Raw genomic sequence first — 56,503 nt, forward strand, 5'->3', positions numbered from 1 at the left:
GATCTGCAGCCGGGCCACGCCCTGGCCGTTCTTCCCCCCGGTGTCGAACGCCATGTCCAGCGCCAGTGCCCCTGACGTCTTGTCCTCCTGCGTCGCGGCAGCGTTGGCGGCCTTCGCCTCCTCCACCGTGCGCCCCGGCTCGGTGGCCGTCAGCACCGTGGTCACGGCGAGCAGGACGACGGCGACACCCGCCTCCGCCAGCACTGACCGGCGCAGACCCGTACGGCCCGGATCGGCGGTCCGGAGCCGCTTCTCCCGCGCGCTCGCCACCGCCGCCTGCTGCCGGGCCAGCTGAGCGGCCCGCTCGGAACCCTCCTCGGCGCCCTTCTCGGAACCGCCGCCGGCGCCCCGGGGGGATCCACCGGTGGCATGCGCGGCGGCCGGCTCCTTCTCCACCGAGGCTTCCGCCTCCGCCTCAGCATCCGCAGCCGCCGGTGCCTCCGCCAGCTGCGCGGTCCACCGGCGGGAGATCCAGGCGATCCCGACCAGCACGGCGACCAGACCGATCTTCACCAGGAGCAGCTGCCCGTACGACGTGCCGGTCAGCGCCGACCAGGTGCCGACCTGGCGCCAGGACTGGTAGATCCCGGTCGCGGTCAGGACGAGCACGCTGCCGAACGCGACCCGCGAGAACCGTCGTACGGCCTCGGTCTCGATCTGCGCGTCGACGGGCGCCCGGAACAGTGCCACGAGCAGCGTCGCCAGGCCGCCCAGCCAGGCGGCGACCGCCAGCAGATGCAGGACGTCGAGGGGCATCGAGAGGCCCGTCTGGATCCCGGTCGAGGCGTGCTCGGCCATCGCCCAGCTCGCGGCGAGACCGGCGGAGACCACGCCCCCGCCGATGGCCAGCCCGAAGGTGAGGTCCCGGTGGTGGGAGTCGTCGTCCTCTTCTTCCTGGTCCTCGGATTCCTCAGCGGAGTCCGAGTCGGAGTCTTCCTCGACCTCCTCGACCTCCTCGTCGTCCCGCCGCGCGTACGCCCCGAACAGCACCGCGATGAACAGTGCCGCCGCCGCGAGCAGCAGCAGGCGGGAGACGAGGGCGGCGCCCGTCTTCGTCTGGAGGACCTGGCCCAGGAGGTCGAGGTCGAAGATGTCGCCGAGCTTGCCGGAGCCCGTGTAGGAGCCGCGCAGGAGCAGCATCGCGAGGGTGGCGGTGGTCAGCGCGAGCCAGCCGGAGACCACGAGCCGCTGCACGGGCCGTACTCCGGCACCGCGCTGCCAGCAGAACAGCACGAAGGCCGCGCCGCCGACCAGCAGGATGAAACCGGCGTACGACAGGTAGCGCGCGAACCCGTAGAGGCCGCCGACGACCCCGCCCCCGGCCTCCTGCTCGGGTACCGCGACCGTCGTCTTGGAGGGCGCCCCCACGGAGAAGGTGTAGGCGCCGGAGACGGGGTGGCTGTCCGCCGAGACGACCTGGTAGGTGACGGTGAAGGTGCCGTCGGGCAGGCCCGAGTGCAGCCCGACCGCGTAGCTGTTGCCGCCCAGGTCGGTGACGTCGCCGGTGTCGGCCTCCTTGCCCTTGGGGTCGTACACGCGCACCGAGCCGTCGGACATCGCGACCTTCTCGGAGAAGGTGAGCGACACCTGGTCCGGTGCCTCCTGGACCACCGACCCCTGCTGAGGGTCGCTGCCGGTCAGCGCGGCGTGCGCGGAGACGGGCACGGCTCCGGCGAGCAGCGCTCCGACGGTGGCGAGCAACAGCAACAACAACGGCCTCAGCGACGGCCTCAACCGGCTCAAGGGTGCTACCTCCCTCAGTGCCCGTTGGTCGGCTGGTACGTCGCCGACTTCACGGGCATCTCGACCGTGATGGCCTCGGACTTGGTGAAGTTCAACCGCAGGGACACCGTCTCGCCTTCCTTCGGCTCGCGCTTCAGGTTCTCGAACATCAGGTGGTTTCCGCCGCTCTTGAGCACGAGTTCGCCGTCGGCGGGGACCTCGAGGGCTTTGACCTCCCGCATCGACTGCCCGGCCGTCTCGTGGACGGTGACGTCCTGGGCGATGTCACTGGTGACGGAGGTCAGCTCGTCCGCCGTGCCGCCGTCGTTCTCGATGACGAGGTAGCCGGCGGCCAGGGAGTCCGTGACGGGCTGTGGCATGTAGGCGGACTTCACGGACAGCTTCGCGGCGGAAGAGGAGTCGGCGGACGGGGAGTCGGAGGATCCGCACGCGGTCAGGACGAGCGCGGCGGCGGTGATCAGGACGGGGCCGGTGAGTGTGGCGAGTCCGGCGGGTCGGCTCACGGGTTCTCGCCCTTGACCAGCTTCGGCAGGTCCTTCTCGTAGTCCTGCACGGTGGCGTCCTCGTCGTACAGCACATAGCCCCCGTCGGTCTTCGGTGAGAACGCGATGACCTGGGTGCCGTGCTCGGAGACGGTCTTGCCGTTCTCGTCCTTGGTCGGCGGGTTGATGGAGATGCCGAGCTTGAGGGCGCTGGCCTGGATCTTGTCGAAGTCGCCGGTCAGGCCGACGATCTCGGAGTCGATGCCCTTGAGCCACTTGCCGAGCTCCGCCGGGGTGTCCCGCTCCGGGTCGGTGGTGACGAAGACGAGCCGGAGGTTCGCCAGCTCGGACTTGGACAGCTTCTTCGCCACCTCCTTCTTCGCGACCGCGAGGTTGTTCATGGTCAGCGGGCAGACGTCGGGGCAGTTGGTGTAGCCGAAGTAGATCAGCGTCGGCTTGCCCTCGGTCTCCTTGCGGAGGTCGTACGCCTTGCCGTTCGTGTCGGTGAGGACCAGGTCCGGCTTGGTGAAGGGCTGGTCGAGAACCGTGGCGGCCTTGCGCGGGCCGGTGTCGGAGACCTCGGCGACCGACGTGGTGGCGTCGTCGCCCGTGCCGCAGGCGGAGAGGGCGAGGACGGCTGCGACCAGCAGGGCGCCGGCCGCGAACGTCTTCTTCGTCTTCTGCTTCGTGTTCGTGCGCATAGAGAAATGTCCCAGATGTTCGAGCCCCGGCGCGCACGGGGGCGTACGCCGTCGCGGACAGCCCTGTGCGAGGAGTGCCGTACGGAATTCTGTACGGGGCCGCGTGCGCGCCGAGGGAGAGGGGCCGAGAAGCCGGAGGATCAGGCGTTCGTGCGCCGGCGGCCGGCCAGGACGCCGTACGCCACGCCCGCGGCGCCGACGACGATGCCGACGATGCCGAGGACGCGGGCGGTGGTGTCGCTGGTGTCGGCGGGCGCGGCGGTCGTCTCGTTCGACGCGGCCTCGGCCTTCTCGGCGTCCTTCGACTCGTCGGAGGCGGTGGAGGCGCCCGAGCCGTGGTGGCCCTCGGTGGCGGCCGACAGCGCGAGCACGGGGGCCGGGTTCTCGGGCTCCTCCGCGCCCTCCTTCGGCACCTCGATCCAGCGGACGACGTCCTTGTTGGAGTACGTCTGGATGGCCTTGAAGACCAGCTCGTCGGTGTCCTCGGGGAGCTGGCCGATGGAGACCGGGAACTTCTGGAAGAAGCCCTTCTCGATACCGGCGCCGCTGGCCGTCCAGGTGATCTTGGAGACGGCCTCGTCGATCTGCTCGCCGTGCAGTTCGACCGGCTTGTCGAGCTTGGCCTTGGTGACGACGATCTTCCAGCCGGGGACGGCCTCCGGCTGGGCCGAGGCCAGCGGGTGGTCGGTCGGGAAGTTGACCTCGAGCTTGGTGGTCGTGGCGTCGTCGCGCTCGTTGGGGACCTTGAAGTTGACGGTCGCGTACCCGCCCTTGGCCGCCGAGCCCTCCGCCGCGACGCTGACGTGCGCGAACGCGGGGCCGGACAGGAGGAGGACGGCCGAACCGGCGAGGGCGCCGACGGCGGCGATACGAGAAGCCTTCATGACTGGTGACACTCCACAGTGAGTGAGGAAGAAGATCAGGGAGAGGGACAGCGCGCGCCGCGAACCGGCAGCCGGGGCCGGGAGCCGAGAGCGGGAGCCCAGGGCCGCGAGCCGGGAGCGGAGGCGGATGCGCGCGTGTCTCGCGCCGTGTCGACGGCCTCCCCTCCCAGGTGTGGAGTGAGCGCGCGTCGTGTCAGGCGGCGAGGGTGAGGGCGGGGGCGGCGGTCGGTGGGCCGCGGCGGACGAGCGTGTGCTGGAGTGCGGTCGTCCGCAGGGCCGCGGGCGCCGCGTACACGGCGTGCGGGGCGTGTGCAACGGCCTCCGGCGTGCTCGGGAGCCCGGAGCGCAGGACCCGCGCCAGCGCGAGCGCCCCGCTCAGGGACCGTACGAGCGGTTCGTGGGCCGACAGCCGGGCCAGGCGCAGCAGGGCCAGGTCGCCGTGGCGGAGCATCCAGCCGGCGGCCACGGCCGCGAGGACATGCCCGAGGATCATGGGCAGGGAGGGCAGGAGGGCGGCGGAGGAGCCCGCCGCGGTCGTCATGGCGTCCGCCGGGTCGTGCGCGGCGTGGGTGCCGCCGACCCCGGCGTCGATGAGGATCCGCTGGGCCTGCGCGGGGCTCAGGGCCGCCGCGGTCGTGCCGCACACGAGGCGGGCGGCGCGCTCGACGAGCGCCGCGTCCATGGCCTCCGTGGTGCGCGACGTGGCCGTCGTGCCGTGCTGGCCCAGGCCGAACAGGATGTGCAGTGCGGTCTGGCCCACCGCCAGGGTCGCCGCGATGCCGGGCAGCGTGCGCTCCCGTCCGGCCAGCGCGGCCGCGACGGCGAAGGTGGCGGCGAACCCGACGCCCAGGCTCCACAGCGGGATCGTCGCGCACGAGGCGAGCGCGTGGCCGGCGCCGGCCAGCACGACGCAGAGCGCGGCGAACATCGCGGCCCGCAGGAGCCGGAGGCCGGCTCCGGTGCGGGCCCGGCGCGGGGTGGCCGGCCGGTGGGGGTGGGCAGTCATGGCGGGCTCATCATCGCACCGGGGCGCTCCGCTGGGTTCGGCGGGTTCATGACGGGAGGTACGGGGGGATGGGGGGCGGTGTTCAGGTGGGGGTTGGGCGCGGATGGGGGTGGGGGTGGGGGGTGGGTTGGCGGGTGCGGGTTGTGGGTGGCTTGTCGCGCAGTTCCCCGCGCCCCTGACATGCGTGGGGGCGCTGTGGCCTGGAAGCTTGCTGGTTGCCCGTGCGGCGCGGATGGGGGTGGGGTTGGGGGGTGGGTTGGCGGGTGCGGGTCGTCGGTGGCTTGTCGCGCAGTTCCCCGCGCCCCTGAAGGGCGCGCTGCCCCCCCCCGCACGTGAAGGGCGCGCTGCTCGCCGCGCCCCCTGAGAAGCCCGCTGCCCCCCCCCGCGCCCCCTGAGAAGCCCGGAGTTCCCCGTGTTCCTGAGGACCGTGTGGTTTTCCCTGGGGCTGTGTCCTGGAAGGGGATGGGGGTGAGTGGTGAAAGTTGTGGGTGATTCGGAAGGGTTCGGTCCGCATACACCGAATGTGCGGGGGGCGCATCCGCCGTATGGGCGGAGAGACTGCTTCGGGGCGATTGCGCGGTGCCCTCGGCGGCAATACGTAACGGTATGTCGAGCCGCGGCCAGGAGGCTGGAGCATGAGCATCTGGTGGTCACTCCATTTGCGGCGTGAGGCTGCGAGCGTGCCGCTCGCGCGGCGGTTGCTGATCGGCACGATGGAGACGGCGGGCGTCGACCCGGACGTCTCGTTCGACCTCTCCATCGCCCTCAGCGAGGCCTGTGCCAACGCCGTCGAGCACGGCGGCGCGTTCGCGTCGGGCGGCACCTCCGAGGCGTACCGGGTCACCGCCTACCTCGACGGCGAGAAATGCCGTATCGAGGTCGCCGACTCCGGCCCCGGCTTCCCGCACCGCCACCCGGTCCGCCCCGCCCACACCGACGACGAGAACGGCCGCGGCCTCTGCCTCATCCGTGAACTCGCCGACCACGTCCACATCGGCAACAAACCGGGCCGAGGCGGCGCGATCGTCAGCTTCGACAAGATCCTCAAGTGGCGCGAGGACGCACCCCTGGTCGCGGTGTAGCCGGCACCCGGGCCCACCCGGACCCACCCAGGCACATCCAGGCCCACCCGGACCCGTCCGGATCCGCCCCCTGCCCCGCGCCCGCTCTCGTACGCGCTCTGGGCCGGGTGGCCGTCCGGCTGCATACTGGCCGGATGGGGGAGTTGGCGACCAGCACGGGCATCCGCCGGTGAGGGGGATCGAGCCGACGGCCGACGGAATGTCACGAAACACGGCCGTCATGGCCTGTGCGACTCAGACTCGGCGGGGTGCGATTCCACGCCGCCCGGCTCTACGCCGCGTGGCTTCACGGCGCGTGGTTTCATGCCGCCTCGCTTCACGGCGCGTGGTCCCACGGCTCGTGATCCGGCAGTGCGTATGTCCACGACGTACGACGACGGCATGCCGTAACACGCCGCCGTGCCGTAAGGCGTCCCGCTGTACGTCCACGCCCGCGTCCTGGGGCCGCACGGCGACCGTGTCGCGTCGTAGGACGACGGCGGCGACGGCGTTCCGTACCGCGACGACGACGGCCCGCCCCGCGCCGGGGTCGCGCCGTCGCACACCACCCCGGTCCGTGGTCTCCCCCGGTACTTCCCACCGAAGCCGAACACGGCTCGAAGCCCGAGTCCGTCGCGGCGGTTGACGGTCGGCGGAGGCGGGGATCGGCGGGAAACAGGGGCGGGACGGGACGACAGGGGATGGCGATGCAGCGAACGGTGCATACCTCGGACGGTCGGCGGCTGTCGGTCGAGCAGAGCGGGGATCCGGACGGCCGGCCCGTGTTCCTGCTGCACGGCACCCCCGGCAGCCGGCTCGGCCCCGCGCCGCGTGAGCAGTTGCTGTACCGCATGCGGATCCGTCTGATCACCTTCGACCGGCCGGGGTACGGCGACTCGGACCGGCTGCCGGGCCGTACGGTGAGCGCCGCGGCCGTCGATGTGCGGCACATCGCGGACGCCCTGGGCATCAGCCGGTTCGCCGTGGTCGGCCGCTCGGGGGGCGCCCCGCACGCGCTGGCCTGCGCCGCGCTGCTGCCGGAGCGTACGACGCGGGTCGGCGCGCTGGTCAGCCTGGCCCCCCGGGACGCGTCCGGGCTCGACTGGTTCCAGGGCATGACCGAGTCGAACGTGCGCGAGTACGTCAACGCCGCCATCGGCCGCAAGCGGGTGACCGCGACCCTCGGACGCCGCTCCCGGTCGATCCTCGCCGACCCGGCCGCGTCGGTCGCCGAGATGGCCGGCGGGCTCCCCGAGTCCGACCGGTGGATCGTCGCGGACGCCGGGATCCAGGACATGCTGGAGCGCAACTTCGCGGAGGGGCTGCGCAGTTCCGCCGACGGCTGGGTGGACGACGTGATGGCGTTCAGCACGGGCTGGGGCTTCGACCTGCGCCGGATCAGCACGCCCGTGAAGCTCTGGCACGGCGCGGACGACATCTTCGCCCCCGTGGAGCACACCCGCTGGCTGGGCCGGAACATCCCGGACGCGGAGGTCGAGGTCGAACGGGGCGCCGCCCACTTCGGCTCCCTGCGCGTGCTGACCCGCGTCCTGAGCTGGGCCGTCAACTAAGGATTGGCAACCAGGGGTCGGAAGCCAGGGGTCGGCAACGCGGATCCGGCAACCGGGGCCTGCCCCGAAGGCAGGCCCCGGCCCCGTACCAAGGCCTCGTCCCGAAGGCAGACCCCGGTCCCGCACGTCCCGTACCCGCACGAAACCCTCGTCCCGTACCCGATCCCGCCCCTACCGACGCCTCACGTCTGCTGCGGCTCCAGGTCGCGGCCGACCCGGCGCCCGGCGCGTACGGACTCGGTGACCGGATGGGCGTCGCCCAGCAGCAGTGACAGCTTGGTCTCCGCGTGCTGCTGGAGCCGCTCGGCCTCGTCCGTGCGCCGCATACTCCTCAGGGTCACGGCCAGGTTCCCGGTGCTGACCAGCACGTCCGGGTGATCCGCCCCGAAGCGGGCGCGCAGGCCGTCGATGGCCACCCGCTCCCACTGCTCGGCCCGGTCGTAGAGGCCCAGGTCGCCGTAGGCGTTGGCGAGATTCAGACCGGCGGACAGGACGGCGGGGTGGTCGTCCCCGAGGTCCTCCGCGAGGGCGTCGCGGGCCTGCTCGCTGAGTTCGGCGGCCCGCTCCGCCTCGCCGAGGGCCCGGCGGTAGATGGAGAGGTTGTTGAGGCAGTACATGACGAACGGGTGCTCGGGGCCGAAGATGTTCTTGTACCCCTCCAGCACCTCGTCGACCAGCTCGACCGCCCGCCCCGCGCCGTGCTCCGGATCCGTGGCGAAGTAGTCCGCGGCGAGGTTGAGGCCGCAGGCCAGCGCCTCGGGGATCGTGCTGCCGTAGCGGTCGTGGTAGAGGGCGTAGGTGTCCCAGGTCTCCTGGCTGATCCGCAGCGCCTCCGCGGTGTGGCCGCCCTTGCGCAGGGAGACCGCGAGGCTCTTGTCGACGCGCAGCACCTCGGGCACGTTCGGGTTGAGGACCTTCTTGAAGCCCTCGCGCACCTCGCGGAGGATCTCCACCGAGCTCTTGTAGTCGCCCAGTTCGCGCAGGTCGCGGGCGTGGTGCCCCTTGGTCGTCAGGGTGTACGGGTGCCGGGGTCCGAGCAGCGCGGTACGCCGGCGGACCGTGTCCTCGTCGAGGCGGCGGGCGTCCTCGCTCTGGCCGGCGAGCCGGTAGTCGATGGCCAGGTTGTTGGCGGCCGTGAGGCTGCGCGGGTGGTCCTCGCCGAAGATCTCGCGGAAGCCCCGGTAGATCCGCTGGTCGAGCTCCAGGGCCTCCTTGAAGCGGCCCACCGCCCGTAGGTCGGCGGCGAAACTGCCGGAGGTGATCAGGATGCTCGGGTGGCCCTCGCCGAGGAGTTGCCGCTGGTCGGCGAGGGTCTTCTCGTCCAGGTCCAGGGCGTCCTGGTACTGGCCCTGCGAGCGCAGCACGTTCGCCAGTTCGAAGCGGAGGTTGAGGATCTGCTCGTCGGTGGCGTCCGGGAACTCGCCCGACCAGAACTCGTTGAGCTGGGTGCTCAGGGTGCGGGCGGCGTGCAGGTCGCCGCGCTTCCACAGATAGCGGACGCGGTAGACCATCAGCTGCCGCGGGTCCTCCTCCGAGCAGTTGCGGATGTTCGAGGGCGTCAGATGCGGCCAGATCACCTCGTAGCCGGGCCACTGGGCGGGGTCGTCGAGGGCTTCCTCGGGCGGCCGGGCGGCGGCCAGGATGCGGTGCACCTCGTGGATGGTGTCCTCGAACTTCTGCTCGTCCATGCTGTCGCGCACGGCGGCCTGGACCAGGCGGTGCACCTGGATGGAGTTGTCGGTCGAGTCGACCTTGGCCAGGGCGAAGCGGTTCAGGGCCTGGGTGACCCGGCCGAGCATGTAACGGGCGCGCAGATCGCGGTCGTACGGCAGCAGGGCCCTGATCATCGCGTCGCTGCCGATGAGGGCCATGGAGATGGGCTCGGCGGCGAAGAAGGCGCACAGTTCGAGGAGGCGGGCGGCGGCCGGGGACTCGTCGCGGAGCCGGTTGATGGAGATGTTCCAGGTCGCCCCGACGGACCGGGGGTAGTCCACGGCCTCCACGGCCTCCTTGACGGAGAGCACCTGGGTGGACTGCTCGCGCAGCTGTTCGATGTAGACGTCGACGGGGGTGGCCGTCGCCTCCAGCCAGGCGGCCGCCACCTCGATGGCGAGCGGCAGGTCGCCCACCGCGTCCGCGACCAGCCCGCCGTCCTCCTCGCTCAGCCCGGGCACCCGGCGGCACAGGTGCTCCACGCTCTCCTCGCGGGTGAAGACCTCCACCTCCAGCGGCTGGACCTTGGGCAGCGCGGGCCGGGTGCGGGTGGTGGCGATGATGTGGCCGTAGACGTCGTCGGGGATGGGCCCGGTGTATTCCGGGAAGCTGTGCAGCACCTTGTCCAGGTCCTCGACGTTGTCGAAGATCAACAGCCAGCGGTTGAACGGCTCACCGTTTCTGAGGGCCTGGATGACCGACTCGGCCGCCTCCTTGACGTCCTCGCCGACGCCGAGCCCGAGGTGCTGGGCGAGCGCGGCCAGCTTGGGCGGCACCAGCTCCGGCTGCTCGGCGTCGACCCACCACACCAGGTCGTAGTCCGCCATGAACCGGTGGGCGTACTCCCGGGCGAGATGCGTCTTGCCCACGCCGCCGAGGCCGTGCAGGACCTGGGGCACGCGCTGTCCGGGGCGGTTGGTGGTCAGCTGCTGGCGCAGCCGGTCCAGGATCGTGGAGCGGCCGGTGAACCAGCGGTAGCGGGCCGGGACGTTGGAGATCCGCCGGCCGAGTATGGGGAACCGCAGGCCTCGGGAGCTCGGCGTCACGGTGGAGACGGCCTCCGGGCGGTCCAGCCCGTTCAGCAGCGTGGTGTACGCCTGGGCCTCGTTCAGGCCCTTGAGGTCGATGACTCCCCGGGCCGCGAACGGAAGGCTCAGCTGCACGTCGTCGATGCGGATCGACACCGGCTGCTGCCGCTTCTCCGAGCCGCCGGAGTGCACGGCGGCCTCCCACGCGGCCCGCGCCCGGCGGGAGTCGACGAAGCTCGGCGAGAGCACGGCGAGCACCCGGTGCGCCCCGCCGGGCATGGCCTCGGCGCCGATCTCGGCCGTCGGCATCGACTGGACGTTCTTGGGCGTCACCTCGAAACCCACCCCGCGCAGCACGGATTCGAGCCAGTCCACCCACATCCGGTCCTCGGACACGTAGTAGAGCGTGAGCTGCGACGGCGGCGTCGGCCGCTGCCGGGTGTACGCGCTCTTGTACTGGGCCCGCTTCGCCTCGCTGATCGGCGGCAGCTTGGTCACCCGCTCCTCGGTGATGACCGAGGTGAGCCGCTCACAGGCGCTCAGCATGGAGTTGGCCGACTTCGGCGGGTCGCCGAACGCCGCGAGGATCTCCTCATAGGCGTAGTACGGCTGGTAGAGGATCTCCGTCGATGCCCAGTAGTCGGCCAGCTGTTCGGGATTCAGGCCGGCCGGCAGTCCGGAGAAACGTTCCTTGGCGCGAGCGCGTCCGGCGTCGAGCTTGTCCTTCTCACCGAGGTCGATGCGCATGGCGACGGGCAGGATGCGGATGCCCTTGTCGCCGTGGAGCTCCTTGATGTCCTGGGCGACGGAGGCGGCACCCTCGATGCTCTGCTCGCTGAGGGTGTAGCAGACGACCAGGGTGTTGGGCATCTGCACGGTGCAGATGTCCGCGAGGTCGCTGAGACCGGTCCGGCTGTCGATCAGGGTGAAGTCGTAGTAGCGCTGCATGTCGGCGCGCATCGCGTCGAAGAACTGGCCGCCGCCGTAACTGGCGTAGAAGCGGTCCCAGTCCATGTTGCCGACGATGGGGTAGTCGCGGTGGCGCTTGCCGGCGGACAGGAAGTCCAGGCTGCCGCCGTCGGGGAAGGCCCAGTCGAGGGAGAGCGCGTGCGGCCGGACCCGTGCGTAGCTGCGGTGCCAGTCCGCCGCCCGGTCGGGCAGATTGCGCAGGGCCTCCCGCCGGTACTCGTCTATGAGGTTGATCAACCCGGGCGTGCCCCGCAGTAACTGGGCGTCCAGAAAAGGGTGGAAGAACTTGTGGAGGCCCGGTGCCTCCAGGTCCCAGTCGACGGCCAGCACACGATGGCCGTTCGCGGCCAGGATCCACGCCACGTTGGCGAGTGCCATGGTCCGTCCGGTACCGCCCTTGTACGAGTAGAACGTGATCACGGTGCCGTTGCGGCTTTGCGCCATGTTTCTGCCTTCCGCCCTGTCGGCCTCTTTCGGCCTCGCTCGTCGCGCGCCTTTCGGTGGTCGTGCAGGTGGTGCTGCCGGGGTCCGTGACCCGGATCCCACTGGCCCAGGTCGGACCTAGCCCAGGTCGGGCCCCTTCAGCCGTGGGGGCTTGACCGGTGGTCCCTCCGGTGGATAGGTCTCGACGTGTTCCCAGTAGTAGAAGACGGCCGAGGCGACCGCCCGTTGCAGCTCGTTGCCGAAGGCGTCCAGGTCATGGACGCTGCCGTTGGCCGCGCAGTGCCCGGCGCCGTCCGCCAGCCGCGGGACCAGCGTCCGGTACGTGAGCTCTTCGAGCTGCTGTTCCTTCTCGGCGGGCACGATGTCGTTGCGGTGCCGCGGGATCATGACGCTGACCCAAGGGCGCTGTTCCTCGCACAACTTGCCCATGAGGTCCTTGTTCTTGGTGGTCTCCAGCGCCCACCGGTCGAGCAGCATCAGCCCGGGAGCCTTGGGCTTCTCCTGGCGGAGCATGCGGGAGTTGTCGTCGAGGGCCCCGACGTTCACCTTGTAGTCCATGGTGCGCACCAGGTCGGCCGCGTGGTCGCCGAGCGGCAGGGTGGACTCCGGGTGGTACGGGTTCCAGTCGTGCGGCCGGTCCCCGTAGTAGTCCGGCTTACGGCCCTGCGGCAGGTCCGAACGGGTGCAGGCGAGCACCGAGATGTCGAACTCCGGCGGGTGCTCGGCGGATCCGAACGCGGCCGGCAGCGACTCGTAGTCCTTGGAGAACTTGCCCTCGTCCAGCGCGGCGTCGTTGGCCACCCGCACGATCTGCTTGGCCAGCCGGTAGACGGCACGCTCGTACTCGTCGCGGAGGTAGCGCAGTTTGGTCAGTCCGTACAGGCCCTCGTCCGCGTAGTCCTGTCCGAAGGTGGCGTGGTTGAACTGCAGGTCCCTCGCCACCTGGGGCATCTGGGCCGGTTCCACCGGCACCCATAACGCGGGGATGATCGCGCTGTCCCGTGCGACGCCGCCGCGCGCCCGGTGGTTGACCTGCCGCTGGGAGAAGGCCCACCACTCCCGGCCGCACTGCTCGCTGCGGAAGTAGCGGGGTGAGTACAGCGGGACGAACACCTTGCAGCGCGCGAGGTTCACCGACAGCTCGTCGGTCCACCGGGTGCCGACCTGTATCCCCTGGTCCAGAAAACCGACCTTGGCCCCCTTGGGCAGGTCGGTCAGTTCCATGATGTGCTCGCACAGTCCGTCGAAGAGCTTCTTCACCCACACGATGGGGTCGGCACCGCTCGAATCGTGGTTCGGCGTGTGCGCGTAGCTGAGGAAGAAGTACGGACTGCTCCCCCCTCTGCCCAGACTGGCTCCTTGCACGTATGCCCCCCGACGCTCCGTGACTGGGCCCCTAGTGTAGGAAGCCACAAGTCCTGTTCGGAACAGGACGAACACACCCGACTTGACGCCGGTTCAGCCCGGCGCGAGTGCCGGGCGCACGCCGCGCCCGTCCCGGGGCGGGGAAAGGGCTCTAACGCGCCGCTGCCTCCCAGGCGCCCCGGTGTTCCTCGGCGACCCGCCGAGCTGTCCGCAGGGCCTCGGTGCCGACCCGGGCGGCCATCAGCCCCTGGACGGTCTTCCGCATCTCGGCGACGAACCGCTCCCCGGCCGCCGTGAGCGCGCCGGAGGCCGCCAGGGTCTCCACGGCCTCGGCGGTCTGGTCGCGCCAGCGGGAGAACTGGACCTCGGCGGCGCGGGCCTCGTCCCCGGTGGTGGTGCGCAGCCGGGCGTGCCAGAAGTCGATCACCGCGATATGGGCGTACGTGCCCTGCAGCAGCCCCTCCAGGGGACGTGGGTCGGGGCGCCAGGGAGCGTAGAACAGACGTTCGCAGGAGGGGTCGTAGAGGTCCGTGAGATCGAGTACCGCACCCAGCTTGACGTGCTGGAACTCATGGACGAGCAGCAGCGCCAGGGTCTCCGGCGTGGCCGGCCTCGCGATGGCCACCGCGCCGAAGGCGTCCCGGGCCGCGGAGCTGATGTCGTGGCCCTCGGGCGAGGGCCGCAGCGGGGTGACCACGCGCAGCCCGGCGGCGATTCCCGGCGCGTACTGCGGCAGTTCGCGGCGGATCCAGGCCCACGCGGCGGCCAGGTCCGACCGCCAGGCCTGGGCCTCGCTCTCGGTGAGCCGGGGGTGTACCGGATGCCCGTGGCAGTCCCGCCAGGGGTCGGTGTCCTCCACGGCGACGGCCCAGCCGTCCAGTTCGACCTGCCGGCTGAGCTGCCAGGCGGGGTCCACGGCGCCCTTCCAGGCGATCGTGTACGTCCGGTCGCCCGCGTGGACGGTGAAGCCGTCGGCGTCCGTGCGCACCTCGGCCTCCTCGGCGTCGGCCGCCAGCGTCAGCGCCCCGAGCGTGGGCAGCCGCAGCAGCCCGCCGTGGACCGGGACGACGACGGTCTCCGTGCGCCCGGCGCGCAGCGCGGCGGCGGCGGCGATCTCCGCGACCCCGCGCATGGCGGTCTCGGCCGCCTCCGGGTCGCCCGCGAGGGACCGCAGGGCCCAGGACCGCACATAGGGATGGGCCAGGACCCGGTCCACCGACTCGGGTGCCTCGCTGTCGAGGACGGTCAGCGTCGCCCAGGCGGCCTCGCCCCGCGCGGTGTGCGCCGTCTCCTGCCAGGCGAGGCCCAGCAGTTCGCGCCCCAGCGCCAGTTGGTGATGAGCCAGCAGTTCCGTCGTGTCCGTGGAACCGAGGCCGGCGGCCAGTTCGTCGAGGTGGTGGTCGGCGAGCGCGGGCTGGACGGACTGGTCGGCCATATGACGGTCCCGGATGTCGGTGATGAGACGCAGCAGGTCGGAGCAGTACGCGGACGGATTCATGAACCCGCTGCCGGATCTGTACCGGTGGGCGTAGAGCCCGCCGCCGCAGGAGCGCACGACCGGACAGGCACGGCACTCCTCGGCCAGCCCGTCGAGCCCCTGCTGTCGGGCCACGAGGCCGGGATGCGCGGCCACCTCGTCGAGCGTGTTGTTCCGTACGTCCATCCCGGTGACGGGCGCGCCGTCGAAGGCGGTCTTCAGCGAGTCGGCCTGCTCGAACGTGCCGTCGGTCTCGATCACGGCGAGGTCCGCCGGGGCCAGCCCCAGCGACTCGGTCAGGCTGCTGTCGCCGCGCAGGGTCCGCAGGATGGAGTCGAAAATGCGTACGTCCATGGGGCGGCCGTCCGCGGTCCAGCGGTCGTGGACCGCCAGCAGCCAGCGCGCGTAGGCCGTGCCGTCGGTGTCGTCGGCCGGGCGCAGCGGCGGCTCGTCCCAGGTGGCGTGCGGGAGGAGGAAGTCGACGCGGGGCGGGGCGAGCGCGGCGAGCGCGTCATAGACGGCGACCGGGTCGTTGCGTACGTCGATGGTGCAGAGGATGCCCGCGAAGAGGTGGCGGTAGCGGGGTCGGCCGAGCAGGGCGATGCCTCTGAGGACCCGGTCGTGGCTGCTGCGCCCGTTGGCGTAGCGGCGGTGCAGGTCGTTGGCGGCCTTGTCGCCGTCCAGTGAGACGCCGACCTTGATGTCGAACTCGTCGAACAGGTCCAGGAACCGTTCGTCGAGCGTGACGGCGTTCGTGTGGATCCGCAGGTCCAGGGCGCACACGCCGTTGAGGGCCCGGGTGAGTTCCTCGGCCGCCCTGCGCAGCCGGGTCCGGCCTGCCAGGAGCGGTTCGCCGCCGTGGAGCACCACGTGGACGGTGTCCAGGCCGTGGGTGCGCGCGTGTTCGGCGATACGTTCCGCAGTGTCCCGGAGGACGTCGTCCGACGTCACGATGGGCCGACCTTGCCAACTTTGGTCCGCGTGTTCGAACACGTAGCAGTGATCGCATGCCAGATCGCAGCGGCTGTGCATTTTGAGCACGAATTGGCGTAAGGGGTGGGGTGGTCGGCCCATGGGTGTCATGAGGGTGCTGTCGGTTCCCGATCGATGGGATCGATGAGATCAGACCGAGCTCTGGAAGGCCGCGACCGCGACCCTGCCCGGTCCCCGCCGCTCGACGCCGTTCGAGACGGCACGAGTCAACGCGGGCGACAGCGCACCGTTACTCTGTGCAGCCAGACGCACCAGGGAAACCCGCTCCGGGCCGACAGCGGTCGGCTTTCCCGGCTCTTCGGCCGCGACGTCGAGGGATGCGTTCATTCGGACCTCATCAATCTTTCAACCATCTGGGCCGAGGGCGCAGACAGTGGTTTAGACCTTAGGGATGTACTAACAGTGATCGGCTGAGGCCGCGATCCGAGCCGAGTCTGAGGCCTGTGGGGAAACTGCTGCAGTGGCGACAGAACATACGGGGCATCCGGCCCCAGTCGAGCCACTGATTTCGCAGACCATAGCCCCCAGGACACGGCTTCAACGCCACGCCCCTCCGAAGATCCTGGCAATAAACGTGACTCACGTCACGCTGACGGGTGAGTCCCCCATCTCCTGTCGGCGTCAAAGTCGAGGCCACCGCGCTGGACCTTGGTCAACCTCGTGATTCACGACGATCCAGGCAGTCGCCGCGGCGCGGGAGACTTTTACCAAAGAGTTACCCAAATTGAGTCGATGTACTGTCAACTCGTACTGCGATCAGCGTAGTTGGGCCTAGTGAAGACGTACGGAGCGAACCGGTCGCGAGCCGTACACCCAGGCGCCGAGGTGTGCGCCCGCGCGTACTTCGACGCCCCTGAAAGCCTTCCACGAACCGGATGCGACCCGGGTTCAATCCGGGGTTCATCCGGGTTCGGCCACTCGGGGAAGGCACCCCGGTTTCGTCACGTTCCGTGACGGCGACGGGGGTGCCGGCCTTCTCCGCACTCTCAGCCCCCTCACAGCCACACCTCAGCCCCCTGACGGACCGCGTCCCTAACTTCGCTGTCATGACGGGAATCCACACCAGCAGAACCATCACGCGGCGTCGCGCCCTCGCGGTGACCGGAGGGACGGTGGCGGCCGGCGGACTGGCGGTCGCCGGGTACCAGTCGGCGTTCGCCGACGACACGACGAGCGGCACCGAGGCGACGGCGACGGCGTCCGCGACGAGTACCGGTGACGCGTGCATGACGCTGATGTCCAGCGTCACCGAGGGCCCGTACTACCTGGACGGCGCCCTGGTCCGGAAGGACATCACCGAAGGCAAGAGCGGTGTTCCGCTGACGCTGCGCCTCACGGTCGTGGACGCCACCGACGGCTGCACCCCGGTCCCCGGCGCGGCCGTGGAGATCTGGCACTGCGATGCCTGGGGCTACTACTCCGGCTACACCACCGCCAACCCCGGCGGTTCGGCGCCCGCCGAGAGCGAGGACGGCTCGACCGCCGACGACGCCACCTACCTCCGCGGCTACCAGATCGCGAACGCCAACGGGGTCGTCAAGTTCGAGACCGTCTTCCCCGGTTGGTACACCCCGCGCACCTGCCACATCCATGTGAAGGTGCACACCGGCGGCGCGAAGGAGGACGGCACCTACGAGGGCGGCAAGGTCAACTACACCGGCCAGTTCTTCTTCGACGACGAGATCGCCCAGGAGATCTTCACCCTGGAGCCGTACTCCCGGCACAGCGGCAGCTACACCACCCTCGACAACGACATGGTCTACGACGGTGGCGGCGCCTCCAGCGGTCTGCTCACCCTCAAGGCCGTGAAGAAGACCGACCCGGCGCGCGGCTACAAGGGCTCCCTCACCCTGGGCATCGACCCCGACGCCGAGAACACGGGCGCCGGCGGTGGCGGCGAGGGCGGTACGCCCCCGTCGGGCGAGCCCCCGGCGGACGCCCCGACCGACAGCGCCACCGGCTCCGCGTCGGCCTCGTAGGGTGCGCCCATGAGCAGCCGCGAGGACGAGACGCTGGCGTGGGCCGCGGTGGCGGCGCTGACCCGGCAGTTGGAGATGACGCCCAAGCCCGGTCTGCCCGATCCGCGCGACCTCGGCGCCCGGGTCACCCGGCAGGACCACCGTGCCCTGCGCTGGTCGGCGAAGGCACTGGTGCCCGGCCTCGCGGCGATGGCGGCCTGCGCCCGCCGCAACGGTGCCGCGACCCCCGAACTCCGTGCCGAACTCGGTGCGATCGGGCGCTGCACCGAACACTCCGTGCGGCTTGCCGGGGGCGGGCATCGCGGCGCCACCTGGGTGTTGGGCCTTCTGGTCGCCGCGGCGGCCATGGAGCCCGGTGCCCGGGGGCGTGAACTCGCCGCCATCGCAAAGAAGATCGCCGCGCATCCCGATCGGCGTGCGCCGCGGCTGCCCTCCCGGGGGTCGTCCGTGTCCGCCAAGTACGGGGCGGCCGGGGCCCGGGGGGAGGCGCGTGCCGGATTCCCGCACGTACGCCGGGCGTTGGACGTCCTGGCCAAGGCCCGCACCGCCGGTACGCCCGAGCCGGACGCCCGCCTCGACGCGCTCCTCACGGTCATGTCGACACTCCAGGACACCGAGTTGCTCTACACCGCCGGGCCCCATGGGCTGCGGCATGTGCAGGCGGGGGCGCGGGGTGTGATCGACGCGGGGGGTGTCATGAGCGAGGCCGGGCGTGCGGCTCTGACCGCGTTCGACATGGAGCTGCAGGAGAGGGGGTGGAGTCCCCGGGGGAGCGGGTCGTTGCTTGCGGGGGCCTTGTTCGTGGATTCCTTGCCTGTTGCGTCGCTGGTGCGGGGCGCCTCATAGCTCGGGGGTTCGGGTGTGTCGGCGGGTGCGGGCCCGGTGGGGCTTCTCGCGCAGTTCCCCGCGCCCCTGAAAAGCAGGGACTGCGCCCCATGCTTTTCAGGCCGCAGCCCCGTCGCTTCAGGCTCGCGAGCCGTGGTCTTTCAGGCTCGCGGGGCCGTGGTCTTACAGACGCGCGGGGTGGTGGGCTTTCAGGCCCGCAGGGGCCTGAAGCTTTTAGGGGCGCGGGGAACTGCGCGACCAGCCCCCACTCACCCGCACCCGACCACGTACCGGTACCGCCCTACCCCCGCGCCCCCTTCACCGCAGCCATCCACGCCTCGACCTCATCGGCCCGGCGAGGCAACCCCGCGCTCAGGTTCCGGTTGCCGTCGTCCGTCACCAGGATGTCGTCCTCGATGCGGACCCCGATGCCCCGGTACTCCTCGGGCACGGTGAGGTCGTCGGCCTGGAAGTACAGCCCGGGCTCGACCGTCAGCACCATCCCCGGCTCCAACGTCCCGTCGACGTACGACTCGACGCGCGCGGCGGCGCAGTCGTGGACGTCCATGCCGAGCATGTGCCCGGTGCCGTGCAGCGTCCACCGACGCTGCAGCCCCAGCTCCAGGACCCGCTCCACGGGGCCCTCGACGAGCCCCCACTCGACCAGCCGTTCGGCCAGGACATGCTGCGCGGCGTCGTGGAAGTCGCGGTACTTGCCGCCCGGCCGCACGGCGGCGATGCCGGCCTCCTGGGCGTCGTACACGGCGTCGTAGATCTTCTTCTGGATCTCGCTGAACGTGCCGTCGATCGGCAGGGTGCGCGTGACGTCGGCCGTGTAGTACGTGTGCGTCTCGACGCCCGCGTCCAGCAGGAGCAGGTCGCCGGAGCGGACCGGACCGTCGTTGCGGACCCAGTGCAGCGTGGTGGCGTGCGGACCGGCGGCGCAGATGGAGCCGTAGCCGACATCGTTGCCCTCGACCCGGGCGCGCAGGAAGAACGTGCCCTCGATATAGCGCTCGGACGTCGCCTCGGCCTTGTCCAGCACACGTACGACGTCCTCGAAGCCGCGCACGGTCGAGTCGACCGCCTTCTGCAGCTCGCCGATCTCGAACTCGTCCTTGACCAGCCGGGCCTCGGAGAGGAAGACCCGCAGCTCGTCGTCGCGCTCGGCGGTGACCTTGTCGTTGAGCGCCGCCTCGATGCCGGCGTCGTACCCGCGGACGACCCGCACGGGGCCGGTGGCCTCGCGCAGCTTGTCGGCGAGCTCGCGCACGTCGGCGGCGGGGATGCCGTACAGCTTCGCCGACTCGGTCAGCGAGTGGCGGCGGCCGACCCACAGCTCGCCCTGGCCGGAGAGCCAGAACTCGCCGTTCTCCCGGTCGGAGCGCGGCAGCAGATAGATGGTCGCCTCGTGGCCCTCGGCGCCGGTCGGCTCCAGGACCAGGACGCCGTCCTCGGTCTGGTTACCGGTGAGGTAGGCGTACTCGACCGACGCCCGGAAGGGGTACTCGGTGTCGTTCGAGCGGGTCTTCAGGTTGCCCGAGGGGATCACCAGGCGGTCGCCCGGGAAGCGCGCGGAGAGCGCGGCGCGGCGGGCGGCGGTCTCGGCGGCCTGGGCGATCGGCTCCAGGCCGTGCAGCTCGGTGTCGGCCCAGCCCGACTTCATGTTCTCGGCCAGCTCGTCGGAGACGCCCGGGTACAGGCCGTTCTTCCGCTGCTTGATCGGCTCCTCGGCCTCGGCCTCGGCTTCGGCCTCGGTCTCCGGGGTCGCCGGTTCGAGCTCGTCCGCCACGGTCATCCTCCTAGGTACGGCACTGGACCTCGTCCATCGTACGGTCGTACCGAAGGAGACCCAGGGGCCCCGAAGCACCTCTCACGACGGGTCACCACCCCCTCACGGCAAGCAGCCACGAGGCGCGCACGCCCACCGCGCACAGGCCCAGCACGCCCGGCCCGCAGAGGCGATCTCACCAGGCACGCGAAACCAAGGGCCGCCCTGGAAGACCGCAGGCCACAGAGCCGTCGCCCCTCGGCAGAGCGACCCACCCCCGCCCGCCCGCAACACACGGCTCCCAGCGCGCCGAGGCGATACCCCGGCCGCCCACCCGACCCCGGCGGCCCCACCCCCCAAAGAACAGTCCGCCCTACTCGAACCGCGCCGCCAGCAACACCACGTCCTCCGTGCCGTCGGCCTCGTCGAGGTGGTCCGGGAGGACGGTGCGCAGGATGCGGTCGGCGAGGGCACCGGGGTCGGTGCGCAGGGCCCGGGGGACGCCGGCGGCGGCCGCGTGGAGGCGGGCGAAGGCGCGGTCGACGGGCTCGCCGGTGCGCTGAAGGAGGCCGTCGGTGTAGAGCAGGACGGTTTCTCCTGGTGCGGCGGTCAGCTCGACGCTGGGCGCCTCCCAGCAGGCCAGCATGCCGAGCGGCGCCGACAGGGACGTCTCCACGAACTCGGTGCGCCGCTCGCCGATCACCAGCGGTGGGCTGTGTCCGGCCCCGGCCAGCGTGATCTTGCGCAGCGCGGGCTCGACGTAGGCGAAGAGCGCGGTGGCGGAGCGGGCGGGCTCGGTCAGGCGCAGCAGCAGTTCGAGGTCGGAGAGGACGGCGACGGGGTCCTCGCCCTCCATCACGGCGTACGCCCGCAGCGAGGCCCGCAGCCGCCCCATCGCGGCGATCGCGCTGGGCCCCGACCCGGTGACCGAGCCGACCGCGAGGCCGAGCGCGGCGTCCGGCAGCGGCAGCGCGTCGTACCAGTCGCCGCCGCCGCGCGGTCCCGTGCGGTGCCGGGCGGCGAGCTGGACACCGGCGACGCGGGGCAGCCGGGAGGGGAGCAGTTCCTCGGCGATGGTCGCCATGGACGCACGGGTGCGCTCGACCTCGATCAGCCGGGCCAGATGCTCGGCGGCGTACCGCGAGTAGAGCCCGACGAGGTGGCGCTGCCGCTCGACCGGCTCCGCAGGCTCGTCGTACAGCCAGACGGCGGCGCCGAGCCGGCCGGCTCCCTCGGCGGTCAGGGGGAGCGCGTAGCTCGCCGCGTAGCCGAGCCGGGCGGCGACCTCGCGGTGGCGGGGGTCGAGCCCGTCCTCGGCGAACAGGTCGGGCTGGGCGATCTCGCCGTCGCCGCCCGGCAGCCCGTCGAGGATGCGGCCGTACGGCAGGGAGCTGCGCGGCACGGTCTCGATGTGTCCGAGATCGGCGCGGCCGAGACCGAGGCCGATGGTGGTGTCCGGGCCGAGTCCGTCGCCCGGTTCCAGGACGACGAGACCGCGGCGGGCGCCGACGAGGGCGGCTCCGGCGTGCAGGGTTTCCTTGAGGGCGCTGTCGAGTGAGTCCGTGCGGGCCAGGCGTTCGGTGAGTTCGTGCAGCGTCGTGAGGTCCGAGACCCAGCCCGCGAGTCTGTCCTGCAGAACGGCCCCGGGAGCGGTGCCCGGTCCCGGGGCGGGAGGGGCCGATGGGGAGCCCGGGGCGGTGGGCGCGGGCGCGACAGTGTGTGCGGGGGAGGGAACCGTTGAATCGATTCCAGCCACTTTCGGAGGGTGAGGGGCGTTCATGGTGTCCGGCTTTCCGACCGGTGCGTATTGCTCAAAAGCATCGCAAACCCCCATGTCATTCTGCGCCGCTAGCAGTCTCTCCACATGTACACGCACTCGTGAGGGGATGTCCAGCATTGTCCTGCTGGGATATCTGGTGTCCGTGAGGCACTGTTGGACACCTGTCAACTTCTTGTCCAGTCCTTTGGAAAAAGCAAAGTTGGCTTAAAAGTGTTGTGGTGAACGGTGTATTGAGGTCGACTGGCCTTGTTCAACAGAGCGTCACAGCGGTCGTGATGGGTACGTACTCGGTGAAGACCAGGGGTGGCGAGGGCCACCCGGAACCTGGCGACGGAACCGGGCGTCCTATCCACCGACGACCGAGCCCCATCCTCCCGTGGCGGAGGCGGCGAGCAAATGCGGAACAGCAAAACGCCAGGCGCCGCCACCCCTACGCCATGCCCATGCTTTTGACAGACGCAAGTCGACGCAAGCGATGGACGCGGACGTAACCGAGCTCGGCCCGCAGGGGTTCCCCTTGTCCGCGACAGGGGTGTGATGCGCCAGCAGGTACGCACAGTGCAGTGAACGACACATGTTGTGATGTGACCCCACGGTGTTGCCATGCGTGCAACGGAAAGGACGAGCGCTCATGCGCGAGATCCCCGGAAAGCGACGCAGGCTCCTGTCCAAGCGCAACGGCGGGAGGCCCGAGCTTCTTGAGCAGGCCCTGACGTTCGCGACGGAATGGCAGTGGCCCGTACTCCCGGGGGTGGCGCCGGACCCGCAGGGGCGTGCCCGCTGCGGATGCCCGGACCCGGAGTGCGTGGTGCCCGGCGCTCACCCCTTCGACCCGCCGCTGCTCGCCGCCACCACGGACGAGCGCATGGTCCGCTGGTGGTGGACCAACCGGCCGACCGCCCCGATCGTGCTGGCCACCGGCGGCAGCGCCCCCTGCGCGGTGAGCCTGCCGGCCCTGGCCGCCTCCCGTGCCCTCGCCGCGCTCGACCGCTCCGGTATGCGCCTCGGCCCCGTGGTCGCGGCCCCGCACCGCTGGGCGATCCTCGTCGCGCCGTACTCCATGGAGCAGTTGGGCGAACTGCTCTACGCCAAGGACTTCGTCCCCGGCTCGCTCCGCTTCCACAGCGAGGGCGGATACCTGGCCCTGCCCCCCTCCGAGACCGGTCACGGCCAGATCCGCTGGGAGCGCGCACCGCTGCCCGGTTCGGCCGCGCCGTGGGTGCCCGATGTCGAGGCGGTCGTGGACGCGGTCGTCGACGCCCTCACTCGTACGGGTGTGAGCGCGCCCGAGTTCTGAGCCCGCCCGGCGCGCGCGGGACCGGTCGCCCCCGGTCGGTCGTTATCTTCCGCACATGCAGCGTCTTCCCGGGGGCCACGGGGCCCCGTCGCGCGGCCGTCACAGCGCTCCCCCGCCCCGGAGCCGTAGCGCACCCAAGTCGGCGCGCGGCGGGCCGGATCCACGTCGGCTCCGTCTCGCGGGACTGACCGTCGCGGTCGCGGTCGCACTGGGCCTGCCCCTCGCCGCCTCCGCGGGCCCCCTCGGCGACGTCCCCGCCTCCGAGCGCGCCCTCACCTCCGAACCCGACCGTGCCGTCGACCGCGCCGGTGAAGCCGCCGGACTCGGCGGCGGGCCCGCCGGGCGGCCGGACGGATCCGGTGCGAACGCCGACGGGTCGTCCGGGCACGCCGATCCGAAGGCGGGCGGGGCGGGCGAGCCGGACGGAGAGACGCCGGGCGGCGCCGACGCCGCCCGCTCCTCGCGTCCGCTGCTCGGCCTCGGACTCGCCACCGCCGCCCGCTGCGGCCCGGACCTCACCTCCCCCGACGGCATCGAGGCGCAGACGTGTGTCCTCACGCAGGGCGACCAGACCTGGGCCCGCACCTACTACCGCAACGCCACCGGGCGGGAGCTCAGTTCGGTCCTCAGCATGATGGCGCCCGGCGGGCACACCGTACGGATGCACTGCGCCGTGGGCGCGCACGACGAGCCCGGGATGTGTGAGACCCCCAGGGGGCGTACGCGGGGCGTGAGGGGGGCGTACACGGCCGTCGCGGAGTTCGCGGCACCCGACGGCGGTGGGCCGCTGTTGCTGCGCTCAGGGAGCAACTCAGGCCGCTCGTAAGGGTGTTGACGCCGATCGGGGTTCCGTACAGCGGAGCCGCTCCGATCCCGGGCATGAGAAGACCCGGTTGCTGGCGACGGGGGATGCACCAGCAACCGGGCTAATGGAACCGTAACAAGAGATCGGCGCTTCGCAAATTCGGTCTTGGCTATTCGGACACGAATTTGCCTGTCACGTAGGGGAGTTGTGACAGGAGTCACCACACTTCGCACGCACTCGGTCGGTTGACCGCCCCGTCCGCGCCGCGCCGTCCGTCAGCTGAGCGTGACCTGCCGGTTGGTGAGGCCACCGCGCGCCCGCCGCTCGTCCGGGGTGAGCGGGGACTCGTCGGCCAGGGCGGTGGCGAGCCGCTCGGCGAACTCGGCCGCCGGCTTCTCGACGTCGTCCGCGCCGACACCGCTCGGGAGGTCCCAGACCGGGACGGTCAGGCCGTGAGCACGGAAAGAGCCGACCAGGCGGGTGCCCTCGCCGAGGCTGGAGCGCCCCGCCGCGTGCAGCCGCGCGAGAGCGTCCAGAAGCCGCTCCTCGGCGTGCGGCATGACCCATCGCAAATGGTTCTTCTCGGGGGTCTCGCACCAGTACGCCGCGTCGACGCCCGCGAGCTTCACCGTCGGGATCGCCGCGGAGTTGGCGCGCTCCAGGGAGGCGGTCACCTCCGGGGTCGTGCTCTCCGTGTCCGGGACCCAGAACTCGAAGCCCGTGTGCACAACTGGCTCGAACTCACCTTCGGGGTCGAGCAGGTCCTGCAGCCGCGGACCGTCGGCCGGGGCACGCCGGCCCTGAACCGGAGTGCCCGGCTCGGCGACCAGGGCGCGCTGGAGGGTGTCGGCGAGGTCGCGGCTGATGTCGCCGGACGCCGTGTCGTTCTGCAGGCCGAGCAGCACCGAGCCGTCGTCGCGGCGCAGCGCGGGCCACGCCATGGGCAGGACGGTGGCGAGCGTCACCGACGGGACGCCCTCGGGGAGCGCGTCCTTCAGCTTCAGCTCGACGGTGGCGGCGGGCACCAGCTCGCGCAGGGCGATCCAGTCGCCCTCGCCCGGCAGCCCCTCGAAGGGGCGCTGCACCAGCTCGGTCACCGCGTGGGCGGCGGCCCGGCCATGACAGGCCTTGTACCGGCGGCCGCTGCCGCAGGGGCATTGCTCGCGCGCGCCGACAACCGGAACCTGCCCATCGGCGCCCGCTGCGCCGACTCCGCCGGTGCCCTGCGGGCGCTTGGCCTTCGTGTGGGGTCGCTTCTTGGCCATCGTGGGTGTCTCCCGATCACGGCTCGTCTCGTACTGGCGCGAGCCTAGCCGCTCGTACGACGACCGACGGGACCCTGTGGACAACGCACCGAGTCGTCCCGGAACCGGTGGTTCAAGCCAGGTTGTGCCCGCCCCGCACCTGCCCGGCAGTCAGTGCCGGGTCGGTGGCGGGGCGATGGCGGGTCAGTCCATGTCCTCGAACGCGTCCGCGAAGTCCAGGTCGGGGAGGGCGGAGACCGAGGGGGCGACCACGCGGGTGGCGAAGTCGTCCCGGCGGTGGGCGCGGTAGACGTCGTCCTGGACGACGACCCACACCGTGACCTCGCCGCGGGCGTCGTCACGGACACCCCAGTCGTCGGCCAGTGCTGTGACGATGTTCAGCCCGCGGCCGCCGTGTGCGGTGACCGAGGGCGTGGACGGAACCGGGCGGGTCGGACCACCGCCGTCCGTCACCTCGACCGTGAGCCGCCCGGAGGGGTCCATGCGCCAGGCGCAGCGCACGTCGCCGTCACCGGCCAGCGCGTCGTCCAGCGGCCTGCCGTGTTTGCAGGCATTGCTGAGTAGTTCGGAAAGGATCAGTAGGGCGTCGTCGATGACCGATTCCGCCACACCACCGTCGCGCAACTGATCGCGCATCCGGTGCCTCGCTTCCCCCACGCCCGCAGGGCCATGGGGTACGGCCATGCTCGACGACGTGGGCACCTCCTGTGCCACCACCAACGCCACCCCCGAGACCTCCTTCGCCCCACGCCACGGTGTGAATGCCCCATTGGACTGGACTGGAAACCGGCCGGCACACGTGCTCTGACGCACTCATCGCAGTCGAATACGGATCGAACGCGCCGGTGCACTCCCCGTAGTCGGCTGGCTGAATTTCGCCCCCGATGTACCGACTTGTCCTCGGGTGTGGTCCGGCCGTCTTGGCGGAATTCTTACCTCCGTCAAGCGCCGCGCGGAGGCGCTGACGGAGGCCGACGGGGTCGTCGCGGGCGTGAGCGGGGCCGTCGCAGGTGTGAACAGGGATGTGTTCGAAGCCGTCGTCCACGCCATGGTGGAAGCTGTCGGAATCGGTGTGTTCGAAGTTGTCGGAGACCGTGCGTTCCGGGGGCTCGGAGGCGGGCGTCAGCGGCCGAGTTGGTGGAGGACCGCGCGCGGGCGGTTGGTGATGATGGCGTCGATGCCCAAATCGACGCAGAGATCGACGTCCTGGGGCTCGTTCACGGTCCACACATGCACCTGGTGGCCGGCGTTCCGCAGGCGTTCGATGTACGCGGGGTGGTTGCGCACGATCCGGATCGAGGGGCCCGCGATGTGGACACCGCTCGGCAGCCGCCCGTCGCGCAGCCGGGGCGAGACGAACTGCATCAGATAGACCGTCGGCAGCGTCGGGGACGCGGCTCGGACGCGGTGCAGCGAACGCGCCGAGAAGCTCATGATCCGTACCGGCGACTCGGCGGCCGGCTCGGGGGCGTCCAGGCCGAACCGCTTCAGCAGGACCAGCAGCCGCTCCTCGACCTGGCCCGCCCAGCGCGTGGGGTGCTTGGTCTCGATGGCCAGCTCCACGCGACGCCCGGCATCGGCCACGAGTTCGAGCAGGCGTTCAAGGGTGAGGACGGAGGTGTCGGCCCGGTCCTCGGGGGTGACCTCCCAGTCGGGGGCCTCGTCGCCGTTGTGCCAGGAGCCGAAGTCCAGGGCGGCCAAGTCGGCGAGCTCCAGGGCGGAGACCGCGCCCCGGCCGTTCGACGTACGGTTGACGCGGCGGTCGTGGACACAGACGAGGTGGCCGTCCGCCGTCAGCCGGACATCGCATTCGAGGGCGTCGGCACCGTCCTCGATCGCCTTCTTGTACGCGGCCAGGGTGTGCTCGGGGGCCGCCTCGGAGGCCCCGCGGTGGGCGACGACCTGAATCGGGAGCTGTCGTGCGTGGGTCACCGCGTCATGGTGCCACCGTGACGGGGTACGCGTGGGGGCGGTGGCCGTGGACGACCGGGTTCGTACGCACGGTAAGCGCTATTAGTCCGATAGATCCTATATAAAGGATGGTCCCGGACCCACAGGCACCGCTTATGGTGCCCTGACGGCTCGTGGGAAAAGCTGACCTCATACAAAACTCGCGCACAGTGCGCTGTGCGACCAAGAACAGTCGACGCCGACAAGGTGAAGCCGTGGATCGAGGAGAAAAGCTGTGAGCACCGAGAACGAGGGCACCCCGGTACCCCCGGCCCCGTCCGCACCTCCCGTGCCGGTGGAAACTCCCGCTGACTCCGCGCCGGCCCCGGCGCACGAGCCGAGCGCGGCACCGGCGGAGAGCACCGCCCCGGCGACCCCGGCCGGAGCCACCGCCGACAACGCGCCGACGACCCAGCTCCCGCCCATCCCGCCGACGGCCCCCGAGCCGGGCGCGACCGCCGTACAACCGACGGTGCCGCAGGCGGAGCAGCCGACGGCCCACCAGCCGGTGGCGCACCACCCGCAGCCGGAGTTGGTGTCCGCAGGTGCGCCCGGTTACGCGGCGGCCGCCGGCCAGGGGCAGGGATACGGCATGGGCCAGGCGCCCGGGGGGTACGGCCAGGCACCCGGTGGCGCCGGGGCCTCCGCGCCCGACGCGGCCTGGCCGCCTCCGGCAGCGCCCGCCGTCCCCTCGTACGCGGACCACGGCGGCGGCGCGTACGGAGATGTGGGCGCGGCCGGAGGAGTCGGTGGCGCCGGTGGTCCCGGAGGCCCCGGTGACGGCGGCTGGGGCTCCTCGTGGCAGCAGACGCAGCAGCCGGCCCCCAAGCCGGCGGGCGGCAAGCGGGGCGGTCTGATCGCCGCGATCCTCGTGGCCGCGCTGGTCGCGGGCGGAGTCGGCGGCGGCATCGGCTACACGCTGGCCGACCGCAACGACAACTCCACGGGTTCCACGACCGTTTCGGCCTCCCAGAACGGCGGCGACGTCAAGCGCGCGGCCGGCACGGTCGCCGCCGTTGCCTCCTCCGCGCTGCCGAGCACGGTCACCATCGAGGCGTCCGGCAACGACGGCGAGGGCGGCACGGGCACCGGCTTCGTGTTCGACAAGGAAGGCCACATCGTCACCAACAACCACGTGGTGGCGGAGGCCGTCGACGGCGGCAAGGTGTCGGCCACCTTCCCGGACGGCAAGAAGTACGACGCCGAGGTCGTCGGCCACGCGCAGGGCTACGACGTGGCGGTCATCAAGCTGAAGAACGCCCCCTCGAACCTCCAGCCGCTCACACTCGGCGACTCCGACAAGGTCGCGGTCGGCGACTCGACGATCGCGATCGGCGCGCCCTTCGGCCTCTCCAACACGGTCACGACGGGCATCATCAGCGCCAAGAACCGCCCGGTGGCCTCCAGCGACGGCTCCACGAGCAGCAAGGCCTCCTACATGAGCGCCCTGCAGACCGACGCGTCGATCAACCCGGGCAACTCCGGCGGCCCGCTCCTCGACGCCCGCGGCAATGTCATCGGCATCAACTCGGCCATCCAGTCCGCCAGCAACGGCAGCTTCGGCTCCGGCCAGGCGGGCTCCATCGGCCTCGGCTTCGCCATCCCGATCAACCAGGCCAAGAACGTGGCCCAGCAGCTGATCAGGACGGGCAAGCCGGTCTACCCGGTGATCGGCGCCTCGGTCTCCCTGGAGGAGGGCACGGGCGGAGCGAAGATCACGGACTCGGGCGAGGGCGGCGCGGACTCCATCACCTCGGGCGGCCCCGCCGACAAGGCCGGCCTCAAGCCCGGTGACGTCATCACCAAGCTCGACGACCACGTCATCGACAGCGGCCCCACCCTCATCGGCGAGATCTGGACCCACCTCCCCGGCGACAAGGTCACCCTCACCTTCACCCGCGACGGCAAGACCCAGACGGCGGACGTCACCCTCGGCGAACGCGAGGGCGACAGCTGACCTTTCCCCCGGGTCCCCCCCCCCGGGACCCCGCCCCCACATCCGGCCCACGCCGTCCCCCACTGACCGGCTAGTCTTGTCCCCGCGCGACCACCCCGGTGATCGCGCTGGGTGGGTTGCCCGAGTGGCCTAAGGGAACGGTCTTGAAAACCGTCGTGGCAGCGATGTCACCGTGGGTTCAAATCCCACACCCACCGCACAGGTCAGACGCTATGCAGGTCAGAAGGGGTGCCACTCTCCGGAGCGGCGCCCCTTCCGCATGCACCCTGTCTCACCCTGATTCGGCGGTATCCCACTCCTGACCAGCGCGTGCGGCCAACCTGCGGCCAGGAATCAGGGCCTCTCGGCCTCGCCCTCGTGCTCCGCCAACCCCTGCTCGATCAGGGCGTTCATCTTCGCTTCCTCGCCGTCCAGCACCTTGGCGTAGTAGCGCTGAAGAACGGCGACGCTCTGTCCCGCGCGCCGGGCGGTCTCGGCGAGGCTCACCCCGGAGCGGAGCCAGAACGACACGCACGCGTGCCGCAGGTCGTACGGGATCGCGGCCAGCGGAGAGGCGACCTGCGCGGGCGTGAGCACCTTCCGGCGGGCTTCCTTCCACGCGGCGCTGTACTCCTGCGAGCGGATCGGACCACCCCGTACGGCGCTGAAAAGCTGCCCCTCAGACGTGGTTCCGAACGCGTCGATGTGGGCCCGCAGTATGGCGACCAGAACCGGCGGGATGGGCACGGGCCGGACCGCGCGGCGGGCCCGGTGCTTCAACTGCCGTTCCTCGTACGGCTTGCCGTTGTCCGTCCAAGCGGACCCCACCTGCGGCCGGGCGCCGGCGAGCATGAGCCGCCCCCACCCTTCCGTGGGGAGGTCGCACTGGTCGGCGCTCAGCATGGACACCTCTTCCGGGCGCATCGCCGCGTAGTAGATGCACGCGAAGAACGCGACCAGGTGAGCACCGCGCGGCCCTTGCGCGCGGACCGCGTCCAGCAGCGCGCGTGCCTGTGCGGGCGTAGCGACGCTGCGTACGTCCAGTTCCTCCACTGCTTTGGGCGTCTCCCAGTGCACGCGGAGCAAGGGATTTCCGGGCAACAACTCGTGTTCAACGGCCAGGCGCAGGCAGTTGCTCAGCACCGCGCGACGGCGCCGGAACGTGTTGGCCGCCGCCGACTTCCCGTCCTGCCGCTTGGCCAGGTGCTCCAGCACCGTACGCACGCGCTTGGCGCTGTCGAGGTCGACGACGGCAGGCGCGTTGCGCTCCACCCAGACCAGTGCTTTGGCTTCCGCTTCCGGCGGCTCTTGGTCGTGACGCCCGGCGTTGAAGCCCCATTGGTAGAGGGCGCGGCGCAAGAGGTCGTCTTCTGGGCGCCCCCTGCCCGTCGGACACAGGGCCATGGTGGCGATGGTGAGGCTTTCCGCGATGCTCGCCCGGTGCTTCGCTGCCGCAGTCGGCCACTTCCGGGCAGCGTGTGCACGGGCGTGGGCGTACCAACTCGTACGGTTCCGCTCGCGTACCTCCGAGACGGGAAGCCCCGTCTCGGTGTCGAACGGCTCACCCTTGCGCGTTGCCGTCAGCAGCTCCGCCCGGCGGGCGTCCGCGAGTGTCTTGGTCGTGAACTTCTCTTGGAACTCCGTCCCGTCGACCTGCCAGCGCAGTTGGAACGGGGCGGCCTTGCTGGGGCGCTTGCGAACGCTCCAGAGGCGCACGTCGTAGCTGTGCATTGATCTCCCTCATGGAGGAGGGCCCCGCTGCTCAGCGAGGCCCTCCGGGGCGGGCTGGTTCAGGCGCTCATTTCGTGCTTCGCCCACCACGCGTCGAGGTCGCTACGTCGGCAGCGGAGCTGCCCGTTGGGGAGTTTGATGAGCTTGGGGGCCTTGCCACGGGCGCGCATCCGGTAGAACGCGGCGCGGCTCATCTCGATCTCTTCGAGGACTTCGCGGAGCTTGAGCTTCTCGGTGCTGGCCAAGGCGGTAACTCCTCTTGTCTTCTTCCCTCTGGGACTCCGCCACGTCCGCCACGCCGCCACATCGCAGGTCAGAGCCTTGATCGTGTGGCGGAGAGCGGTTGTGTGGCGGATGGGTGCCGCCACACCCGGCAGGTGTGGCGGCTTCGAAGGTGCTGGTGGACTATCCGGCGAGGGTGGGCTGTGTGGCGGTTTCCGCAGGCGTGTGGCGGATGGCCGTGGCGGTATCCGCCACGGATTCACCCCCGTTGACCTGCGGCGTGGCGGACGTGGCGGACGTGGCGGATTCTCCGGGGGACGGAGAGCAGTACCGGTTCCAGGCGTCCGTGAGGTCTTCCGCGTAGTAGCCCTTGGGGAAGCCGGACGGCGTGCGGATACCGCGCGGCTTGATCGGCCTGAGGGCGGGGGTGACGTACTGACCGAGCATCCGGGCGAGGCTGCGGGCGTTGATCGGCTTGTCGTCGAGGTCGCCCCACGGGCTTTCGTCCATGCGGAGCAGGCATTCGATGATGGCTGCGGTCGGCATCCGGTCGATGCCGCAGAACACCTTGTCGCGCAGGTCGGTCAGCAGACGGACCCCGAGCGAGGATTCGTCGTTGTCGTGGGCTGTCCTGATCAGCTCCAGGCATGCGGCGCGGGCCCGCTTGGGCCAGTCGCCGCCTGCCGCGTCCGCGACGGCGAGCAGGGGCTCCCACACGTCGGCGGGCCGGTCGGTGACGCCTTCGGGCATCTCGGGCCAGGCGTTGGCGACCTGGTCACGGACAGTGTCGGCCCACTTGGCGAGCCGCTTGCGCAGGGCGTGTCCCTGCTTCTCGTGGATGCGCTGGCGGTAGGGCTCGATCTTCTCGTTCGGGGCGCGCTTGCGCATACGGACGATGACCGAGCGGGTCAGCACGGTGTCGGGCAAGGAGCCGAGTCCGGCCATGGCGACCGCGCAGTAGGAACCGAAGATTTGCGCGTTCTGGTTGGAGCCGTCTCCGACGCAGCGCAGAGCGCCGCCGATGCGCCGGTATCCGGCGTTCAGGAATCCGCGCAGGGCCTCATCGGCGCCGGCCTTCGGGCCGAAGATGGTGTCCACCTCGTCGAACAGCACGGTGGGCAGTCCTTCGGCAGAGTCGACCAGCCGGTAGAGGGCGTTGGCGGATGCGGACACCGTGGCGACCGGGCGCGGGGTGAGGAGTTCCACGATCTCCAGCGCGCGGGACTTGCCCGATCCCGGCTCCGGGGACAGAAACGCGATCCGGGGCGTGGTCTCGAAACAGTCGATCAGGTGGGCGTGCGCGTCCCAGAGCGCGACGGCAACGTAGGCGGCTTCGGTGGGGAAGATGTTGAACCGGCGGTGGAAGGCTTCCACCTCGTCGAGCAGCGCGGCCCCGTCGATGGCGGGCGTGGTGGGGGTCGGGTCGGTCATGCGGCGGCCCTTCCTTCCTGAACGTTGGTGGCGCGGTGGGGGCAGTGGCCGACTCGTACGCGGGTGGTCAGCTCGATGACGGCGGCGCGTCCACGGGCGCGTTCGTGGTGGCCACAGGCACACAGCCAGTCGGCGACGGGCGGGTTGAGGCGTACCTGAAGACCCGGTTGGATTCCGGTGATGGTGACCGTCTGCGGGTCAGGGCGAACAGCAGCAGGGGCACCCTTGCGGGCGGCGCCTTTCGGCTCGCCCACAGTCGTCTGCGGTGCGGTCGGTCCGGCGGCGAGCGGTCCGGCGGGGGTGCCCTGTTGGCCTTCCAAGGGGAGGCGGGAGGGGGCACTCATGCCGCATCCCGGGCGCGGGCTTTGCGCAGGGAGCTGTTCAGGGCGCTGCGGATGGTGGCGCGGCACTCGGCATCCGTGAGTCCGCTCGCCTCCCCCGCCGCTTGGAAGGCCTCCTCCACCACGTGCCGGGGGAGGTCGCCCCACGCGACGAAGCGCCCGACCTTGAAGGCGCACCGGTTGAGCGTGATGTTGCGCTGATGGTCCGGCGCCCCTACGACGATGGCGCACTCGGCTTCCAGCGCGGCCAGCGCCGCCCGGTTGCCGCTGACTGCGGGGAGCCGGAGCGGCGTGATGGGGCGCGCGGGGGCCGGTTGCAGCAACTCCAGCAGCCACACGGGGAGTTCAGCGACCTCGGGGCCGCCAACGTGCTCGTACGGGCCGGTGGGGGTGGTGCTGCCGACGGCGACGACGTAGCCGCCCCACGCGCGGGTGTCGACCAGCGGGGCGAGGGTGCCGGCCGTGTTGCCCAGCCTCACCCCCGCCGGGGCCGCGAAGTACAGGTGCTCCCCGCCGCTCGCGGTCCGCGTCCGGCGGGTGGCGGGGACGGGGTGGCCGGTGCGCTCGCAGAGCGCCGCGAAGGTCGTCGCGCCGTCAGGCGCGTCCGAACTGCCCTTGGGCTTGTCGAGGTCGACGACGACCAGCCCGGACGGGCCGGTGGCGATGCCGACGTTGTACGGGGCCCGCGACCACGTGGCCCGGATCAGGCCGGGGTCGGTGGTGGCGCGCTGCTCCCACTTCCGGTGGCCGGCCGCACACGGGCCGGTGCCGGGGCACGAAGCCTCCCCGTGAAGGGCGGGGCGCTTGGTGTGGGGGCGCAGGGGGAAGACGTGCCAGCCGCGCTCGGCGGCGGTCAGGGCGGCGTTCAGCAGGTGCTCGCTCATGCGGCCACCCCCAGCGCGGGGGAGAGCTGGGTGAGCGCGGTGCGGCCGATGTGCTGGGTGTAGGCGGGTGGGATGCACTCGCGGATGCCGTCGCGGTTCATCCAGTCCACGCCCATGACGCGGCGGGCGTGGTCGACGCCGGAGAAGTTGCCGACGAACTGCCCGAAGTGGCCGGGCGGGATCGGGCGCCCCATCTTGGCGACCGGCGCCGTGTGCTGCGGGTGCCGTGGCGCGGTGAGCGTCCACCGCCCGGTTTCGAAGTAGCGGTGCCGGTAGGTCTCCAGGGCGAACATGCCCCCGCACAGCAGTACCGGGGCGTGCAGGTGCGGGACCGCGCCCCGTACGTTCTCGATCACGTACGGCCGCCCCGTGGCCTCCAGCGCGGCGCGGGTGGGGGCGATCAGGTCGGGGTGGGCGTTGCCGGTCAGGCGCTGGGTGTCGCTGTAGAACTGGCACGGCGGTGAGGCGTGGATGAAGTCGAAGCCGGCCCCGTGTTCGCGGACGAACGCGAGCGCGTCCGCCTGCACGAACCGGTGGGGGTAGCGGGGCTGGGGCTCGGTGTCGACGCCGGTCACGTCGAACCCGGCGTCGGCGTAGCCCTTGCCGGCGCCGCCCTGCTTGCAGAACAGATCCAGCAGGCGCGGCCGGGGCCGCTCTCGCCGGATGTCGGTGGGTTGAGTCATGCTGGTTGGTCTCCAGTTCCTTGATGGGTGACTGGTTGGCAAGGGCGGCCCCGCGTTCATTGGCGTGAGTGGGGGCCGCCCTTGGCGTAGCTAGGTGTTCTTGGAGCGGGCGAGCTTGAGGGTGATGCCGCCGATTCCGATGGGCCCGGCGGCCCCGGCGATGACGGTGGCGGTGTGGGCGGCGGCGTCCAGCACCGTGCAGACGGCGACGACCAGTCCCCAGCCTCCGATCGCGGCGGCGCCGGCGATGGCGAAGGGGATGAGCAGGCGCCGCCACGGGGTGCCGGCCGGGGTGTCGTTGACGACGATGACGACCGGCTGTCCGGTGGCCTGTGCGCGGTTCCAGTCGTCGGCGGGGATGTGCGGGGCCATCTGGCCGGGCGTGGTGCGGTGGTTCATCGGTGCTCCCCTCGGGTGTGCTGCGGGCCCGCGCCAGTAGGTGGCGCGGGCCCGTGCGGGTGGGAGTGCTTGGGGTGTTCGCTTGTCGTCTTCCTTGTCGTGCGGCTTGTCGTCTGGCTTGTCGCTTGTCTTGTCTTGTCGCTTGTCGCCTCCCAGGTCACAAGCCGTTTCCAGCCCCCTGGAGGCCGTGTGAGCGGTGTGTGCCGGGGGTGGGCCGACAAGCGACAAGTGATCAGTTGCCGGGGGTGTGGTGGCGGTGGACGTAGCGGGCTTTGGTGCCCTCTCCGACGCGGACGGCGGTGCCGTCCCTGCTCCAGTCCTTGAGCCAGCCGACGACCGTCTGACGGGTGGTGCCGTACTCGTCGGCGAGGGCGCGGGCGATCGCGGACGCCCCGGTGCCCTCGGTGCCGGCGGCGAGCAGCAGCGCGAGCGCGGCCTGTTGCGCGGGGCTGTCCTGCTCGCCCCGCAACGCCGACAGATTCAACCCGCCCCCGGGTGCCGGGGGTTCCTCGGTGGTGGGGGTGTTCGGGTCGGGGGTGGTGGCGAACTGGGCGTCGATCTCGGCGCGGAAGCGGCGCAGCATCTCGTCTTCCGGCGAGACCCGCTCCGCCTCCCGGCTCCCGAGCGCGGACAACCGCAGCCCCGACCCCGACGCGGACGCACCGGTGTCCGTGCTGTCGTCGTCGGGGGTGTGGTCGAGCATCCATGCGGTGCGGCTGGTGTCCCAGCGGCGGGCGTAGTCGGGCCCGGCGGCCTTGGCGGAGATCTCGTCGAGGCGGGGGTGCCGGTCGGAGGTGGCGGCGGTGATCTCCCGGATCTGGTTGGGCAGGATCCGCCACGCCTTGAACAGCGCGGCCGGGGACTCTGGGGTGCCCATGAAACCGGCACCCTTGTACGGTGCCTGCTCCACCCGCAGACCGCGCCGGCCGGGGAAGAGTTTGCCCAGGTCCATGCCCTCGGTCTCACCACCGGTGAGTGCGACGCGTACCTTGCCCTCGCGGCGGATCATCAGGTTGCCCAGCACGCTGCCGGTGGCGCCGAGGGCGGTCAGGACGGTGCGCACGCCCATGGCGCGGAGCATCCGGATGACTTCCAGGATCTTCTTCGCCAGTTCCTTCATCTGCCGGTCGGTGCTCACCAGGATCTCGGCACCCTCGTCGATGACCAGCAGAATCTGCGGGATCTTCGCGCTGACCGGGAGGAGATCGGTGTTCGCCTTGGCCAGCACGTCCTGGTACGCCTTCTTGCGGTGCAGCCCGACCGCGAGCGCGGCGTCGAGCATGGTGAGGGCTTCCTCGTGGGTGCCGGCGAGCCAGTCGATGCCGGGCCGCACCGGCTTGCCGTCCTCGCCCTCGATCTCCCCCTTCAGCGCGGGCAGCACCCAGGGCAGACCGGCGGAGCCGGCGTTGAGGTCGATGACCCAGGTGAGGACGTCCTCGGCGCGGGCGAACCCGGCGAGGATCGTGTGGACCATGTTGGTCTTGCCCGATCCGGTCGGGCCGACGACCAGCGCGCACTGCTCGCGCAGGTAGGCGGACACCGTTTCGCCGTTGGTCCGCACGCCCCACGGCAACCCGGTGAGGACCGAGAGCGGCCCGTAGTCGTCGGGGTAGGGGCAGTCGTCCTTGAGGACGTTGACGGTGGTGACGTCCAGGATGGTGCGGCCCTGGTGGATGCCGGGCCCCGCGGTTGCGGTGCAGCCGTGCGGCAGCTTGGCGTCGGCGGACAGGGCCACGGAGTGCTGGGCGATGCGGTCGTAGGTGATGCCGCCCTGGGGTTCGAGGTCGAGGGAGTACCCGGCGCCGGTTTCCCACTTCTCCACCCCGAGCACCCGCACGCTGATGTGGCAGATCCGCTGGATCCGCTCGATCCATTCGGCGGCGATCGCCCGCCGCTCGGCGGACAACTCGGTCATGATCTGCCGCTGTTCGACGGCGATCGCTTCCTCTTCCCGCGCCTCTTCGTACAGGGCGGCGGAGCGGGCGGCGGCCCCGATCCCGACGCCGATGGTGGCCAGTGATCCGAGGGCGGCCCAGGTGAGGGGGCCGTGGGTCATGGCCCAGGTGGTCCATCCGGCGCCGACGAGCCAGGAGGCGGCGCGGGTGGCGAGGGTGCGGCCGGCGTTGCGCACGCGCAGACCGGCGACGGTGTGTCCCAGGGCGCCGGCGGCGCCGACGGCGAGCGCCCAGCCGGGGGGCATGGCGGTGGCGGCGCCGGTGGTGGCGACGGCGAAGGCTCCGGTGGTGGCGGACAGGGCGCCGGTCACGGGTCCGTGACCGGCCGCCCAGTCCAGCACCGGACCACTGCTCGCGACGTTCTTCTTGGCGGTGGCGGTGCTGCTCATCTCAGACGTTCCAGCCCTTCTCGGCCTCGGGTCCGTTGCGGGGGTCCTCGTGACGGGCGATGTCCTGCTCGTGGGCCTGCCGGAACAGCGGCCCCATGTCCTCCGCCACGGCCACGGCGCTCATGACGGCGCCGAAGATGTCGTTGAAGCCGTCCGCGACTTCCTTCTCCAGCGGGAACTCCGAGTCGGAGCGCTCGGCGAGGATCTTCATCACGTTCGCCACCGACGTGAGCGCGGCGGGCAGTCCCTCGACCATGGCCAGGATCTCCATGGCGTTCTCGGGGTCGTAGGCGTTGGCAGCCTGCTCCATCTCCTCAGCCGCCTCTTCGAACCGGAAACCAGACACGTTCTCTCCTTCACTGACCTGGGATGTTGCGGGGGTGGGAACGTTCGCGGCCGGCCGCTGGACGCTGTCGGCGATTCCGCCGGTGCCGTCCGTGGCGGCGTCCGCGTCGGCGGCGGCTTCCTGCTCGCGCTGCTGCTGGCGGGTGGCTTCGTCCCGCTCGGCGCGCTGCTCGGCAGCGGCGCGGACGATGCCCCAGTAGAGGCGGCGGCCGGGGTGCATCAGCCACGGGATATCGAACTTGCGGCCGATGGGGGTGGTGATCAGTCCGAGCAGGCCGACGGGGAGGGCGAGCAGCGCGGCGAGCAGGCGGCGGCCCTGGAAGCGGGCCGCCGACCGGCGCAGCGCGCGGCGGGCGGCCTTGCGGGCCGGAGCCTTACGGACCGTGGCGCGCTGCCCGGCGACGGTGGCGCCGGTCTTGGCGTCCCGCTGGGCACGGGACTTGGCGATGGCCGCGTCCCGCGCCGCCCGCGCCTTACGAGCGGCGCCGCCCGTAAGGCGTCCGGCCAGCCCGGCCCGCTTGCCCAACTGGGCTTTGCCGGCGGCGGCCTTGGCGTTGCGGCGGGCGTCGGCGACCGCGCGCCGCGCTGCGGTGGTCTGTGTCCGCTGTCCGGCGCGGGCGGGGGTCGCAGCCTTCTGCGCGGCGCGCATGGCCTTGACCTGCCCGGCTTTACCCGCTGCCTTCCCCGCGCCGCCGGCCGCGCGCTTGGCCGGGCTGTGACCGGTCTTGCTGCGGGTCTTCCCGCTGGTCGCGGTGCTGGCGTGACCAGCGGCGGAGCCGGTGGCGCGGCGGTGCTGGCCGGGCGCCTTGCCCGACCGGCCGACGGAGCCACCGGCACGGCCAGCAGCCGACCGGCTCCCCGCGCCGCGCGTGCCGCCGGTACGCAGACCTGCACTGCGGGCAGCGGACCGCCCGGCAGCGCGGGCGGCGGCCCGGCGAGCGTCGCGGCGGGGGTTGGGTTTGCGGGAGCGGGCGGCGGCGAGCGTGCCGAGCACGACCATGCCGGTCGCGGCAACCATGGCGGCGACCGGGCCGCCCACCAGGGAGGCGGCGGCGACGGTGCCCACGGTGCTGTTCGCCCCGGACAGCGCGAGCGGGACGATCGGCCAGCCGCCGGGCGTGTGCTCCACCTCCTTCACCGCTGGCGCCACGGTGGGCGGGGCGTCGGGCGGCGGAGGCGGACTGGCCGGTACCGGCTGAACGGCTACCGGCTCGGTGCTGAGTTCCGTCATGCTGAGAGCACTCCTTACTGGAGTAGGGCCCGGCCGGGGCTGTAGGAGGCGTGCGGCCGGGCCTGCTGAGCTGCGATGTTCAGGCGGCGCACTGTTCGTCGTCGGGGTACGCGCACGGCACGCACATGCCGAGCGAGGCGGGGATGACGTAGCCGGCGTCGGTGCGGCACTTGGGGCAGGTGCGGCGGGCGGCGTTGGCCTTGCCGAGCGCCGCCCACTTCGCCGGCGTCATCGACCGCACGGGCTTCGCGTCGTCGACGCGGTAGAGGTACGCGACCAGCGGCGGACGGCGACGACGCGGGCGTTCGATCTGCGCGACCACGTCCTGACCACCGGGCCGCAGCCCCTTGGCGCGGAGCTGTCGGCGGGTGGCCAGTCCGTCCGGGGCGAGCCGCCAGACGTAGACCGGTATGGAGGCCATCAGCCGGTCGCGATCGACAGTTCAGCGCCGCCGGTGCCGGGGTCGCGCAGTTCGGCGTAGCGGGTGGAGACCCAGCCGACCGACCAGCCGCACAGTTCGGCAGCGGCCCGCACCGGCAGCCCGGTGTCGAACGCTGCCTTCACGAGCCGGCGGGCCCGGTCCTCGGCGAACTTCTCCGTGGCCGGTCCGAGGGCCAGCAGCGCGGCGCGTTCACGTTCGGCCCGCTCCTCGCGCTCAGCGTGTTCACGGCGTTCACGCTCCGCCTGCTCGGCACGCGCGGCGCGTTCACGACGATCACGCTCCACCTGCTCGCGGTCGCGGCGTTCGGCTTCCTCGCGTTCACGGCGTTCACGGGCGGCCCGCTGCTGTTCACGCTCGCGTTCAGCGTGTTCACGAGCCTCGCGCTCGGCAGCCTCACGGGCTTCGGCGCGCTCGCGTTCCTCGCGGCGGGCCCGCTCCTCCCGCTCGGTCTGTTCACGGGCCAACCGGGCTTCGTGCTCACGCTGTTCACGGGCCATCGCGGCGGCATGCTCGCGTTCCTCACGGGCCCACCGCACGGCGGCTTCGCGCCGTTCGTCCACCGCCCGCTCACGGGCTTCGCGCTCCGTGCGCTGCTGGGCTTCCAGCTCGGTGACGGCGGCGGTGATGGCCCGCCGGTAGGCGAGGCCGGTCTCAGCGGTGACGATCAGCAGCAGCGGGGCGACCGCGTGCACGGCCACGCCCACCAGGTCGTTCTTCAGCGCGGAGTCGGCGACGTTCAGGGCGAGCGTCATGCAGCCAGTCATCCACCGCAGCACCACCGGCCACTTACCGCCATGCCCGCCGAGCCGGGCCAGCACCGCATCGAGCCGGACCACAATCACGACCGCCGCGTCCACCACGAGCGGGAGGATCGGGGCCGTCCAGTCCCACTGGTCGGGGGTGTGGGCGGCGGCCAGCGGGGTGACGGTGAGGATCGAGTACAGCATCGCCCCGGCCACGATCAGCCACGTACCGACCGACAGCGCGCGCTCGGCTGAACGGATCTGAACGGCGTTCACGCGACCGCCCCCGTCCATGAACGCACCCCGATCGCAGCGATCAGAACGACCGGGGAAGCGGGGTCGGCGTGGGTCTCGGTGTCCTCGGTCCACTCCCATGCGGCGCCCGGCAGCGGCTCGAACCCGAGGACGCTGAGCGCGTTCACGCGGTCCGTGAACGTCGGCACCGCCGCGCCGAACCGGTACTCCGGCCACCGCTCGGTGGTGTTCATCAGCACCACGTACAGGCGCCACCTGCCCTCACGCATGGACATCTGCGCCGTGAACGCGGCCGCCATCAGGCCACCACCGACGCGACGGCACCGCCCCGGTTCGCCAGCGTCCGACGCGCGGCCAGAACCTTCCGGCGCGCCCGGCGGATCCGCTGGTGGTCCACCTCGGTCGGCGTCCGGTCCAGCAGGCTGATCTGCACGTCCAGCAACTCGACATCCGCCTCGATCAACGGCGCCTCGACCACGAGGGCGTCCAGTTCCGCGAACGTCGGCTCGCGGTCGAAGTCGTCGGCGGCGGTAACAACCGCCTGAACAGCACCGATGTGCTTCATGGGTCGTGTCTCCTTAGAGGGTGGAACGGCCCGAACAGCGGCCCCGGTGTTCCAGCACCGGGGCCGCACGCCGTTTGAAGTCGGAACATCCGGCTCCCCACACCCCCGCCCGTACGACCAGCACGTCAAGCGCGGTCGGACGGGCGGGGGAGGCAACCGGCCGCAAGCGCCATTCGGGCGCTGCGGACATGCGCGGTCGTAGCCGCGCGGCCGTCTTTTCGACTCGGGGAGACGGGGCCCACCTATGCAGTTCTCAATCCCTTGGCACTCACTTCGTACTCACCCCTGCGGGCTTTCCTCCGGGCACCGTCAATGCAGGTGAAGCAGTCACGGCGGACCTCCCCAGCTTGCTTAGGGGGGGTTGCCGTCTCGCTTGATAGGTACGGTAGGCAAACCCGACGCTGCGTGCAACCCCCTCTCGCGATAGAGTCTGATAGCCCCCCTAGGCGACGATTGGAGAGTTGTGCACGACGACATGGAGCGGGTCTCGGGGATCTCGGACCCGGTCGACCGAGCCAAAGCCGCAATCGACCTGATGGCGCGGTACCAGAGCCGGGTGAATGAGCTGTCTCGGATCCGGCGCGAGGCGATCGAAGAGGCGCAGGCGGCCGGCATGACCCAAGCCGAAATCGCGACTCGCCTAGGCGTCAGCCGGGGGCGGGTGGGTCAGCTTGCGTCCGCCGGTCCTCCACCAGAGAGGGCGTTCTTCGGCACGGACATGGTCACCGTGTCGGTCGCCGGCATGTATGAGGCAGGCAAGGGGCCCGACCAGAACCCCAGCGAAGTGATCACCCGCGAAGACCTCAACAACTTCGAGCACCTGCGCAAGCTGGTGATCGGCATGAAACTCGACGCGCAGTACGAGGTGATCCCACCGACCGGGATCGTCAACCTCAACCGGGACAACCACGTCGTCATCTGTGGCCCCCGACGCTCCCCGATCGTGGCGCAGGTACTCGAAGGAGACGACAGCCTTCGGTTTGCGAAGGACACCGCATGGCACTTGGTGGACCAGGTCGCAGGGAAGGAGTACCGGTCGCCCGCAGACGAAGACGGGTCTGACGGCGACGTTGGTTACCTGGGACGACTCCCCCGTCTGGACGGCAAGGGGACGTTCCTCTATATCGCGGGCATCCACGCCATCGGAGCGAGCGGAGTCGTTCACTTCCTCGAAAACAACCTGGCAGAGCTTTACCGAGAGGTCCGCACGCGGCGCTTCTCCACTCTTATTTCGTGCCGTTACGACCCGCAGACGCTCGAAGTGCTGGAGAGTCGACGCGTCACCCCGCTGTACCGACACGAGGGCTGAGCATGCGCGTCGCCATTGACACCCAACCCGGTGGAGCCGGTCCCAACGAAGATTGGGTGGCCGCTACGCCGACTCTCGCCGTGATGCTGGACGGACTCAGCACGGCGGGCCTGGACACGGGATGCCGCCACGGTGTCCCGTGGTTCGTGGCCCACCTCGGCAGTCAGCTTGTCGCCGCGCTGGCAGAGCCGAGTGCTTCGCTCACGGCAGGCTTGGCGGGTGCGCTCGAACGGGTGGCGGCGCTGCATCCCGAATGCGACTTGGGCAACCCCGGTACGCCCTCGGCAACGGTCGCGATCCTCCGGCAACGGGAGGGGTTTCTCGATCACCTGGTCTTGGCGGACTCCCCGGTCGTTCTCGAAGGGCGCCAGGGCTTCACCGTGATCACTGACCTTCGCGTGGACGACGTGCTTCCCGAGCTGCGGACCGAAGTCGAGCAGTACGAGACCCATACGGCAGACCACAAAGAGGCACTGCGCCGATTCGTGACGGCGCAACGGCAGATCCGCAACACGTCCGCCGGCTATTGGGTGGCGGCGGCCGGTCCGGAAGCAGCCGAGCACGCGCTTGTGGGCAGCACCCCCACCGAGGACGTGCGCGCCGCAGCGGTCCTGTCCGATGGCGCGTCACGACTAGTCACCGAGTACGCCATGGCGACGTGGCCCGAAGTCTTCACGACCCTCCGGACCGGGGGCCCGCGAGAGCTGATCGATACCGTCCGGAAGGTTGAGGCCACGGACCCGACGGGGCGGCGGTGGCCGCGCTACAAGTCAGGTGACGACGCTTCCGTTGCCTTCTGTCAGTGGTGATAACCGCAGGTCGGTAGCGAGGGGCGCCGTCTCGCTCCGTCTCAGTTTCCGTCTCATTCACCCCCGTCCGATGCCGTTCGTAGCCGTTCACGTGCCGGGCGCGAGTACGGAAATGAACGGGGTTGGACACCCCCGGACGCTGTTTCCGCAGGTGGGAGCAGACCTCGAAAGCGAGTGTGCCCGCTCTGCCGTCGGCAGGGCGGGCGCTGCACTGCGCTAGGAACTTCCTTACCTCGTTCAAGCCCCGGCTGCCGCTCCGCCGCGCGCTTCCCGGCTCCGCTCCGGGCGCCGCTCCTGCCTTCGGCCCGCTCCGCCCGCGCTGCGCCGAGGCACGCCCACGTGTGGGTAGGGCCGGTGGCCATGAGTCGATCACGAATATCGCGGGCACTGTCGGAACAATGCCTCCGGCGGGGGATTGGTCGGCACCTGGATGGAGGGGGGCGCCGTTGCCGACTGTGGGTCCGTTGGGGCGGACGGGATGGGAGCAGTGGTGAGCGATGGTCGAGGAAGTTGGTCGACTCAAGGCATTCTGCTACATAGGGTCGGCCCAGCGGTTCGCGCGGTTTTGACTAGAGTTTGATATTAGATGTGCACCTTTGAGATCCACATTCCTTGCCCTCATTGACCCACCTCCGACAGTCAGGGCAACGAATTGCCGAGTAAAGATCCAGAACCGCTCTGCCGAAATGTCGAGCCTCATTCATGCTCAATTCAAGCACCTTTGGATCAGCGTGTGCCGCCAAGTTTCGCAAAGCCCGATCTGCCGCTAGATTTCTGAGTTCCGGCTCAAGGCGTGTATCGCGCAATGAGGACTGCGTAGCGGACCAAAGGTCGGCGAGCATGTGTCGACCATCTCTCTTGTACGGGACCATGAGGCTGAACCGCGCGCAAAGCTCCCTGCACAGGTATTCCAGCAAAGGCCCAGCACGACCAACAATTCCCTCCGGTTCACCGTGATCTAGCATGAATGTAAGGTCTTTTGACAAGACATCCACACCCGGCTGCTGAAGTATTGGCCCCTCCGCGACATCCCAGGATCTGATCTGGTGCTCAACGAACCTGTGTTCATGTGCGCTGAACAGAGACCGCAACCGCTCCATCCAGAGCCGATCGTGGACAGTGAAAATCAGCTGCCAGTCCTGGAAGTTGCTCAATAGATGGTTGACGAGATCCTGTCGCACGCCAGCGTCTACGCTCTGGAGGACGTCATCTAGAATGAGGACTCGCGCCTGTCCGTGTTCGGCTGCCTTTTTCGCGACGGAGGTGAAAAAGAGGAGGGCCAAGAGATCCCTGTATGCCTCCGAAAAGATCTGCTGCGGGAAACAGCTTCGTCCATCGCTTAGCCCCACGCGGATGTCGAGCGACAGTGGGCCAGACCTGCCGAACAAGATATCGATCCGTTCAACAGAGTGCTCTCGACATATCGCTCTAAAGGCATGAGTTACCTCATCGGCAACCCCCTTCAAGGCTACCTTTACTAGGTCAACTTGGTCTCGATGCAGAGCAGGGTTGAGTAGGTTATCCTTTGCCGCGATCTGCTTCTTGATGCTCCGCATATCCGAGTGAACCTGGGATAGGTTCCTGATCGTGCGGCCAAGCTCCGGATCCATCGCTTCCCAGCCTTTATTTTGCTGGAAGCTGTACGGTGACTGTTCCTTATAGACCTTTTCCTTAATTACTTTGCTGAATCCTTCTCGGCTATCTACATCGGCGGGGCGGACACCTAGGAGCAGTGCAAGGCGTTCGGCGTAGGCAGTTCGCTTGATACGCAGTTCCGTCAAGGTCGCTTCGAGACGATGTGCGGCTTCGTCCGGACGAATCGCCAGAGTCTCGGAACTTGCTGGGAAGTAGTCCAGTAGAATCGTGCCTCGACTGAGCGCTCCTGTATCTAGGAAGCGGAGGAGATCAGACCTCTGAATGGTGATAGGGGCAAGGCGAAATCCCGGCCTTACTGTCAGTGGTTCAGCCGCAATAGTGCCGCCGGCATCGGTGACGACTTCCCGTCGAACCTTAGTGCCGTCCGAAAGCTCTACCAGGGACCAATTGCCGGAGTCTCTAGAGAAAGAGCGCAAAGCTGGCGACACGGGTGAATCGTACAGAGTCGAGCGGCCAATCCTGCCTTGAAGGGCGAACTCGATCGCATCCGCGATGGTCGATTTACCGGTTCCATTCTCGCCGAAGATCAGGGAAGAAACGGGCTCTTTCTTTAGCAGGAAGGGAATTTTCAAAGAGCCGGGGGCGCCTCTGATGCCAAAAAGCTCAACTGATCTGATCCGAACTTCGCTATCGGAGCGATCGTAAGCGATGCGAAGACTTAGACGATCGGCTTGGTCCTGCTGCTCGCTGGCTGCGGCGGCCAGGAGGTCCGCAGCCGACTCGGTAGCCTCCAGTGGCGGCAGATCCGGAAGTACGAATAGATCCTTTCTGGTTCCCATCGTCTTCGCTTCTTTGAGAATTCCGTCAATCTTGATCGAGTCGAAGCCAGGACCAAGGAATCTGAGCCAATCCGCCAAGTCTGCTTTGGTATTTTCCAGGCTTGCCCGTATCTCGACCCGGACAAAGCGAGGAATTTTGATGCCTGCGCTGCACTTATCTGCTAGCTCCAAAGCGGCGCGTCTGACCTCCGGTGTGGCGTATGTGCGACTCCTGGCGACGTAGAAGCACGCAAAGCACAGTTGAGTTATGGACTCGATCAACTTTTGTGGATCGCGGAATTGTGCAGCGTTATTCGCTAGGCGATCGGCGTGAAAGAAGAGCAATTGTACCTGGTCGCGCCCCTTTACCTTCCGGCTCCTGATTGCCGTCCGGATGGCTTCATCGTCAACAGATTCCCAACGAGTGACGATCGTGCGCGGAATCGGTGAAATCTCTTGGCGCGCCCGGATAATTGAAAGCAGGCGATTAGCTGTCTGTGTGAGTGCTGCGGCATCTTGTTCGAAAGTTTCCGACGCCACGCTCCGATGTTGCACGGCCCCTCCGATTCGCCCTGTCCACTCTGCGACGTGTCCTCGGCGGGTCACCAAGGTACATCTGGGTCGATCTTGCCCGACCACAGATGTTGTGTCCGGCGAACCGCACACAAGGAGGGCACGATCCAGGGCGACACGATCTAGCGATGAACGAGTACGTGCGGCACCTGGGCCACGAAGAGCTTGCCGCAGACGCGGTGCGGCGGAGCTGGGTGGCAACCATGCCGAAGGGGGTGGATCTCCCCATCCTTCGGGGGCTTGTCAGTAGGCAGATCCTCTGGGGCGCCGCCCTCCCAAGGTAGTACCCCTACCGAAGTTGCTTCGGGACGAAGCGGTCGTGCCACAGCTAGGGATGACCGCCGACGGGGGATCGAGGCGCACCCACCCAGTGGCAGCGCGGCCAACCTCTGGCCAACCAGGCGTAGGCGGCTCCCAGTGAGAGGACGCTTGCGCAGGTCAAGCCGCATTGGTCCGGGCAGATCCGGCCGGTCTTGAAAACCGTCGTGGCGCGAGTCACCGTGGGTTCAAATCCCACACCCACCGCCAGATGAAACGGCCCCTGACCAGGCAATTGGTCAGGGGCCGTCGTCGTGCGCGGTTCCCGCTCAGCACCGTGGTTCCCCGTGGCTTCCCGCTGGATCGGGCACGGATGGGGCACGAGCACCTCCTGATCCGTAGCTCTAGCGCGATCGGTCAGCGGGAGTCATACCGGCCGCCGCTGGGCGGGCCTGGAGGGGCACTACCGTGCGGGGGCGCTTACTAGGGTTGCGGTACCTGGCTGCTGTACCGCACGATCCAAACGGGGTGACCATGGAACGGCATGTGCTGGAATCGCTGTTGATCGGTGATGACGAGGCGTCCGTGACAGCTCTTGCCGCCCTCCGCAGCGGCGCCCCCTACTCGGTGGAGGAGCGGGTACAACCCACTGGTGCGCATGCCGGAGTCTTCAGTCGCCGACTTCAGCGCATGCGGATGCGCGGATTCGAACCTCCTGGCCTGGAGCGAGCAGTGCAGCTCATCAGGGAATATGGTCGGCCTGTGCGCACAGCGCTGATCGATCCTGAGAATCGGACACGGTTCACCCTGCTCTTCCTCACCGAGGACGGCGGTGCACTCGTGGCCTGCACTAGCTGGCCACTGCCGTTGGTTGCCAGGAAGCCACCGCTTCAGGAGTTCGATCCGTCGGTCGCCCTGGAGCATTGATGCTCAAGTGCGCACTGTGCCTTCGGTCGCTCAAGTCTGTCTGCGTGCACCGCCGTTGATGTCAGCTGTTGATGTCAGGTTGGATGGCCCGATGGAGCGTATTGAGGCCGAGCTGTTCACAGATGGCGGCAACGGCGCCGTGGTTCGCTTGCCCGGTCGACGGTTCCCCGGGGTCCTGGTGCAGGGCGACTCTCTTCACATCCTCCGAAGCGACGTGGCCGAGGTGGTGGAGGCATGCGAGCGAGGCGACGTGTATGAGGCTCGCGACTCCGCCGGCCTTCTTCTGGCGAACCTGGATGCTCTGCTGGCGCGGTACGAGGCAGCGTTGAGCGAGCATAAGATTCCGAGGCCGTACTGAGCTGCCGGACCACCAGCTTGGGAAGCTGCGGTCACGTGGGGTCCGCTTGAGCGCTGACCTGGACAGACGGCTGTGCTCCGACTTCGGTCGCGGAACCTGTGTTCCCCGTCAGTCCCCGCTGTTCCCCGCTCGATCTGGTGCGGTTGTGGTGCGGGGCCAACTGGCTACACCCAACGGTCGATCATCGTCAGGTCTGTTGTCAGTGCCTGCGGTTATGGTCTCAAGCGCGCGGTCGGCTTCCGGGGGTTCCAGCTCTGAAGGAAAGGGTTTCATCCCCGGCCTGTCTGGGGGCGGCTCGGAGACTCGTCCGAGACCTAACCGACGGCCGGGCTGCGTCGATGGCCATGAGATGACCTGCCAGCGCCGACCGCGCACCCCCTTCCCGCGTGGGCGGACGCACGCTTTCCAACTGTGGTGGTGGGGCGGAGGGCTGTGTGCAGGGGCGTTCACCTGGGTTCATGCGCGGCTGGACGTCGGCGCTGGGACGGCTTCGGGTCTCGTCTGAACGGCCATGAACGGCGCTGAATGAGACGGAAACTGAGACGGCCCTGTACTCCCGAAGCTGCGGCGAAGTGACGAGTAGCTGAGAGTGAGGCTCTAGGCACCGCTCTCCTTGTCGCCCGGATCGGACCGCTCGCAGCTACGGTAGACGCCCATGAACGCCTACGACCGAGCCGTGCAACGCGCCCTCGCCACCACCGGGCACACCCACCTCACCACCCGTCAGCTCGCCGCGCTCCTCGACCGCACCGAGGAAGCCATTCCGCACGCACAACACCTTCAACGCCTTCACCCCGGACACGCCACCACCCGCGACCGCCTGCACGCCGCCGGCATGACCTGCGCACGGATTGGTCTCCACGAGGACGGTGACCCGGAGTTCCTTGACGCGCTGCTGCAGGAACTCGCCCACACATAAGCCTGGCAACAGGCCACGGTGGGCGTTGCCGTCCAGCCGGAAAGGCGTCGGCGGGTGAGAGGCCGCGAAGTGCCTTGTAGAGGTCGCCGTAGGCGCCCCAGCCGATGACGCTGCCGTCGTCGTTCAGACTGCCCATGTACCAGTCGCCATAGTCGACGGCTATCGCAAGTGGGTGAGCTGGGTCTTTGCTGGTCAGGGGCGATGGGGTCGTGCGCCTGGTGGTCGTCGTTGGCCACTGTTGAGCGGCCTCAAGCGAGCATGAGAGGCAACCGAAGCCGTGACGCGCGACCGGAGCTGGCACTGAGGCGGCCGTTCACGGCCTAGGCCTCCGCTACCGCGTCTCGGTCCGCGCCTTGCCGGAGGAACGCAGGACCGCAGATCTGGTATTCGTCAGGGCGAAGGTCGCTGTCTTCTTGGATGGCTGCTTCTGGCGCGGATGCCCAACTCATCACATCACACCCACCGCACTGTGAAACGGCCCCTGACCAGGTATGACGGTCAGGGGCCGTGCTGTTGGCGGTGGGGCCACGAGATGCGGGCCGGGGGACGGGCGCGGATTCTGGTGGGGATGGTGTACACGGCGGAAGGAGCCGTTATGTCTGTGATGGACAAGCTCAAGCAGATGCTGAAGGGCCATGAGCACCAGGCCGGGCAGGGTGTCGACAAGGGCGGCGACTACGTCGACGAGCGGACGCAGGGGAAGTACAGCGGTCAGGTGGACTCGGGGCAGGAGAGGCTCAGGCGGCAGATGGGCTCGGAGCAGACAAGGCCCACCGACACCGGCCGTGAGGACCCGCCCCGGTAGCGGTGTGGGGTGGTGACGTGGGTGATGGTGTGGTCGGCGGGGGCCGTGGGTCCCACTCGTTCTCGTCCTCGTCGGCCGTAGCCGCCTCAGCTCTTCCGAAGTTCTTCCCGCGACCGGTGTCCGCGACCGGTGTCCGCGACCGGTGTCCGCGACCGGTGTCCGCGACCGGTGCCCACGAACGGTGCCCACGAACGGTGGGCGCCGGTCGTCCGTGAGGTGGGCCCCTGCCTCCCTCCGCCTCGCACCTCCCCGCCTCACACCCCCCGCCCCGACATCCGCGCCGCCGAGGCCACCGTCGAGCGGGCCTCCCGTTCCGTGAGGCCCGTGTGTACGGCGGCCTCGACCAGGGCGTTGGTGAGGTCGGGGCCGAGGTCGTTCTCGTAGGCGCGGCAGGCTGCCCAGAAGAGGCGGGTGTTGCGTTGGCCCTCCTGGGCGGTCAGGACGAAGTGGACCAGGCCGTGGCCGTGGCCCGGGCCGCCGCCGGACGGGGACGAGGGGCCCAGGCCCGTGCGTGCCGGTGGCAGCAGGAGGCGGAGCAGGGCCGGTGGGCAGGGGGCCGGGGGGAGGTGGGAGGTGCCGGGGGCCGTGCCGTAGACGCCGTGGTCGGTGCGGGAGCCGGGGCCGACGAGGTAGCCGCCGGCGCCGCGGATGTCGATGCCGGGGGCGAGCCGGCTCGCGGAGTTGGGGACGACGACGTCGGGCGGGCCGGTGAGCCAGAGGTGGCGTCCGCCGCTGGGGGTCAGTACGACGACCGTCTCGGGGATCGTGAACAGGTGGCGCAGGGCCAGTTCGCGGAGGGCCGCCGAGGAGTCCGTACCGGATTTGGTGTCGAGGTCGACGCCGATCAGATGGTGGGGCCGGCGGCCGCAGGCGATGCCGTAGCCGGTGGCCCAGGGGGCGGCGGCGAAGAGTTCGCGGACGCGGTGGGGGTCGGTGGAGGCGTCGTGGACGCCGTGGCCGAAGCGGCCGCACTCGCCGTGGCAGGGGGACGGTGGCGGGTTGTCGCGGTGAGGGGAGCGCAGGGCCGGGAGTTTCGCGCGGGACAGGGGGATCACCGCCAGCCCGCGTTCGGCGGCGGAGAGGGCGTGGGCCAGAGCCAGGGTGCCGGCCTGCCGGTCAATGGTGGCCATGCATCCATGTTCGTACACGTGTTCGATAAAGGGAAGAGGGTTCGGGGTGTGCTTTCGGCCTTCGGGGGTCTGTTCGCGGGTTGGCCGGAAATCTGCCGGAACGCTTCGCCCCTTGTCCCACTTGATCTTGCTGTCGCTCGTCGGGCTCATCGCGGCTGAGCTGGGAGTTCCTTGATCCAAGGGGGTTTATCGACTTGTCATCACGCTTCAGAGGGAATGGGAGCTTCCGGGGTGGTTCGCCGGGGATTCGGTGGGCAACTCTTGATTCGCGACGTCGAAGACCCGCACCGAGGCGGTTGGCCAACTGCCCCGGGGCAACCCGTACTTGTGTGAAGTTCCTGGAGGAAATGCACATGGCAAGCATCCGTACCGCCCGCGTTCTCGCCGCCGTCTCGGCGCTCCCGCTCGCCGCCGCCCTGTTCACCGGTGTGGCGACGGCCGACAACGGCTCCTTCGCGGACAACGGATCGAACGCCGGCGTGGCGAACATCGTCGGCAGCGGTGTCGGTCACGACAACAACGGCAACTCGTCGACCTCGCAGCAGCAGGCGAACGGCTCGGGCGCCTCGAACCAGAACAACACGGCCCAGGTCAACGGCTCCGGCTTCACGGCCATCGACCAGGACAACGCCGTCGTCAGCTTCACCAACCTCTGGTAAGCCGGTCGGGGGCGGGTCGGAGGCCGGGGTGCATGGATGAGGTCGCCCCGGTCCTGAAGGGCCCGACCCTCGGACGTAGGACGTGTGGGACATGTTTGTGGGGTGTGACACGCCTGTGCGGCGGTGCTTCGGCACCGCCGCACAGGCGTTTTCGTGATCAAGAGGGTGCTGCCGTGGGCTGCTCGGCGACCTTGACAGTTCCGGCGGTAGTTCCTTCAATCTGACGGACAGTCAGAAGTTTTGGAGGGGGCGGCGTATGGCGGTCGAGGACCTGTCCGTACGGCTCAAGGTCTACGAGGGGCGCGCGGCCGTCCTCGGCGGCCGTGGCAAGGATCCCGTCAACTCGCCCATGATCCGGCACTGGTGCGAGGCCCTGGGGGACACCAGCCCCGCGTACACCGGACCGGACGCCGTCGCCCCGCCCACCATGCTCCAGGTCTGGACGATGGGCGGGCTGAGCGGGCACGAGAACCGCTCGGCGGCGTACGACGAACTCCTCGCGCTGCTCGACGGCGCGGGGTACACCTCCGTCGTCGCCACCGACTGCGAGCAGGAGTATCTGCGGGCGCTGCGGCCGGGGGACGAGATCGTGTTCGACTCGGTCATCGAGTCGGTGTCGGAGAGGAAGACCACCAGGCTGGGCACCGGGTACTTCGTCACGACCCGGATGGATGTGCGCGTGGGCGACGAACTCGTGGGCACCCATCGCTTCCGGATCCTCAAGTACACGCCGACCGACGTGCCGAGGGAGCCGCCGTCCCAGGAGCCGGCCCGCCGCCCCCGCCCCGTCGTCAACCGCGACAACGCCGGCTTCTGGGAAGGCGTCTCGCGGCACCGGCTCCTCATCCAGCGCTGCGCCGACTGCGCCACGCTCCGCCTCCCCTGGCTGCCGGGCTGCAACGCGTGCGGTTCGCCCGAGTGGGACACGGTCGAGGCGTGCGGCGAGGGGGTCGTGTACTCGTACGTCGTCATGCATCACCCGCCCTTCCCGGCCTTCGATCCGCCGTACGCCGTCGGGCTGATCGAGCTGGCGGAAGGGGTGCGGATGGTCAGCGGTGTCGTCGGGGTGCCGTACGACAAGGTGCGGATCGGGATGGCCGTACGGCTCGAATTCGAGCGTCATGACGCGGAGTTGGTGCTTCCGGTCTTCCGTGTGTCGGAGACGGAGACGGAGACGGAGACGGAGACGGAGACGGAGACGGAGACCGAGACCGAGACCGAGACCGAGACGGAAGCGGAAGTTGAGGTGGGGTCGGCGTGAGGGGCGTGGCCGGGCAGGCGTTGCCGTCGCTGGAGATCGAGATCACCCGCACGCTCGTCGTCGCGGGGGCGATCGCCTCGCGCGACTACCAGGACGTGCACCACGATCCGGAGCTGGCGCGGCGGCGCGGGTCGCCGGACGTCTTCATGAACATCCTGACGACGAACGGGCTGGTGGGACGGTATGTCACCGATCATTTCGGCCCGGCCGCCGTCGTGCGGAAGGTGGCGATCCGGTTGGGCGCGCCCAACTACCCGGGCGACACGATGGTGTTGACCGGCACGGTCGAGGCGGTCGACGGACGTACGGCCACGGTCAGGGTCATCGGCGAGAACGGTATCGGCAGACATGTCACCGGCACGGTGACCGTGACCCTGGGGGAGGCGGAGTGAGCGTACGGACCAGGGACCGGCTCGGCGGGCAGGCCGCGATCGTCGGGATCGGCGCGACCGATTTCTCCAAGGACTCGGGGCGCAGTGAGCTGCGGCTGGCCGTGCAGGCGGTGCGGGCGGCGCTCGACGACGCGGGGCTTGCGCCGGCGGACGTGGACGGGATGGTGACGTTCACGATGGACACCAGCCCGGAGATCACGGTCGCGCAGGCGGCCGGCATCGGTGAGCTGTCCTTCTTCTCCCGCGTCCACTACGGCGGCGGCGCCGCGTGCGCGACCGTGCAGCAGGCGGCGCTCGCGGTCGCGACGGGCGTGGCTGAGGTCGTGGTCTGCTACCGCGCGTTCAACGAGCGCTCGGGGCGACGGTTCGGTTCCGGCGTACGCCACCGGGAGCCGTCGGCGGAGGGCGTGGCGCTCGGCTGGACCCTGCCGTTCGGGCTGCTCACGCCCGCGTCCTGGGTGGCGATGGCGGCCCAGCGCTATCTGTACGCGTACGGGCTGACCCCCGAGGCGTTCGGGCACGTCGCCGTGGTCGACCGGAAGTACGCGGCGACGAACCCGGCGGCGTACTTCCACGGCCGCCCCATCACCCTCGACGAGCACGCGGCCTCGCGCTGGATCGTCGAACCGCTGCGGCTGCTGGACTGCTGCCAGGAGACGGACGGCGGGCAGGCGCTCGTCGTGACCTCCGTGGAGCGGGCCCGGGATCTGCCGAGGCCGCCGGCCGTGGTCGTGGCCGCCGCCCAGGGCGCGGGCCGGGCGCAGCAGCAGATGACCGGCTTCTACGACAGCGATCTCACCGGGCTGCCGGAGATGGGCGTCGTCGCCCGCCAGCTCCGGCGCACCTCGGGGCTCGGCCCCGACGACATCGACGTGGGCATCCTGTACGACCACTTCACGCCGTTCGTGCTGATGCAGCTGGAGGAGTTCGGGTTCTGCGGGCCGGGGGAGGCGGCGGACTTCGTCGCGGAGGAGCGGCTGCCGCTCAACACCCATGGCGGGCAGCTCGGCGAGGCGTATCTGCACGGGATGAACGGCATCGCGGAGGCGGTACGGCAGCTGCGGGGCACCTCCGTGAACCAGGTCCCCGGCGCGGAACGGGTGCTGGTCACCGCGGGTACCGGGGTGCCGACCTCGGGGTTGGTGCTGGGGACGGACGGGTGAGTGGGGCGGATGTGCCGGGCGGGGGAGCTTTCGGGCACCCTGGGGGTCGGTGGGACCGGTGCCGTACGACCGGGGCAGGTGCTTCTCAGGGGTACACCCTCAGTACCTGGGGGCTGTTCATCCACCTCCAGTAGGTGAGGTCTGCCCCACTCCTACAACCTGAGGGGGATTCGCCTTCGGGACCTGCGGCCGATCCGCCGGGCGGGGCCCGCTCCTAGCGTGGAGCCATGACCACACCCGTCTGCACCAGCGCTTCGAAGGCCGCTGCACCCGTGACGCGGACCCTGTCGACCTCGGCCCGTTCGACCGCGGGCCGTTCGGCCTCGACCCGGCCGGCCCTCGGGGGCCTGACGAACCTGTCGTACCCGTCGTTCTCGGCGTACGTGAAGGCCCGCCAGCCGGTGCTGCTGCGGACCGCCCGGTCGCTCACCGCGAACCCGTGCGACGCCGAGGACCTGCTGCAGACCGCGCTGGCCAAGACATATGTCGCCTGGGAGCGCATCGAGGACCACCGGGCCCTCGACGGCTATGTCCGCCGGGCGCTGCTGAACACCCGGACCTCCCAGTGGCGCAAGCGCAAGGTGGACGAGTTCGCCTGCGACGAGCTGCCGGAGCCCGAGGGGGTGCAGGCCGCCGATCCGGCCGAGCAGCAGGCGCTGCACGACGCGATGTGGCGGGCGATCATGAAGCTGCCGGCGCGGCAGCGGGCCATGGTCGTCCTCAGGTACTACGAGGATCTGAGCGAGGTCCAGACGGCCGAGGTCCTCGGGGTCTCGGTCGGCACGGTGAAGTCGGCGGTGTCGCGCGCGCTGGGCAAGCTGCGCGAGGACCCCGAGCTGGAACCCGTGCGGTAGCCCGAGCGGCAGCCCGCACGGGAACCCGTGCGCCGGCCCGCCCGTTGTCCTGATGTTGTTCCGTCGATGCCCTGCCGTGGCTTCGCACATCCGGCCCGTCGGGTGACCGCTCTGATCGATCATCCCGCCTTCTAGTGACATACCGAGCGGTATGTGCGCAGAATCAGCACAACTGTTACCACCGCGTAGGCAGAGCCGCCCCGGGAGGACGCCGTGCTGAGCACCATGCAGGACGTACCGCTGTTGATCTCCAGGATCCTGACCCACGGACAGGTCATCCACGGGACGTCGCAGGTGATCACCTGGACCGGAGAGGGCGAGCCCGAACGCCGCTCCTTCGCCGAGATCGGCGCCCGTACCGCGCAGCTGGCCCACGCCCTGCGCGAGGACCTCGGAGTCGACGGCGACGAACGCGTCGCGACTCTCATGTGGAACAACTCGGAGCATGTGGAGGCGTACTTCGCGATCCCCTCCATGGGCGCCGTCCTCCACACCCTCAATCTGCGGCTGCCCCCCGAGCAGCTCGCCTGGATCGTCAACCACGCCGCCGACCGCGTGATCATCGCCAACGGTTCGCTGCTGCCCCTCCTCGCACCGCTCCTGCCGCACCTCAAGCCGGTGGAGCACGTCGTCGTCGCCGGGCCCGGCGACCGGTCGCTGCTCGCCGGAGCGAGCGTCCAGGTGCACGAGTACGAGGACCTGATCGCCGGCAAGCCGACCACGTACGACTGGCCCGAGCTGGACGAACGCTCCGCCGCGGCCATGTGTTACACCTCCGGCACCACCGGCGACCCCAAGGGCGTCGTCTACTCCCACCGCTCGATCTATCTGCACTCCATGCAGGTCAACATGGCCCAGTCCATGGGCCTGACGGACGCGGACCTCTCGCTCGTCGTCGTCCCGCAGTTCCATGTCAACGCCTGGGGTCTGCCGCACGCGACCTTCATGACCGGCGTCAACATGCTGATGCCGGACCGGTTCCTGCAGCCCGGCCCGCTCGCCGAGATGATCGAGACGCTGAAGCCGTCGCACGCCGCCGCGGTGCCCACCATCTGGCAGGGCCTGCTCGCGGAGCTGACCGCCCGCCCGCGCGAGGTCGGCTCGCTCAACCAGGTCACCATCGGCGGCTCCGCCTGCCCGCCGGCCCTCATGCAGGCCTTCGACCAGCTCGGGATGCGTGTCTGCCACGCCTGGGGCATGACGGAGACCTCCCCGCTCGGCACCATCGCCCGGCCGCCGGCCCATGTCGAGGCCGGCTCGGAGGAGGAGCTCGCCTACCGCCTCACCCAGGGCCGCTTCCCCGCCTCCGTCGAGGCCCGCCTCTCCGGCCCCGGCGGCGAACGCCTCCCCTGGGACGGCGAGTCCGCCGGTGAACTGGAGGTCCGCGGCCCCTGGATCGCGGGCGCGTACTACGGCGGCCAGGGCTCCGAACCAGTCCGCCCCGACGACAAGTTCAGCGAGGACGGCTGGCTGAAGACGGGCGACGTCGGCACGATCAGCCCCGACGGCTTCCTCACCCTCACCGACCGCGCCAAGGACGTCATCAAGTCCGGCGGCGAGTGGATCTCCTCCGTCGAGCTGGAGAACGCCCTCATGGCCCACCCGGACGTCGCCGAGGCCGCCGTCGTCGCCGTACCGGACGAGAAGTGGGGCGAACGCCCCCTCGCCACGGTCGTGTTGAAGGAGGGGTCCACCGCCGACTTCGCCACCCTCCGTTCCTTCCTCTCCGAAGAGGGCCGCATCGCCAAGTGGCAGCTGCCCGAGCGCTGGACGATCATCGAGTCGGTGCCGAAGACGAGCGTGGGCAAGTTCGACAAGAAGGTGCTGCGCAGGCAGTACGCGGAGGGTGCGTTGGACGTGACGCAGATCTAGGGCCCGTACCTGTACCCATACTTGTAGGTACGTCGGTCGGGGCGGTGTTTCACGTGGAAAAGAGGCCCTTTCGGGGCTCGTGGGGCTTCGGCCACGGTGTGGCTTGAAAGGAGCGTGGGGCGGGGTCGCTCATGTCGGC

Annotated in this window: 49 protein-coding genes and 1 tRNA gene (1 of these 50 only partly in view); 21 read left to right on the top strand and 29 right to left on the bottom strand. The window is 70.1% G+C overall.

The features are described 5' to 3' along the window. From ABT147_RS23540 to ABT147_RS23560, 5 genes are all read right to left on the bottom strand, one after another. On the bottom strand, positions 1-1,743 hold the 5' portion of the coding sequence (locus ABT147_RS23540) for a copper resistance CopC/CopD family protein (RefSeq protein WP_351409241.1). 270 nt of this gene lie to the left of the window's left edge; 1,743 of the gene's 2,013 nt are visible here — the first part of the coding sequence; the start codon lies at positions 1,741-1,743; its stop codon lies off the left edge, out of view. A gap of 14 nt (positions 1,744-1,757) precedes the next feature. After that, positions 1,758-2,246 (bottom strand): copper chaperone PCu(A)C, encoded by a 489-nt coding sequence (locus tag ABT147_RS23545; protein ID WP_351409243.1) that lies wholly within the window; start codon positions 2,244-2,246, stop codon positions 1,758-1,760. Then, on the bottom strand, positions 2,243-2,926 hold the full coding sequence (locus tag ABT147_RS23550; RefSeq protein ID WP_351409245.1) for an SCO family protein: 684 nt from the start codon (positions 2,924-2,926) through the stop codon (positions 2,243-2,245). Before ABT147_RS23550 ends, ABT147_RS23545 begins: the two co-directional genes overlap by 4 nt. A gap of 140 nt (positions 2,927-3,066) precedes the next feature. Next, positions 3,067-3,810 (bottom strand): YcnI family copper-binding membrane protein, encoded by a 744-nt coding sequence (locus ABT147_RS23555; protein WP_351409248.1) that lies wholly within the window; start codon positions 3,808-3,810, stop codon positions 3,067-3,069. Positions 3,811-4,003: 193 nt separating this feature from the next. Beyond that, on the bottom strand, positions 4,004-4,738 hold the full coding sequence (locus tag ABT147_RS23560; protein WP_502983142.1) for a hypothetical protein: 735 nt from the start codon (positions 4,736-4,738) through the stop codon (positions 4,004-4,006). 713 nt (positions 4,739-5,451) lie between these two features. Between ABT147_RS23560 and ABT147_RS23565 the strand changes: the two genes are divergently transcribed. Both ABT147_RS23565 and ABT147_RS23570 read left to right on the top strand, forming a co-directional pair. Next, positions 5,452-5,898, top strand: coding sequence for an ATP-binding protein (locus ABT147_RS23565; RefSeq protein WP_351409252.1), 447 nt, complete (start codon positions 5,452-5,454; stop codon positions 5,896-5,898). A 686-nt stretch (positions 5,899-6,584) separates the two neighbouring features. Next, entirely contained in the window at positions 6,585-7,448 is an 864-nt protein-coding gene (locus ABT147_RS23570; protein ID WP_351409254.1) for an alpha/beta fold hydrolase, read from the top strand. A gap of 182 nt (positions 7,449-7,630) precedes the next feature. Here the strand turns inward: ABT147_RS23570 and fxsT are convergent, their stop codons facing one another. The 4 genes from fxsT to fxsA all read right to left on the bottom strand — a co-directional run bounded on the left by fxsT (position 7,631) and on the right by fxsA (position 15,764). Continuing rightward, a complete protein-coding gene (fxsT, locus tag ABT147_RS23575; protein ID WP_351409257.1) occupies positions 7,631-11,602 on the bottom strand; it encodes an FxSxx-COOH system tetratricopeptide repeat protein in 3,972 nt (1,323 codons plus the stop codon). Between the two features lie 117 nt (positions 11,603-11,719). Next, positions 11,720-12,967, bottom strand: a complete 1,248-nt coding sequence (locus ABT147_RS23580; RefSeq protein WP_351409259.1) for a TIR-like protein FxsC — start codon at positions 12,965-12,967, stop codon at positions 11,720-11,722. A 151-nt stretch (positions 12,968-13,118) separates the two neighbouring features. Next, positions 13,119-15,527 carry an FxsB family cyclophane-forming radical SAM/SPASM peptide maturase gene (locus tag ABT147_RS23585; protein ID WP_351409261.1) on the bottom strand — a complete coding sequence of 803 codons (2,409 nt, stop codon included), beginning with the start codon at positions 15,525-15,527 and terminating at the stop codon, positions 13,119-13,121. Positions 15,528-15,566: 39 nt separating this feature from the next. After that, positions 15,567-15,764, bottom strand: a complete 198-nt coding sequence (gene fxsA, locus ABT147_RS23590; RefSeq protein ID WP_351409263.1) for an FxSxx-COOH cyclophane-containing RiPP peptide — start codon at positions 15,762-15,764, stop codon at positions 15,567-15,569. Positions 15,765-16,483: 719 nt separating this feature from the next. Here fxsA and ABT147_RS23595 point away from each other — a divergent pair. Together ABT147_RS23595 and ABT147_RS23600 are read left to right on the top strand one after the other, a co-directional pair. Beyond that, positions 16,484-17,416 carry an intradiol ring-cleavage dioxygenase gene (locus ABT147_RS23595; protein WP_351409265.1) on the top strand — a complete coding sequence of 311 codons (933 nt, stop codon included), beginning with the start codon at positions 16,484-16,486 and terminating at the stop codon, positions 17,414-17,416. A gap of 9 nt (positions 17,417-17,425) precedes the next feature. Beyond that, entirely contained in the window at positions 17,426-18,262 is an 837-nt protein-coding gene (locus tag ABT147_RS23600) for a triphosphoribosyl-dephospho-CoA synthase (RefSeq protein WP_351409267.1), read from the top strand. A 280-nt stretch (positions 18,263-18,542) separates the two neighbouring features. Here the strand turns inward: ABT147_RS23600 and ABT147_RS23605 are convergent, their stop codons facing one another. Further along, entirely contained in the window at positions 18,543-20,033 is a 1,491-nt protein-coding gene (locus ABT147_RS23605; protein WP_502983140.1) for an aminopeptidase P family protein, read from the bottom strand. A 352-nt stretch (positions 20,034-20,385) separates the two neighbouring features. Then, a complete protein-coding gene (locus tag ABT147_RS23610; protein ID WP_351409271.1) occupies positions 20,386-21,909 on the bottom strand; it encodes a PP2C family protein-serine/threonine phosphatase in 1,524 nt (507 codons plus the stop codon). Positions 21,910-22,423: 514 nt separating this feature from the next. On the opposite strand from ABT147_RS23610, the gene ABT147_RS23615 reads away from it, so the two are divergent. Together ABT147_RS23615 and ABT147_RS23620 are read left to right on the top strand one after the other, a co-directional pair. Then, complete coding sequence (locus tag ABT147_RS23615; RefSeq protein ID WP_351409273.1) at positions 22,424-23,089, top strand: bifunctional DNA primase/polymerase; 666 nt, start codon at positions 22,424-22,426, stop codon at positions 23,087-23,089. Between the two features lie 55 nt (positions 23,090-23,144). Further along, the gene (locus ABT147_RS23620) at positions 23,145-23,915 is read left to right on the top strand and encodes a hypothetical protein (protein ID WP_351409275.1); all 771 of its coding nucleotides are present in this window, start codon (positions 23,145-23,147) and stop codon (positions 23,913-23,915) included. Positions 23,916-24,169: 254 nt separating this feature from the next. Here the strand turns inward: ABT147_RS23620 and ABT147_RS23625 are convergent, their stop codons facing one another. From ABT147_RS23625 to ABT147_RS23635, 3 genes are all read right to left on the bottom strand, one after another. Then, the gene (locus ABT147_RS23625) at positions 24,170-25,159 is read right to left on the bottom strand and encodes a DUF5926 family protein (RefSeq protein ID WP_351409277.1); all 990 of its coding nucleotides are present in this window, start codon (positions 25,157-25,159) and stop codon (positions 24,170-24,172) included. A 183-nt stretch (positions 25,160-25,342) separates the two neighbouring features. Next, positions 25,343-25,885 (bottom strand): ATP-binding protein, encoded by a 543-nt coding sequence (locus ABT147_RS23630; protein ID WP_351409279.1) that lies wholly within the window; start codon positions 25,883-25,885, stop codon positions 25,343-25,345. Between the two features lie 396 nt (positions 25,886-26,281). Further along, a complete protein-coding gene (locus tag ABT147_RS23635; RefSeq protein WP_351409281.1) occupies positions 26,282-27,091 on the bottom strand; it encodes a glycerophosphodiester phosphodiesterase in 810 nt (269 codons plus the stop codon). A gap of 253 nt (positions 27,092-27,344) precedes the next feature. On the opposite strand from ABT147_RS23635, the gene ABT147_RS23640 reads away from it, so the two are divergent. Continuing rightward, the gene (locus ABT147_RS23640; protein WP_351409283.1) at positions 27,345-29,066 is read left to right on the top strand and encodes a S1C family serine protease; all 1,722 of its coding nucleotides are present in this window, start codon (positions 27,345-27,347) and stop codon (positions 29,064-29,066) included. Positions 29,067-29,176: 110 nt separating this feature from the next. After that, positions 29,177-29,263, top strand: a tRNA-Ser gene (locus ABT147_RS23645). Between the two features lie 136 nt (positions 29,264-29,399). Here the strand turns inward: ABT147_RS23645 and ABT147_RS23650 are convergent. The 13 genes from ABT147_RS23650 to ABT147_RS23710 all read right to left on the bottom strand — a co-directional run bounded on the left by ABT147_RS23650 (position 29,400) and on the right by ABT147_RS23710 (position 40,661). Next, positions 29,400-30,776: a tyrosine-type recombinase/integrase gene (locus ABT147_RS23650; protein WP_351409285.1), complete on the bottom strand. Its 1,377-nt coding sequence runs from the start codon at positions 30,774-30,776 to the stop codon at positions 29,400-29,402. Positions 30,777-30,835: 59 nt separating this feature from the next. Then, positions 30,836-31,021 (bottom strand): helix-turn-helix transcriptional regulator, encoded by a 186-nt coding sequence (locus ABT147_RS23655; RefSeq protein WP_141596307.1) that lies wholly within the window; start codon positions 31,019-31,021, stop codon positions 30,836-30,838. Between the two features lie 160 nt (positions 31,022-31,181). Further along, positions 31,182-32,429 (bottom strand): DUF3631 domain-containing protein, encoded by a 1,248-nt coding sequence (locus tag ABT147_RS23660; protein ID WP_351409288.1) that lies wholly within the window; start codon positions 32,427-32,429, stop codon positions 31,182-31,184. Beyond that, positions 32,426-32,773 carry a hypothetical protein gene (locus tag ABT147_RS23665; RefSeq protein ID WP_351409290.1) on the bottom strand — a complete coding sequence of 116 codons (348 nt, stop codon included), beginning with the start codon at positions 32,771-32,773 and terminating at the stop codon, positions 32,426-32,428. The genes ABT147_RS23660 and ABT147_RS23665 overlap by 4 nt, the downstream gene beginning before the upstream one ends. Beyond that, on the bottom strand, positions 32,770-33,654 hold the full coding sequence (locus ABT147_RS23670) for a bifunctional DNA primase/polymerase (protein ID WP_351409292.1): 885 nt from the start codon (positions 33,652-33,654) through the stop codon (positions 32,770-32,772). The genes ABT147_RS23665 and ABT147_RS23670 overlap by 4 nt, the downstream gene beginning before the upstream one ends. Further along, positions 33,651-34,337 (bottom strand): class I SAM-dependent methyltransferase, encoded by a 687-nt coding sequence (locus tag ABT147_RS23675; protein ID WP_351409294.1) that lies wholly within the window; start codon positions 34,335-34,337, stop codon positions 33,651-33,653. The genes ABT147_RS23670 and ABT147_RS23675 overlap by 4 nt, the downstream gene beginning before the upstream one ends. Positions 34,338-34,427: 90 nt before the next feature. After that, positions 34,428-34,736, bottom strand: a complete 309-nt coding sequence (locus ABT147_RS23680; protein WP_351409296.1) for a hypothetical protein — start codon at positions 34,734-34,736, stop codon at positions 34,428-34,430. Between the two features lie 232 nt (positions 34,737-34,968). Further along, positions 34,969-37,080, bottom strand: a complete 2,112-nt coding sequence (locus ABT147_RS23685; protein WP_351409299.1) for a hypothetical protein — start codon at positions 37,078-37,080, stop codon at positions 34,969-34,971. Position 37,081: 1 nt separating this feature from the next. Next, the gene (locus tag ABT147_RS23690) at positions 37,082-38,656 is read right to left on the bottom strand and encodes a hypothetical protein (protein ID WP_351409302.1); all 1,575 of its coding nucleotides are present in this window, start codon (positions 38,654-38,656) and stop codon (positions 37,082-37,084) included. A gap of 79 nt (positions 38,657-38,735) precedes the next feature. Then, positions 38,736-39,077 carry an RRQRL motif-containing zinc-binding protein gene (locus ABT147_RS23695; RefSeq protein WP_351409304.1) on the bottom strand — a complete coding sequence of 114 codons (342 nt, stop codon included), beginning with the start codon at positions 39,075-39,077 and terminating at the stop codon, positions 38,736-38,738. After that, a complete protein-coding gene (locus ABT147_RS23700) occupies positions 39,077-40,117 on the bottom strand; it encodes a DUF2637 domain-containing protein (RefSeq protein ID WP_351409306.1) in 1,041 nt (346 codons plus the stop codon). Before ABT147_RS23700 ends, ABT147_RS23695 begins: the two co-directional genes overlap by 1 nt. After that, a complete protein-coding gene (locus ABT147_RS23705; protein WP_351409308.1) occupies positions 40,114-40,395 on the bottom strand; it encodes a DUF6303 family protein in 282 nt (93 codons plus the stop codon). The genes ABT147_RS23700 and ABT147_RS23705 overlap by 4 nt, the downstream gene beginning before the upstream one ends. Then, positions 40,395-40,661 (bottom strand): DUF6284 family protein, encoded by a 267-nt coding sequence (locus ABT147_RS23710; protein ID WP_351409310.1) that lies wholly within the window; start codon positions 40,659-40,661, stop codon positions 40,395-40,397. The genes ABT147_RS23705 and ABT147_RS23710 overlap by 1 nt, the downstream gene beginning before the upstream one ends. Positions 40,662-41,124: 463 nt before the next feature. On the opposite strand from ABT147_RS23710, the gene ABT147_RS23715 reads away from it, so the two are divergent. Continuing rightward, positions 41,125-41,970 carry a sigma-70 region 4 domain-containing protein gene (locus ABT147_RS23715; RefSeq protein ID WP_351409313.1) on the top strand — a complete coding sequence of 282 codons (846 nt, stop codon included), beginning with the start codon at positions 41,125-41,127 and terminating at the stop codon, positions 41,968-41,970. Positions 41,971-42,053: 83 nt separating this feature from the next. Continuing rightward, positions 42,054-42,779 carry a hypothetical protein gene (locus tag ABT147_RS23720; RefSeq protein ID WP_351409315.1) on the top strand — a complete coding sequence of 242 codons (726 nt, stop codon included), beginning with the start codon at positions 42,054-42,056 and terminating at the stop codon, positions 42,777-42,779. Between the two features lie 569 nt (positions 42,780-43,348). Here the strand turns inward: ABT147_RS23720 and ABT147_RS23725 are convergent. Then, positions 43,349-45,733, bottom strand: a complete 2,385-nt coding sequence (locus ABT147_RS23725; protein WP_351409317.1) for an AAA family ATPase — start codon at positions 45,731-45,733, stop codon at positions 43,349-43,351. An 825-nt stretch (positions 45,734-46,558) separates the two neighbouring features. Between ABT147_RS23725 and ABT147_RS23730 the strand changes: the two genes are divergently transcribed. The 5 genes from ABT147_RS23730 to ABT147_RS23750 all read left to right on the top strand — a co-directional run bounded on the left by ABT147_RS23730 (position 46,559) and on the right by ABT147_RS23750 (position 49,033). Beyond that, positions 46,559-46,951, top strand: coding sequence for a hypothetical protein (locus ABT147_RS23730; protein ID WP_351409320.1), 393 nt, complete (start codon positions 46,559-46,561; stop codon positions 46,949-46,951). A 91-nt stretch (positions 46,952-47,042) separates the two neighbouring features. Beyond that, positions 47,043-47,309, top strand: coding sequence for a DUF6959 family protein (locus ABT147_RS23735; RefSeq protein ID WP_351409322.1), 267 nt, complete (start codon positions 47,043-47,045; stop codon positions 47,307-47,309). Positions 47,310-47,964: 655 nt separating this feature from the next. Further along, positions 47,965-48,228: a hypothetical protein gene (locus tag ABT147_RS23740; RefSeq protein ID WP_319696500.1), complete on the top strand. Its 264-nt coding sequence runs from the start codon at positions 47,965-47,967 to the stop codon at positions 48,226-48,228. Between the two features lie 353 nt (positions 48,229-48,581). Continuing rightward, positions 48,582-48,701 carry a PDDEXK family nuclease gene (locus tag ABT147_RS23745; RefSeq protein ID WP_351409324.1) on the top strand — a complete coding sequence of 40 codons (120 nt, stop codon included), beginning with the start codon at positions 48,582-48,584 and terminating at the stop codon, positions 48,699-48,701. Positions 48,702-48,823: 122 nt separating this feature from the next. Continuing rightward, positions 48,824-49,033, top strand: a complete 210-nt coding sequence (locus ABT147_RS23750; protein ID WP_351409326.1) for an antitoxin — start codon at positions 48,824-48,826, stop codon at positions 49,031-49,033. 254 nt (positions 49,034-49,287) lie between these two features. On the opposite strand, the gene ABT147_RS23755 is transcribed toward ABT147_RS23750, so the two are convergent. Continuing rightward, positions 49,288-50,163: a bifunctional DNA primase/polymerase gene (locus tag ABT147_RS23755; protein ID WP_351409328.1), complete on the bottom strand. Its 876-nt coding sequence runs from the start codon at positions 50,161-50,163 to the stop codon at positions 49,288-49,290. A gap of 353 nt (positions 50,164-50,516) precedes the next feature. On the opposite strand from ABT147_RS23755, the gene ABT147_RS23760 reads away from it, so the two are divergent. From ABT147_RS23760 to ABT147_RS23785, 6 genes are all read left to right on the top strand, one after another. Next, positions 50,517-50,822, top strand: a complete 306-nt coding sequence (locus ABT147_RS23760) for a hypothetical protein (RefSeq protein WP_319248063.1) — start codon at positions 50,517-50,519, stop codon at positions 50,820-50,822. Positions 50,823-51,078: 256 nt separating this feature from the next. Then, a complete protein-coding gene (locus ABT147_RS23765) occupies positions 51,079-52,083 on the top strand; it encodes a bifunctional MaoC family dehydratase N-terminal/OB-fold nucleic acid binding domain-containing protein (protein WP_351409330.1) in 1,005 nt (334 codons plus the stop codon). Beyond that, positions 52,080-52,475, top strand: a complete 396-nt coding sequence (locus ABT147_RS23770) for a MaoC family dehydratase (RefSeq protein WP_351409332.1) — start codon at positions 52,080-52,082, stop codon at positions 52,473-52,475. Before ABT147_RS23765 ends, ABT147_RS23770 begins: the two co-directional genes overlap by 4 nt. Beyond that, a complete protein-coding gene (locus tag ABT147_RS23775) occupies positions 52,472-53,638 on the top strand; it encodes a lipid-transfer protein (protein WP_351409335.1) in 1,167 nt (388 codons plus the stop codon). Before ABT147_RS23770 ends, ABT147_RS23775 begins: the two co-directional genes overlap by 4 nt. Before the next feature lie 227 nt (positions 53,639-53,865). Next, positions 53,866-54,492 (top strand): SigE family RNA polymerase sigma factor, encoded by a 627-nt coding sequence (locus ABT147_RS23780; RefSeq protein WP_351409337.1) that lies wholly within the window; start codon positions 53,866-53,868, stop codon positions 54,490-54,492. A 213-nt stretch (positions 54,493-54,705) separates the two neighbouring features. After that, positions 54,706-56,364: a long-chain fatty acid--CoA ligase gene (locus ABT147_RS23785; RefSeq protein WP_351409339.1), complete on the top strand. Its 1,659-nt coding sequence runs from the start codon at positions 54,706-54,708 to the stop codon at positions 56,362-56,364. The last annotated feature ends 139 nt before the right edge of the window (positions 56,365-56,503 follow it).

The sequence above is a fragment of the Streptomyces sp. NPDC001868 genome (assembly GCF_040297125.1).
Classification (GTDB): domain Bacteria; phylum Actinomycetota; class Actinomycetes; order Streptomycetales; family Streptomycetaceae; genus Streptomyces.

What these genes read in the sequence shown, in the direction of transcription:
- ABT147_RS23615 (WP_351409273.1), top strand. Translation starts at nt 22,424, where the DNA reads ATGCGCGAGATCCCCGGAAAGCGACGCAGGCTCCTGTCCAAGCGCAAC.
- ABT147_RS23760 (WP_319248063.1), top strand. Translation starts at nt 50,517, where the DNA reads ATGGCAAGCATCCGTACCGCCCGCGTTCTCGCCGCCGTCTCGGCGCTC.
- ABT147_RS23670 (WP_351409292.1), bottom strand. Translation starts at nt 33,654, where the DNA reads ATGAGCGAGCACCTGCTGAACGCCGCCCTGACCGCCGCCGAGCGCGGC.
- ABT147_RS23600 (WP_351409267.1), top strand. Translation starts at nt 17,426, where the DNA reads ATGAGCAGCCGCGAGGACGAGACGCTGGCGTGGGCCGCGGTGGCGGCG.
- ABT147_RS23780 (WP_351409337.1), top strand. Translation starts at nt 53,866, where the DNA reads ATGACCACACCCGTCTGCACCAGCGCTTCGAAGGCCGCTGCACCCGTG.
- ABT147_RS23620 (WP_351409275.1), top strand. Translation starts at nt 23,145, where the DNA reads ATGCAGCGTCTTCCCGGGGGCCACGGGGCCCCGTCGCGCGGCCGTCAC.
- ABT147_RS23755 (WP_351409328.1), bottom strand. Translation starts at nt 50,163, where the DNA reads ATGGCCACCATTGACCGGCAGGCCGGCACCCTGGCTCTGGCCCACGCC.
- ABT147_RS23730 (WP_351409320.1), top strand. Translation starts at nt 46,559, where the DNA reads ATGGAACGGCATGTGCTGGAATCGCTGTTGATCGGTGATGACGAGGCG.
- ABT147_RS23550 (WP_351409245.1), bottom strand. Translation starts at nt 2,926, where the DNA reads ATGCGCACGAACACGAAGCAGAAGACGAAGAAGACGTTCGCGGCCGGC.
- ABT147_RS23660 (WP_351409288.1), bottom strand. Translation starts at nt 32,429, where the DNA reads ATGACCGACCCGACCCCCACCACGCCCGCCATCGACGGGGCCGCGCTG.
- fxsA (WP_351409263.1), bottom strand. Translation starts at nt 15,764, where the DNA reads ATGAACGCATCCCTCGACGTCGCGGCCGAAGAGCCGGGAAAGCCGACC.
- ABT147_RS23765 (WP_351409330.1), top strand. Translation starts at nt 51,079, where the DNA reads ATGGCGGTCGAGGACCTGTCCGTACGGCTCAAGGTCTACGAGGGGCGC.
- fxsT (WP_351409257.1), bottom strand. Translation starts at nt 11,602, where the DNA reads ATGGCGCAAAGCCGCAACGGCACCGTGATCACGTTCTACTCGTACAAG.
- ABT147_RS23740 (WP_319696500.1), top strand. Translation starts at nt 47,965, where the DNA reads ATGAACGCCTACGACCGAGCCGTGCAACGCGCCCTCGCCACCACCGGG.
- ABT147_RS23565 (WP_351409252.1), top strand. Translation starts at nt 5,452, where the DNA reads ATGAGCATCTGGTGGTCACTCCATTTGCGGCGTGAGGCTGCGAGCGTG.
- ABT147_RS23665 (WP_351409290.1), bottom strand. Translation starts at nt 32,773, where the DNA reads ATGAGTGCCCCCTCCCGCCTCCCCTTGGAAGGCCAACAGGGCACCCCC.
- ABT147_RS23610 (WP_351409271.1), bottom strand. Translation starts at nt 21,909, where the DNA reads ATGCTGGACATCCCCTCACGAGTGCGTGTACATGTGGAGAGACTGCTA.
- ABT147_RS23750 (WP_351409326.1), top strand. Translation starts at nt 48,824, where the DNA reads ATGTCTGTGATGGACAAGCTCAAGCAGATGCTGAAGGGCCATGAGCAC.
- ABT147_RS23560 (WP_502983142.1), bottom strand. Translation starts at nt 4,738, where the DNA reads ATGTTCGCCGCGCTCTGCGTCGTGCTGGCCGGCGCCGGCCACGCGCTC.
- ABT147_RS23570 (WP_351409254.1), top strand. Translation starts at nt 6,585, where the DNA reads ATGCAGCGAACGGTGCATACCTCGGACGGTCGGCGGCTGTCGGTCGAG.
- ABT147_RS23625 (WP_351409277.1), bottom strand. Translation starts at nt 25,159, where the DNA reads ATGGCCAAGAAGCGACCCCACACGAAGGCCAAGCGCCCGCAGGGCACC.
- ABT147_RS23555 (WP_351409248.1), bottom strand. Translation starts at nt 3,810, where the DNA reads ATGAAGGCTTCTCGTATCGCCGCCGTCGGCGCCCTCGCCGGTTCGGCC.
- ABT147_RS23685 (WP_351409299.1), bottom strand. Translation starts at nt 37,080, where the DNA reads ATGAGCAGCACCGCCACCGCCAAGAAGAACGTCGCGAGCAGTGGTCCG.
- ABT147_RS23720 (WP_351409315.1), top strand. Translation starts at nt 42,054, where the DNA reads ATGCTGGACGGACTCAGCACGGCGGGCCTGGACACGGGATGCCGCCAC.
- ABT147_RS23680 (WP_351409296.1), bottom strand. Translation starts at nt 34,736, where the DNA reads ATGAACCACCGCACCACGCCCGGCCAGATGGCCCCGCACATCCCCGCC.
- ABT147_RS23695 (WP_351409304.1), bottom strand. Translation starts at nt 39,077, where the DNA reads ATGGCCTCCATACCGGTCTACGTCTGGCGGCTCGCCCCGGACGGACTG.
- ABT147_RS23595 (WP_351409265.1), top strand. Translation starts at nt 16,484, where the DNA reads ATGACGGGAATCCACACCAGCAGAACCATCACGCGGCGTCGCGCCCTC.
- ABT147_RS23650 (WP_351409285.1), bottom strand. Translation starts at nt 30,776, where the DNA reads ATGCACAGCTACGACGTGCGCCTCTGGAGCGTTCGCAAGCGCCCCAGC.
- ABT147_RS23735 (WP_351409322.1), top strand. Translation starts at nt 47,043, where the DNA reads ATGGAGCGTATTGAGGCCGAGCTGTTCACAGATGGCGGCAACGGCGCC.
- ABT147_RS23585 (WP_351409261.1), bottom strand. Translation starts at nt 15,527, where the DNA reads ATGACACCCATGGGCCGACCACCCCACCCCTTACGCCAATTCGTGCTC.
- ABT147_RS23675 (WP_351409294.1), bottom strand. Translation starts at nt 34,337, where the DNA reads ATGACTCAACCCACCGACATCCGGCGAGAGCGGCCCCGGCCGCGCCTG.
- ABT147_RS23705 (WP_351409308.1), bottom strand. Translation starts at nt 40,395, where the DNA reads ATGGCGGCCGCGTTCACGGCGCAGATGTCCATGCGTGAGGGCAGGTGG.
- ABT147_RS23710 (WP_351409310.1), bottom strand. Translation starts at nt 40,661, where the DNA reads ATGAAGCACATCGGTGCTGTTCAGGCGGTTGTTACCGCCGCCGACGAC.
- ABT147_RS23690 (WP_351409302.1), bottom strand. Translation starts at nt 38,656, where the DNA reads ATGACGGAACTCAGCACCGAGCCGGTAGCCGTTCAGCCGGTACCGGCC.